Source organism: Herbaspirillum sp. BH-1, assembly GCF_002870055.1.
Taxonomy (GTDB): Bacteria; Pseudomonadota; Gammaproteobacteria; order Burkholderiales; family Burkholderiaceae_D; genus Herbaspirillum; species Herbaspirillum frisingense.
On the sequence record NZ_PKOI01000019.1, the window covers coordinates 1 to 55,846 of the forward strand.

The 55,846-nt window shown below is 64.2% G+C and carries 54 protein-coding genes and 1 rRNA gene (1 of these 55 cut by a window edge); 26 read left to right on the forward strand and 29 right to left on the reverse strand.

Annotated elements, in window-relative coordinates:
• Positions 1–2: 2 nt before the first annotated feature.
• Positions 3–115, forward strand: a 5S ribosomal RNA gene (gene rrf / locus HBH1_RS20255).
• A 916-nt stretch (positions 116–1,031) separates the two neighbouring features.
• Here rrf and HBH1_RS20260 read toward each other — a convergent pair.
• Positions 1,032–2,435: a sensor histidine kinase gene (locus HBH1_RS20260; protein ID WP_102664122.1), complete on the reverse strand. Its 1,404-nt coding sequence runs from the start codon at positions 2,433–2,435 to the stop codon at positions 1,032–1,034.
• A 4-nt stretch (positions 2,436–2,439) separates the two neighbouring features.
• Entirely contained in the window at positions 2,440–3,126 is a 687-nt protein-coding gene (locus tag HBH1_RS20265; RefSeq protein ID WP_006464643.1) for a response regulator transcription factor, read from the reverse strand.
• Between the two features lie 258 nt (positions 3,127–3,384).
• On the opposite strand from HBH1_RS20265, the gene phnD reads away from it, so the two are divergent.
• From phnD to glpD, 5 genes are all read left to right on the forward strand, one after another.
• Positions 3,385–4,374 (forward strand): phosphate/phosphite/phosphonate ABC transporter substrate-binding protein, encoded by a 990-nt coding sequence (gene phnD / locus HBH1_RS20270; protein WP_006464642.1) that lies wholly within the window; start codon positions 3,385–3,387, stop codon positions 4,372–4,374.
• A gap of 156 nt (positions 4,375–4,530) precedes the next feature.
• Entirely contained in the window at positions 4,531–5,301 is a 771-nt protein-coding gene (phnC, locus tag HBH1_RS20275) for a phosphonate ABC transporter ATP-binding protein (RefSeq protein ID WP_006464641.1), read from the forward strand.
• A complete protein-coding gene (gene phnE, locus HBH1_RS20280; RefSeq protein WP_006464640.1) occupies positions 5,298–6,113 on the forward strand; it encodes a phosphonate ABC transporter, permease protein PhnE in 816 nt (271 codons plus the stop codon). The genes phnC and phnE (HBH1_RS20280) overlap by 4 nt, the downstream gene beginning before the upstream one ends.
• Positions 6,106–6,939: a phosphonate ABC transporter, permease protein PhnE gene (phnE, locus tag HBH1_RS20285; protein WP_006464639.1), complete on the forward strand. Its 834-nt coding sequence runs from the start codon at positions 6,106–6,108 to the stop codon at positions 6,937–6,939. The genes phnE (HBH1_RS20280) and phnE (HBH1_RS20285) overlap by 8 nt, the downstream gene beginning before the upstream one ends.
• An 18-nt stretch (positions 6,940–6,957) precedes the next feature.
• Entirely contained in the window at positions 6,958–8,541 is a 1,584-nt protein-coding gene (gene glpD, locus HBH1_RS20290; protein WP_102664123.1) for a glycerol-3-phosphate dehydrogenase, read from the forward strand.
• Here glpD and HBH1_RS20295 read toward each other — a convergent pair.
• The 16 genes from HBH1_RS20295 to HBH1_RS20370 all read right to left on the reverse strand — a co-directional run bounded on the left by HBH1_RS20295 (position 8,523) and on the right by HBH1_RS20370 (position 24,989).
• Positions 8,523–9,134: a HupE/UreJ family protein gene (locus tag HBH1_RS20295; RefSeq protein WP_102664124.1), complete on the reverse strand. Its 612-nt coding sequence runs from the start codon at positions 9,132–9,134 to the stop codon at positions 8,523–8,525. The genes glpD and HBH1_RS20295 overlap by 19 nt on opposite strands.
• Before the next feature lie 202 nt (positions 9,135–9,336).
• Entirely contained in the window at positions 9,337–9,969 is a 633-nt protein-coding gene (gene ureG / locus HBH1_RS20300) for an urease accessory protein UreG (protein ID WP_006464636.1), read from the reverse strand.
• A gap of 43 nt (positions 9,970–10,012) precedes the next feature.
• Positions 10,013–10,693 (reverse strand): urease accessory protein UreF, encoded by a 681-nt coding sequence (locus HBH1_RS20305; RefSeq protein WP_102664125.1) that lies wholly within the window; start codon positions 10,691–10,693, stop codon positions 10,013–10,015.
• Between the two features lie 3 nt (positions 10,694–10,696).
• Entirely contained in the window at positions 10,697–11,230 is a 534-nt protein-coding gene (ureE, locus tag HBH1_RS20310; RefSeq protein ID WP_102664126.1) for an urease accessory protein UreE, read from the reverse strand.
• A gap of 17 nt (positions 11,231–11,247) precedes the next feature.
• Positions 11,248–12,948 (reverse strand): urease subunit alpha, encoded by a 1,701-nt coding sequence (gene ureC, locus HBH1_RS20315; protein WP_102664127.1) that lies wholly within the window; start codon positions 12,946–12,948, stop codon positions 11,248–11,250.
• Positions 12,945–13,289 carry an urease subunit beta gene (locus tag HBH1_RS20320; protein WP_102664128.1) on the reverse strand — a complete coding sequence of 115 codons (345 nt, stop codon included), beginning with the start codon at positions 13,287–13,289 and terminating at the stop codon, positions 12,945–12,947. Before HBH1_RS20320 ends, ureC begins: the two co-directional genes overlap by 4 nt.
• 10 nt (positions 13,290–13,299) lie before the next feature.
• On the reverse strand, positions 13,300–13,602 hold the full coding sequence (locus HBH1_RS20325; protein ID WP_102664129.1) for an urease subunit gamma: 303 nt from the start codon (positions 13,600–13,602) through the stop codon (positions 13,300–13,302).
• Positions 13,603–13,678: 76 nt separating this feature from the next.
• Complete coding sequence (locus tag HBH1_RS20330) at positions 13,679–14,578, reverse strand: urease accessory protein UreD (RefSeq protein WP_369878633.1); 900 nt, start codon at positions 14,576–14,578, stop codon at positions 13,679–13,681.
• A gap of 247 nt (positions 14,579–14,825) precedes the next feature.
• A complete protein-coding gene (urtE, locus tag HBH1_RS20335; RefSeq protein ID WP_102664130.1) occupies positions 14,826–15,524 on the reverse strand; it encodes an urea ABC transporter ATP-binding subunit UrtE in 699 nt (232 codons plus the stop codon).
• An 18-nt stretch (positions 15,525–15,542) separates the two neighbouring features.
• Positions 15,543–16,412, reverse strand: coding sequence for an urea ABC transporter ATP-binding protein UrtD (urtD, locus tag HBH1_RS20340; protein WP_102664131.1), 870 nt, complete (start codon positions 16,410–16,412; stop codon positions 15,543–15,545).
• On the reverse strand, positions 16,409–17,539 hold the full coding sequence (gene urtC, locus HBH1_RS20345; protein WP_102664132.1) for an urea ABC transporter permease subunit UrtC: 1,131 nt from the start codon (positions 17,537–17,539) through the stop codon (positions 16,409–16,411). Before urtC ends, urtD begins: the two co-directional genes overlap by 4 nt.
• Entirely contained in the window at positions 17,536–19,152 is a 1,617-nt protein-coding gene (urtB, locus tag HBH1_RS20350) for an urea ABC transporter permease subunit UrtB (protein WP_102664178.1), read from the reverse strand. The genes urtC and urtB overlap by 4 nt, the downstream gene beginning before the upstream one ends.
• A 161-nt stretch (positions 19,153–19,313) precedes the next feature.
• A complete protein-coding gene (urtA, locus tag HBH1_RS20355; protein ID WP_102664133.1) occupies positions 19,314–20,567 on the reverse strand; it encodes an urea ABC transporter substrate-binding protein in 1,254 nt (417 codons plus the stop codon).
• A 416-nt stretch (positions 20,568–20,983) separates the two neighbouring features.
• Positions 20,984–21,811 carry a ferritin-like domain-containing protein gene (locus HBH1_RS20360; protein ID WP_102664134.1) on the reverse strand — a complete coding sequence of 276 codons (828 nt, stop codon included), beginning with the start codon at positions 21,809–21,811 and terminating at the stop codon, positions 20,984–20,986.
• Between the two features lie 147 nt (positions 21,812–21,958).
• Complete coding sequence (locus HBH1_RS20365; RefSeq protein WP_102664135.1) at positions 21,959–23,680, reverse strand: sensor domain-containing diguanylate cyclase; 1,722 nt, start codon at positions 23,678–23,680, stop codon at positions 21,959–21,961.
• A 22-nt stretch (positions 23,681–23,702) separates the two neighbouring features.
• Positions 23,703–24,989 (reverse strand): ABC transporter substrate-binding protein, encoded by a 1,287-nt coding sequence (locus tag HBH1_RS20370; protein WP_369878634.1) that lies wholly within the window; start codon positions 24,987–24,989, stop codon positions 23,703–23,705.
• A gap of 480 nt (positions 24,990–25,469) precedes the next feature.
• Here HBH1_RS20370 and HBH1_RS20375 point away from each other — a divergent pair, with 480 nt between their 5' ends.
• Positions 25,470–26,693 (forward strand): Bcr/CflA family multidrug efflux MFS transporter, encoded by a 1,224-nt coding sequence (locus HBH1_RS20375; protein WP_102664137.1) that lies wholly within the window; start codon positions 25,470–25,472, stop codon positions 26,691–26,693.
• Between the two features lie 43 nt (positions 26,694–26,736).
• On the opposite strand, the gene HBH1_RS20380 is transcribed toward HBH1_RS20375, so the two are convergent.
• The gene (locus HBH1_RS20380) at positions 26,737–27,747 is read right to left on the reverse strand and encodes an alpha/beta hydrolase family protein (protein WP_102664138.1); all 1,011 of its coding nucleotides are present in this window, start codon (positions 27,745–27,747) and stop codon (positions 26,737–26,739) included.
• Between the two features lie 10 nt (positions 27,748–27,757).
• Entirely contained in the window at positions 27,758–28,567 is an 810-nt protein-coding gene (locus tag HBH1_RS20385; RefSeq protein ID WP_233207663.1) for an AraC family transcriptional regulator, read from the reverse strand.
• Between the two features lie 460 nt (positions 28,568–29,027).
• On the opposite strand from HBH1_RS20385, the gene HBH1_RS20390 reads away from it, so the two are divergent.
• The 13 genes from HBH1_RS20390 (at position 29,028) to HBH1_RS20450 (ending at position 42,435) form a co-directional block, all read left to right on the forward strand.
• A complete protein-coding gene (locus HBH1_RS20390; protein WP_102664140.1) occupies positions 29,028–29,723 on the forward strand; it encodes a FadR/GntR family transcriptional regulator in 696 nt (231 codons plus the stop codon).
• Between the two features lie 97 nt (positions 29,724–29,820).
• The gene (locus HBH1_RS20395; protein ID WP_006464619.1) at positions 29,821–31,482 is read left to right on the forward strand and encodes an ABC transporter substrate-binding protein; all 1,662 of its coding nucleotides are present in this window, start codon (positions 29,821–29,823) and stop codon (positions 31,480–31,482) included.
• A gap of 154 nt (positions 31,483–31,636) precedes the next feature.
• Positions 31,637–32,590 carry an ABC transporter permease gene (locus HBH1_RS20400; protein ID WP_102664141.1) on the forward strand — a complete coding sequence of 318 codons (954 nt, stop codon included), beginning with the start codon at positions 31,637–31,639 and terminating at the stop codon, positions 32,588–32,590.
• Position 32,591: 1 nt separating this feature from the next.
• Positions 32,592–33,497: an ABC transporter permease gene (locus HBH1_RS20405; RefSeq protein ID WP_006464617.1), complete on the forward strand. Its 906-nt coding sequence runs from the start codon at positions 32,592–32,594 to the stop codon at positions 33,495–33,497.
• Positions 33,494–34,585 (forward strand): ABC transporter ATP-binding protein, encoded by a 1,092-nt coding sequence (locus tag HBH1_RS20410; RefSeq protein WP_102664142.1) that lies wholly within the window; start codon positions 33,494–33,496, stop codon positions 34,583–34,585. The genes HBH1_RS20405 and HBH1_RS20410 overlap by 4 nt, the downstream gene beginning before the upstream one ends.
• Positions 34,578–35,576 (forward strand): ABC transporter ATP-binding protein, encoded by a 999-nt coding sequence (locus HBH1_RS20415; protein ID WP_102664143.1) that lies wholly within the window; start codon positions 34,578–34,580, stop codon positions 35,574–35,576. The genes HBH1_RS20410 and HBH1_RS20415 overlap by 8 nt, the downstream gene beginning before the upstream one ends.
• Before the next feature lie 66 nt (positions 35,577–35,642).
• Positions 35,643–36,848, forward strand: coding sequence for an amidase (locus HBH1_RS20420; protein ID WP_102664144.1), 1,206 nt, complete (start codon positions 35,643–35,645; stop codon positions 36,846–36,848).
• Complete coding sequence (locus tag HBH1_RS20425) at positions 36,835–37,350, forward strand: ureidoglycolate lyase (protein ID WP_199181631.1); 516 nt, start codon at positions 36,835–36,837, stop codon at positions 37,348–37,350. The genes HBH1_RS20420 and HBH1_RS20425 overlap by 14 nt, the downstream gene beginning before the upstream one ends.
• A gap of 147 nt (positions 37,351–37,497) precedes the next feature.
• Positions 37,498–38,394: an EamA family transporter RarD gene (rarD, locus tag HBH1_RS20430; protein ID WP_102664146.1), complete on the forward strand. Its 897-nt coding sequence runs from the start codon at positions 37,498–37,500 to the stop codon at positions 38,392–38,394.
• A 40-nt stretch (positions 38,395–38,434) separates the two neighbouring features.
• Positions 38,435–40,102, forward strand: coding sequence for an energy-dependent translational throttle protein EttA (gene ettA / locus HBH1_RS20435; RefSeq protein WP_102664147.1), 1,668 nt, complete (start codon positions 38,435–38,437; stop codon positions 40,100–40,102).
• Positions 40,103–40,276: 174 nt separating this feature from the next.
• On the forward strand, positions 40,277–40,555 hold the full coding sequence (locus HBH1_RS20440) for a hypothetical protein (protein WP_102664148.1): 279 nt from the start codon (positions 40,277–40,279) through the stop codon (positions 40,553–40,555).
• 237 nt (positions 40,556–40,792) lie between these two features.
• Positions 40,793–41,707, forward strand: a complete 915-nt coding sequence (locus HBH1_RS20445; RefSeq protein WP_006464609.1) for a ketopantoate/pantoate/pantothenate transporter PanS — start codon at positions 40,793–40,795, stop codon at positions 41,705–41,707.
• A 137-nt stretch (positions 41,708–41,844) separates the two neighbouring features.
• A complete protein-coding gene (locus HBH1_RS20450) occupies positions 41,845–42,435 on the forward strand; it encodes a putative pterin-binding protein (protein WP_006464608.1) in 591 nt (196 codons plus the stop codon).
• A 30-nt stretch (positions 42,436–42,465) separates the two neighbouring features.
• On the opposite strand, the gene HBH1_RS20455 is transcribed toward HBH1_RS20450, so the two are convergent.
• Complete coding sequence (locus tag HBH1_RS20455) at positions 42,466–44,106, reverse strand: acyl-CoA synthetase (RefSeq protein ID WP_102664149.1); 1,641 nt, start codon at positions 44,104–44,106, stop codon at positions 42,466–42,468.
• Between the two features lie 181 nt (positions 44,107–44,287).
• Between HBH1_RS20455 and HBH1_RS20460 the strand changes: the two genes are divergently transcribed.
• The 3 genes from HBH1_RS20460 (at position 44,288) to hisC (ending at position 46,881) form a co-directional block, all read left to right on the forward strand.
• Complete coding sequence (locus HBH1_RS20460) at positions 44,288–44,962, forward strand: Crp/Fnr family transcriptional regulator (protein WP_077237306.1); 675 nt, start codon at positions 44,288–44,290, stop codon at positions 44,960–44,962.
• An 83-nt stretch (positions 44,963–45,045) separates the two neighbouring features.
• Complete coding sequence (locus HBH1_RS20465; RefSeq protein WP_102664150.1) at positions 45,046–45,708, forward strand: hypothetical protein; 663 nt, start codon at positions 45,046–45,048, stop codon at positions 45,706–45,708.
• A gap of 93 nt (positions 45,709–45,801) precedes the next feature.
• Positions 45,802–46,881, forward strand: a complete 1,080-nt coding sequence (hisC, locus tag HBH1_RS20470) for a histidinol-phosphate transaminase (protein ID WP_102664151.1) — start codon at positions 45,802–45,804, stop codon at positions 46,879–46,881.
• Positions 46,882–46,924: 43 nt separating this feature from the next.
• On the opposite strand, the gene HBH1_RS20475 is transcribed toward hisC, so the two are convergent.
• Both HBH1_RS20475 and HBH1_RS20480 read right to left on the reverse strand, forming a co-directional pair.
• The gene (locus tag HBH1_RS20475) at positions 46,925–48,133 is read right to left on the reverse strand and encodes a YbfB/YjiJ family MFS transporter (protein ID WP_102664152.1); all 1,209 of its coding nucleotides are present in this window, start codon (positions 48,131–48,133) and stop codon (positions 46,925–46,927) included.
• A gap of 89 nt (positions 48,134–48,222) precedes the next feature.
• A complete protein-coding gene (locus HBH1_RS20480; RefSeq protein WP_006464601.1) occupies positions 48,223–48,822 on the reverse strand; it encodes an HD-GYP domain-containing protein in 600 nt (199 codons plus the stop codon).
• A 268-nt stretch (positions 48,823–49,090) separates the two neighbouring features.
• Between HBH1_RS20480 and HBH1_RS20485 the strand changes: the two genes are divergently transcribed.
• The gene (locus tag HBH1_RS20485; RefSeq protein WP_102664153.1) at positions 49,091–50,251 is read left to right on the forward strand and encodes an MFS transporter; all 1,161 of its coding nucleotides are present in this window, start codon (positions 49,091–49,093) and stop codon (positions 50,249–50,251) included.
• A gap of 59 nt (positions 50,252–50,310) precedes the next feature.
• Positions 50,311–51,006, forward strand: a complete 696-nt coding sequence (locus HBH1_RS20490; protein ID WP_102664154.1) for an alpha/beta fold hydrolase — start codon at positions 50,311–50,313, stop codon at positions 51,004–51,006.
• Between the two features lie 92 nt (positions 51,007–51,098).
• Here the strand turns inward: HBH1_RS20490 and HBH1_RS20495 are convergent, their stop codons facing one another.
• Both HBH1_RS20495 and HBH1_RS20500 read right to left on the reverse strand, forming a co-directional pair.
• Positions 51,099–51,368: a hypothetical protein gene (locus HBH1_RS20495; RefSeq protein WP_077237301.1), complete on the reverse strand. Its 270-nt coding sequence runs from the start codon at positions 51,366–51,368 to the stop codon at positions 51,099–51,101.
• Positions 51,369–51,733: 365 nt separating this feature from the next.
• Positions 51,734–52,708, reverse strand: coding sequence for an NAD(P)H-dependent flavin oxidoreductase (locus tag HBH1_RS20500; protein ID WP_102664155.1), 975 nt, complete (start codon positions 52,706–52,708; stop codon positions 51,734–51,736).
• Positions 52,709–52,999: 291 nt separating this feature from the next.
• Here HBH1_RS20500 and HBH1_RS25260 point away from each other — a divergent pair, with 291 nt between their 5' ends.
• Positions 53,000–53,155 (forward strand): hypothetical protein, encoded by a 156-nt coding sequence (locus HBH1_RS25260; protein WP_166757989.1) that lies wholly within the window; start codon positions 53,000–53,002, stop codon positions 53,153–53,155.
• A 162-nt stretch (positions 53,156–53,317) separates the two neighbouring features.
• On the opposite strand, the gene HBH1_RS20505 is transcribed toward HBH1_RS25260, so the two are convergent.
• From HBH1_RS20505 to HBH1_RS20520, 4 genes are all read right to left on the reverse strand, one after another.
• A complete protein-coding gene (locus tag HBH1_RS20505) occupies positions 53,318–54,226 on the reverse strand; it encodes a hydroxymethylglutaryl-CoA lyase (RefSeq protein ID WP_102664156.1) in 909 nt (302 codons plus the stop codon).
• 61 nt (positions 54,227–54,287) lie between these two features.
• Positions 54,288–54,797, reverse strand: coding sequence for a YbaK/EbsC family protein (locus tag HBH1_RS20510; protein ID WP_102664157.1), 510 nt, complete (start codon positions 54,795–54,797; stop codon positions 54,288–54,290).
• A 92-nt stretch (positions 54,798–54,889) separates the two neighbouring features.
• A complete protein-coding gene (locus tag HBH1_RS20515) occupies positions 54,890–55,819 on the reverse strand; it encodes an MBL fold metallo-hydrolase (protein ID WP_102664158.1) in 930 nt (309 codons plus the stop codon).
• 19 nt (positions 55,820–55,838) lie between these two features.
• On the reverse strand, positions 55,839–55,846 hold the end of the coding sequence (locus HBH1_RS20520) for an acetyl/propionyl/methylcrotonyl-CoA carboxylase subunit alpha (protein WP_102664159.1). 2,020 nt of this gene lie beyond the right edge of the window; only the last 8 of its 2,028 coding nucleotides appear in the window; the start codon falls outside the window, past its right edge; the stop codon is at positions 55,839–55,841.

Genomic DNA, 55,846 nt, shown 5'->3' on the forward strand with positions numbered 1-55,846 from the left:
TGCCTGATGACTATAGCAAGTTGGTACCACCCCTTCCCATCCCGAACAGGACCGTGAAACGACTTCGCGCCGATGATAGTGCTGCAACCAGTGTGAAAGTAGGTCATCGTCAGGCTTGTTACTCCCAGGAACCCTCGTTACGTAAGTAGCGAGGGTTTTTGCTTTGGGGCGGCGAAAATACGCACCCATCCCATCTGGCCGCATACAACTCAACAGGCCCGCGCTGATTACCATCGCGCTCCTGCTCTCATCAGGCTGACCTCAACTTGGGTTCAAGTGACCCGGATAGCAGAGCTGGCAAGGCGGTCACTCCACCGGCAGCCTTCTGATCAGCTGGCGTTGCGCCGTAGAGGCCATGCTTCTGCGTTAGTAGTGCCCTACCCACTGCGGCACACTGCGCGTGCGCGGGACAAAATATCATCCACAAGCACTGGGGATAGCACCGCCAACACTCCTTGGCGGTGTCCCAATCCTCACCGTTATCGGCATGCAGCCAAGCTTGCTTCCCGTCGCATCACCCCACCGACGCGACTTCCTGCTGAACTATTCCACAGTTCACAACAACCAGAGCCAAGGTAGTCGATCAGACTTATACACAGTGATTGTTGACGAGCATCTCGTCCGCTGCACCTGCGTCAATGTCTTATCCACAGCCAGAACGATCCGGCACACCCGCGCGATCATCGTATGCACAAGCAAAAATAAAATTACCCTCGCATAGTCTTCCTATACGACCACAGCACCGACATTACTAATACCCGCAGATCAGGCTCGTAATTTCGCGAGACAATAAAAATGCCGGCATGGCCGGCATCTCTAACAATTCACACGCATAAGCAGATCAACAGTATCACGCTGATCTATCCACAAGTCCGCCGCCAGCTTGGCTTCCAGCCAAGATGTCCACAACAGGAACAAGAATCCAGGCAAGAGAAATACTTATACACAGCATCTCCGACAACGACCTGCAACCAGAGCATCCTGCATTCCAGCGCCGGGAAAAATCTAAGTTTTCCACAGCCCTTTCAAACTCAGCCAGTCACCGCCCTGAAATGCACCACCGCATCCAGTCCCTCCACCTGAACACCGCCGCCCATCCGATTGCGCAAGCTGATGGTCGCCTGCATCGAGTCCACGATCTCACCGCAGATCGTCAGTCCCAGTCCACCTGAAGAAGATCCATTCGAGGAAAACGCCTTGAAGACATTTTCCATGGCCGGTGCGTCGATACCCTCCCCGCTATCCCAGATCAGCAACTCCGCCACCTCGTTCCTCGCGCTGATGCGAATCCCCAACCGTCCCCGCACCGGCGTATGCCGTATGGCGTTGTGCAAGAGATTGGAGATCAGCTCGCCGATCATCCACGGATGCCCCATCACCAGTATCTTCTCGGCTTCCAGTTCAAAGTCCAGGTCCTTCTCCGCAATCAACGGCGACAGGTCCACTGCCGTCTCACGCGCCAGCATGCCCAGATCACACACCTCCTGTGCACCCCGTCCCCGTATCTGCTCGACCTTGGCCAACGACAGCAACTGATTGGCCAGGGTGGTCGCCCGCTCCACCGTTCCCGACATCTCCTGCAGGATCTCCTGCGCCGGCGCATCCCCGCGCAAGCCCGACTGCAACTGCGTCTTCAATACCGCCAGCGGAGTACGCAACTGGTGCGATGCATTGGCCACAAAGCGTTGCTGGTGATCCAGGAGGCGCCGCAAGCGCGCCATCAACTGGTTCAGTGCATTGATGAAGGGTTGCAGCTCACGCGGCGCCATCGGCGGCGCCACCGGAGACAGATCGTCTGCCGGCCGTTCATCCAGCTGGCGGCGCAAGGCATCCACAGGTTGCAAGGCACGCCGCACCACATACAAGGTCACCGACACGATCACCACCAGCAAGGCCGCCTGTCGGATCAGCGTTTCCCAGAAGATCTTGCGGGCCAATGCACTGCGGTTCTCCATCGTCTCCGCCACCTGCACCAGCGCCGCACCACGCGGGTCATTGGTCACCACCGGCTGGAACAGTGCGGCCACCCGCACCGGGACGCCGTTGTAATTGTCTTCGTAGATATGCGCCAGCGCGGGATAGATGGCCTCCTTGTCCGCCTTGCCCTTATAGGATGGCAAGTCGGCATCGCCGTCGAAGAACTTTCCTTCCAGGTCATTGATGCGATAGATCATCCGGCTCGAATAATCCGCCTCGTAGATTTCCAGCGCCGCATAGGGTAGCGAGGCCTTCAGCTCGCCATTCTCGATACGCAGCAGATCACCGATGGAATGTACGGAGGCGATCAGCATGCGGTCATAGGCCGTGTTCACCGACTCCAGCGTATTGCGATACAGGGAAAAGGAATCGATGATGATGAACAGCGCAATCGGCGAGATGATCCATGCCAGCAGATAGGCGCGCACCGAGCGGCGCCGCGAAAACAGATGCGCCACGTCCTCAGTCCCCGCCGCCCTGCTGCTGCCTGTCGCGCAACAGATAACCCAGGCCGCGCAAGGTCATGATTTCCGCACCGGTCTCCATGAGCTTCTTGCGCACCCGATGCACCACCACTTCGATGGCCTCCAGTTGCGTATTCTCTTCCATCGGGAATACCAGCCGGAACAGCTTCTCCTTGGTCACCGCATGCCCCGGCTTGGCGATCAGCGCCTTGAGCAGCGTATGCTCGCGCGGCGTCAATTCCAGCGGATCATCACCGCAATAGAAGGCGCCGGAACCTCGATCGAAGCGCAGGCGCCCGCAACGCTGTACACCGTCATCGGCATTGGTACGACGACGCAGCAAGGCGCGGATGCGCGCATCCAGTTCATCGAGGTCGAAGGGCTTGGCCAGGTAGTCGTCAGCGCCCGCGTTCAGACCTACCACGCGATCGCCCACCGCGCCGCGCGCGGTCAGCACGATCACCGGCGTGCCGATATCCTGCGAGCGGATCCGTTGCAGCAGGTGCAGGCCGTCCAGCCCGGGAATGTTGAGGTCCAGTACCACCAGGTCGCCGACCCCATCCTTGATGTGCGACAACGCACTGATGCCGTCGCCGCAATGCGTGACCTGAAAACCCCGTCGCTCCAGCGCCCTGAGCAGCGCACGCGACATGTCGATGTCGTCCTCCACCAGCAGGATATGCATGATGTCCCATATCGTTATCGTTGGTAAGCCGCCTTTATACCGCCAAACCTCCCCCAGCGCGAGCCCTGTGCGGATGCGCTTTGAAAGCAGATTGAAAGCCACCGGAAAGGCAGCTGCAAGGAAACCCTCGTTTTGGCTAGGTGCCACAGTAGTAAAAGCCGCGCCCCTCGCCTACACTCCCGCACATCGCCGGCCAGCACCTGATTTTGTCAGCCGTCGCGACCGGCACCAAGACCAAAACCATCTCTAGGAGACAGCATGACCCAGCGTCTGATCAAGACCCTGTTGGCACTCGCCCTGGCCGCACCGGCCATCGCCTTCGCCCAGGACACCTGCACCAACCGCGGTGACCTCGACCAGCAATACTGCGACGCCAATAACGATCTCACGGCCGACACCCCCACCGATCCCAAGAAGCTGAAGAACCCCAATACCCTGGTCTTCACCTTCACCCCGGTGGAAGACCCGGCCGTCTACGACAAGATCTTCAAGCCCTTCACCGACTACCTGTCGCAGTGCACCGCCAAGAAGGTGGTGTTCTTCCAGGTCCAGTCCAATGCCGCTGAAATCGAAGCCATGCGCTCCGGTCGCCTGCACGTCGGCGGCTTCTCGCCCGGCCCCACCAACTTCGCCGTCAACATCGCCGGCGCCGTGCCGTTCGCTGTCATCGGCGACGCCAAGGGCTACCAGGGCTATACCCTGAACGTGATCGTGCGCAAGGACAGCCCCATCCAGAAGATGACCGATCTGAAGGGCAAGAAGGTCGCGCACACCGCACCCTCCTCCAACTCCGGCCACATGGCGCCGATGGCCCTGTTCCCCAAGCTGGGCGTGACCCCGGACAAGGACTACAAGGTCATCTTCTCCGGCAAACACGACCAGTCCATCCTGGGCGTGAACTCGGGTGACTACGATGCCGCCGCCATCGCCTCCGACGTCTTCGACCGCATGGTCGAGCGCGGCGTGATCAAGGCCGAGAACTTCCGCGTCATCTGGCACAGCGAGAAATTCCCGACCCAGGACTTCGCCTATGCGCATGACCTGGAGCCGAACTTCCGCGACAAGATGCTCAAGTGCTTCTACGACTACCGCTTCACCGATGAGCTGAAGAAGGCCTTCGCCGGTTCCGATCGCTTCTACCCGATCAACTACAAGAAGGACTTCGAAATGGTGCGCTTCGTCGCCCATTCCGCAGGTGAATCCTTCAACCGCGCCGCCTACGACAAGCAGAACGCCGGCAAGAAGTAAGCACGTGGCCTGAGTCTCCCACCCGTGGCCGTCCTGGCCCGGGTGCCGCAGTACCCGTCCTACACCGAACCAAGCAACACGGCCCGTGCCCACCGCACGGGCTGCGGCCCCTCGCATCCCGCGAATGGCCGCGCATCACCAGAGAAAGCGCCTCCCATGTCACACGCCATCGAAATCCAGGGCCTGGTCAAGGAATACAAGCCCGGCCATCCCATCCTCAAGGGCATCGACCTGAAGATCGGCGATGCCGGCCTGGTCGCCATCATCGGCCCTTCCGGCACCGGCAAGTCGACCCTGATCCGCTGCATCAACCGCCTGGTGGACCCCAGCCGCGGCGCGATCTGGTTCGAAGGCGAAGGCAAGCGCGTGAACCTGGCCGAGCTGCGCGGTCGCGCCCTGCGCGAGCAGCGCCGTCACATCGGCATGGTGTTCCAGGAATACAACCTGGTCGAGCGCCTGTCGGTGATGGAAAACCTCCTCTGCGGACGCCTGGGCTACGTCAACGCCTTCACCGCCTGGCGCCGCAACTTCAGCAAGGAAGACATCGCCCACGCCTTCGAGCTGCTGGACACCGTCGGCCTGGGTAATTTCGCCAACCAGCGCGCCGATGCGCTTTCGGGTGGTCAGCGCCAGCGCGTGGGCATCGCCCGCGCCCTGATGCAGCGCCCGCGCCTGCTGCTGGCCGACGAGCCGACCTCCTCGCTGGACCCCAAGACCTCCTTCGAGATCATCTCGCTGTTGAAGGAACAAGGTCGCGCCCAGAAGATCCCCGTCATCGTCAACATCCATGATGTCGAACTGGCCAAGCGCTACGCCGACCGCATCATCGGCATGTCCGGCGGCCACGTGATCTATGACGGCAATGCCGAGAACCTGTCGGATGACTTCCTCAAGCAGATCTACGGTGGCGAGGACTGGCTGGCATGACAACCGCAACTCCCCCCACCCCACAGAACGCCGGTGCCCGCGTGAGCCTGGCCTTCAAGCCGCAGCTGGTCACCCGCGTGGTGATCTGGCTGATCGCCCTCTACGCGATCTACGCCGCCACCCAATTGGGATTCTCCTGGGAGCGCTTCTCCTCGGGTCTCGGCAACGGCGCCAAGTTCCTCGGCCGCATGTTCCCGCCTGACCTGTCCAAGGGCGACATCCTCTGGGGCGGCATCAAGGAAACCCTGCAGATCGCCGTGCTGGCCTCGCTCTTCGGTATCCTGCTGTCGCTGCCCATCGGCCTCATGGGGGCACGCAACCTGATGCCGGCATGGATCTCCTGGCCCGCACGCGCACTGGTGTCGGTCTGCCGTTCGCTGCATCCGGTGATCGTGGCCATCCTGTTCGTCAAGGCGGTCGGTTTTGGTGCCCTGGCCGGCGTGCTGGCGTTGATCGTGGCGTCCATCGGTTTCATCGGCAAGCTCTTCGCCGAAGCCATCGAAGAGATTTCCATCAAGCAGGTCGAAGCCATCCGCGCCACCGGTGCCTCGTTCATGAACGTGATCCTGTTCGGCGTCCTGCCGCAGGTGATGTCGCGCTTCGTCGGTTTCTCCACCTACCAGCTCGATTCCAACCTGCGCAACTCCACCATGGTCGGCATCGTCGGCGCCGGTGGCGTGGGCGGCGTGCTGTTCTCCGCCTTCCAGCGCTTCGACTACGACTTCGTGCTCACCATCCTGGTCACCATCATCACCATCATCGTCGTCGGCGAACTGCTGGCGAACTCGGTCAAGAAGGTCTTCAATGTCTGATACCGTCCTCTCCCGTCCCCCGGCCGCACTCACTCCGGCCGAGCGCGAATGGCAGCGTCACACGCCGCTGCAGCGCGTGCTGCGCTTCACGGTGTGGCTGGTCATCGCGCTGGCCGTGGTGCAGTCGCTGCGCTATATCGAAATCATCCCCGAGTTCCTCTACGATGCACCGGAACAGATGAGCGACATGCTCTCCCGCATGTGGCCCGTCGACTGGGAATACTTCGGCACGGACGTGAAGGCCGGCCTGATCGAGACCCTGCACATCGCCACCCTCGGCACCCTGCTCTCCATTGTCCTGGCCATTCCCTTCGGTCTGCTGGTCGCGCCCAATCTGACCCGCAACCGTGCCTTGAACCTGTTCGCCCGCATCGTGCTGGTGGCCAGCCGCTCGGTCAATTCGCTGGTCTGGGCGCTGCTGTTCCTGGCCATCTTCGGACCCGGCCCGCTGGCGGGCACCCTGGCCATCGCCTTCCGCTCCATCGGCTTCGTCGGCAAGATGGCTGGCGAAACCATCGAGCAGATGCCGCGTGGTCCCATCGAAGCCCTGCAGGCCTCAGGTGCCAGCAAGTTCTCCGAAATCTGGTACGGCTACTGGCCACAGCTGAAGCCCGCCTTCATGTCCATCGTGCTGCTGCGCTGGGATATCAACGTGCGTGAATCGGCCGTGCTGGGCATCGTCGGCGCCGGTGGCGTGGGCATGGTGCTGGACACCGCCCTGAACTTGTTCCAGTGGCCGCGCGTGGCCACCGTGCTGGTCTCCATCTTCGCCATCGTGATCGTCACCGAAGTGGTGGTGACCCAGATCCGCAAGCGCATTCTCTAATCCTGAAGCGAGGCCTGCATGAAAGCACGTGGCACCGAAGGCATCACCTATCCCCCGCAATACGACCTGCTGGTGGTCGGCGGCGGCATCAACGGCGCCGGCATCGCCCGTGACGCCGCCGGACGCGGCCTCTCGGTGGCGCTGTGCGAGCAGCACGACCTGGCGCAGCACACCTCGTCGTCCTCCAGCAAACTGATACACGGCGGTCTGCGCTACCTGGAGCACTACGAGTTCGGCCTGGTGCGCAAGGCCCTGATCGAACGCGAAGTGCTCCTGCGCAGCGCCCCCCACATCATGTGGCCGTTGCGTTTCGTCATGCCGCACGACCAGGGCCAGCGCCCGGCCTGGCTGATCCGCCTGGGCATGTTCCTCTACGACCACCTGGCCCGGCGCGAACTGTTGCCCGGCTCGCGTGCGCTGGACCTGCGCCGTCACCCCTCGGGTGCGCCCCTGAAGTCGCAGTTCACCCGCGGTTTCGTCTATTCCGATGGCTGGGTGGATGACGCGCGCCTGGTGGTATTGAACGCCATGGACGCCGCCGAAAAAGGCGCCCACATCATGACCCGCACCCGGTGTGAATCCCTGAGCCGCCAGGAACAGGGCTGGCAAGCCGTGCTGCGGCGCGCCGATGGTCATGCCATGCAGGTGCGCGCACGCTGCGTGGTCAACGCCGCCGGTCCCTGGGTGGCCCAGTTCCTGGGCGACGCAGCCCACGTGCACTCCAGCAAATCGGTACGTCTGGTCAAAGGCAGTCACATCGTGGTCAAGCGCCTGTTTGACCATGATCACGCCTACATCTTCCAGAACCCGGATGGCCGCATCGTCTTCGCCATCCCCTACGAACGCGACTTCACCCTGATCGGCACCACCGATATCGAATACAAGGGCAACGTGGAAAATGTTGCCATTTCCGAGGACGAGATCGGCTACCTGTGCCAGCTCGCCAATCGCTATTTCGACCAGCCCATTACCCCGGCCGACGTGGTCTGGTCCTACTCGGGCGTGCGTCCATTGCTGGAGGATGCCGCCGCCGACGCCTCGGCCGTCACCCGCGACTACCAGCTCGACCTGAACACCCAGGGCGCCCCGCTGCTCTCCGTCTTCGGCGGCAAGATCACCACCTTCCGCAAGCTGGCCGAGGAGGCGGTGGACATGATCGCCCCCACACTGGGCAACCAGCGCGGCGCCTGGACCGAGGGCGGCTGCCTGCCGGGTGGCGACCTGTTCGGCACGAAGCCGGCCAACCGTTCTGTGCGCGAGTTCGATCAATACGTTTCAAGTCTGCAGCAGCAGTACCACTGGCTGCCGGCATCACTGTTGCAGCGATACGCGCGCGCCTACGGCAGCCGCACGCATGGGCTGCTGGAAGGAAAGAAGACCTTGGAAGAGATGGGAGAAGAGATTCTGGGCGGACTCTACGCCGCCGAGGTGGACTATCTGTTGCGCCACGAATGGGCCACCAGCGCGGCCGACATCCTGTGGCGGCGTTCCAAGCTCGGCCTGCATTTCCCCAAGGGCAGCGAGGCCGTGCTGGACGCCTGGCTGGCCGCGCGCGGCGGCCAGCCGGAGGTAGAACAATCGCTTCAGGCAGCCAGCAGATAGGCACCCACGGCGGCGATACCCACGCCGCCGATGCGCACCACGCGGTCGGCCATCTTCTGGCCGGCCACCAGGCCGATACCCAGACCGGCCGCATGCAGCAACGCGGTCGCGGCAATGAAGCCGGCGCCATACAGGGCGGCCGAGCTACCGTGCGGCAGCTCTGCACCATGCGCATAGCCATGGAACATGGCAAACAGCGATACCACCAGCGTGCTGCCCCACAGCGGCATGCGCACCGCAAACGCGATCAGCAGACCCAGCACCGCCACCGACGCGGCGATCCCCGTTTCCACGGCCGGCACCTGCAGGCCAGTGAAGGCCAGCAACGCGCCCACTACCATCATCAGCGGGAAGGCCAGCGGCAGCACCCACAGGGCGCGCTGCTTGCTTTGTGCCGCCCACAGGCCCACGGCCAGCATGGCCAGCAGGTGATCCACGCCCGAGAACGGGTGGGCGAAGCCGGCGGCCATGCTGGCCGTGGCATCCATGGTCGAACCGGGATGGCCCGGGTGGGCCAGCGCGGAGCCGGCCGCCAGTGCGGTGACGGCCAGCACGCCCAGGCGGGCGCGGGTCTTGGTCGAGACAGTAAACATGATTTCTCCTTGGGCAGATTCTGCAAAAAATGACAGGCGGGTCTAAGTTGTAGGGGCAGCGTCGGACAGTCGATACGATGCGCTTTCCGTTCGGACTGAGTAGCGGCTCTGCCGCGTATCGAAGGCGCTCGGTCGTGACGTCTTCGATACGGCCCTGTCGGGCCTACTCAGTCCGAACGGCAGTCATTGATTCAAGCCGCGTTCATTGAACTGGCTTCTGGTCCAGCAAGCCCTGCTTGCGGATGTACTCGATCACCTTCTCCACCCCATCGCCACTGCGCAGGTTGGTGAACACGAAGGGGCGTTCGCCACGCATGCGCTTGGCATCGGCCGCCATGATATCCAGATTTGCGCCCACATAGGGCGCCAGGTCGGTCTTGTTGATGATCAGCAGGTCGGAGCGGGTGATGCCGGGGCCGCCCTTGCGCGGAATCTTCTCGCCACCGGCCACGTCGATCACGTAGATGGTCAGGTCCGACAATTCCGGGCTGAAGGTGGCCGCCAGGTTGTCGCCACCGGACTCCACCAGGATCAGGTCCAGGTCGGGGAAGTCGGCGCTCATGCGGGCGATCGCCTCCAGGTTGATCGAGGCGTCCTCGCGGATGGCCGTGTGCGGGCAGCCGCCGGTCTCCACCCCCATCAGGCGATCGGCCGGCAGCGCATCGGCGCGCAGCAGGATCTCCATGTCTTCCTTGGTATAGATGTCATTGGTGATGACGGCCATGTCGTAATGGTCGCGCATGCGCTTGCACAGCATTTCGCACAGCGCCGTCTTGCCGGAACCGACCGGGCCGCCGATGCCCACGCGCAGCGGATTGGAAGTGGAATTGCTCATGGTTGTCTCTTGGTTCGTGTAGCTACGTTAATGATATAAATGATCAGGAGCGATAGATGCGGCTGTACTGCACCTCATGCTGCATCGACAGCAGCGACAGTCCCGGCGCCCAGTTGCACAGATCATCATCGTCCAGCGTCAGCGCCGTCGCCGCCGCCCTCTCCAGCTCCGGCTGCAGCGACAGCAAGATGCGCTGCCCTGCCACCTGCCCCAGCGGCACCGTCTTCACGCAGGCCAGCACCTGATTCTCGGCCCAGGCGAAGAGCATGCCCAGCACCGCCGCCTCCCGTGGCACCTGCAGCGCCACCGTGGCATAGGCCAGCGCGGTGGGCAGCGGCACTTCCGGCTGTGCCTGCAACAGCGCCAGCAGCTCGGCGTCGCCCAGCTTCAGGTCGGCGACCAGCTTGCCCAGCGAATAACCCATCTGGATGGTCTCGGCGCGGAACTCCGAGGTATCGCGCGCCGCCACGAAGCGCTCGGTCCAGCGCGTGACCGCCTCGGCATCGCGAGATTCAAAGGCCGCCACCAGTCGCGCAAAGATAGGCGCCTCGAAGCGCGCCACCACCTCATGCAGCGCATGGCCGATCCAGTCGCGTGCCGCCGCTTCGCTGTTGACCCGCCCGTTCTCGATGGCCGCCTCCAGCCCTTGCGAATAGCTGTAGGCGCCGATCGGCAGGGACGGGCTGCTCAGTTGCAGCAGATGCAGCAAGGCGCTGGCTTGCATGGATCAGCCCTCGTCCTTCTTGTCGCTGGGCCGGTGGATCTTCTGGCGCAGCGGGATCGGCGCCAGCGGATTGTGATGATGGTCGTCACCGTGATGGTGATGACCACCGCCATAGGCCCCGGCTTCCGGTTCGAAGGCGGCGGCTTCTTCCGACACGCGCGCGCCCAGACCTTCCAGCATTTCCTTGAGCACCGGGTCCTTGCGGATGCGCAGGAAGCCCACGCCCCCCGCATGGCCGATATGCGCCTGGGTGTGACGATTGCCGAGGTGGAAGGCGCAGCGCAGCAGCAGGTGCGCGTCGGCCGCATCGACCCGGTAGGTGGCCTCGGCCTTGGCGATGATCTTCACTACGCGGCCATCGTCGCCGCGCAGCAGGTCGCCATCGCGCAGCACGGTACCGCGCACGGTGAACACCGCCACATCCTCGCCCGAGCGCAGCGTGGCGCGCAGGCGGCTCTTCTCGCGCTGGTCGTAGGGCAGTTCCAGTTCACCGTCGATCTGCGCGGCCTGGTCTATCTTGGTATTGAGAGTCAGCATGAAAAATTCTAAGGAAATCAGAACAGGAAATAACGCTGCGCCAGCGGCAGCGACACCGCCGGCTCGCACACCAGCAGCTCGCCATCGGCGCGCACTTCATAGGTCTCGGAATCGACTTCCATCTTCGGTGTGGCACCGTTGTGGATCATGTCGCGCTTGCGCAGGTTGCGCATGTTCTTCACCGCCACCACCGGCTTGTTGAGCTTCAGTTGCTCGCCGATACCGGCGTCGAAGGCAGCCTGCGAAACGAAGGTCATGGACGTCTTCAAGCCACCGCCATAGGCGCCGAACATCATGCGGTAATGCACCGGTTGCGGCGTTGGGATGGAGGCATTCGGGTCACCCATCTGGGCTGCCGCGATCATGCCGCTCTTCAGGATCATCGAGGGCTTGGCACCGAAGAAGGCTGGCTTCCACAGCACGATGTCGGCGATCTTGCCCACCTCCAGCGACCCCACCACGTGCGAGATGCCGTGGGTGATGGCCGGGTTGATGGTGTATTTGGCGATGTAGCGCTTGATGCGGAAGTTGTCGTTGCGGGACGTATCTTCTTTCAGCGAACCGCGCTGCACCTTCATCTTGTGCGCGGTCTGCCAGGTGCGCAGGATCACCTCGCCCACGCGGCCCATGGCCTGCGAGTCGGAGGACATCATCGAAATCGCGCCGAGGTCATGCAGGATATCCTCGGCCGCAATCGTCTCGCGGCGGATGCGCGATTCGGCGAAGGCGATATCCTCGGCAATGGCCGGGTCCAGGTGATGGCAGACCATCAGCATGTCCAGGTGCTCGTCCAGCGTATTGACCGTGAACGGGCGCGTCGGGTTGGTGGAGGACGGCAGCACGTTGCCCTCGCCCACGGCCGCAATGATGTCCGGTGCGTGACCACCCCCTGCGCCTTCCGTGTGGAAGGTGTGGATGGTACGGTCCTTGAAGGCCGCCAGGGTGTGCTCCAGGAAGCCGCCTTCGTTCAGGGTATCGGTGTGGATGGCCACCTGGATGTCCATGCGATCGGCCACCGTCAGACAGTTGTCGATGGCGGCCGGCGTGGAGCCCCAGTCCTCGTGCAGCTTCAGGCCGATGGCACCGGCGCGGATCTGTTCTTCCAGCGGCAGCGGCAGGCTGACATTACCCTTGCCGAGGAAGCCCAGGTTCATCGGGAAGGCATCGGCCGCCGCCAGCATCGAATGGATGTGCCAGGGGCCGGGCGTGCAGGTGGTCGCCGCCGTGCCCACGGCCGGACCGGTGCCGCCACCCAGCATGGTGGTCACGCCGCTCATTAGCGCCTCCTCGATCTGCTGCGGACAGATGAAGTGGATGTGGCTGTCGATGCCGCCGGCGGTGACGATCATGCCTTCGCCCGCAATGATCTCGGTCGCGCCGCCGATGGCCATGGTCACACCGGGCTGGATGTCCGGATTGCCGGCCTTGCCGATGCCGGCGATCTTGCCCGACTTGATGCCGATGTCAGCCTTGACGATGCCCCAGTGATCCACGATCAGCGCATTGGTGATGACGGTATCCATCACGTCGGCGTGGGCGCGCTGCGACTGCCCCATGCCATCGCGGATCACCTTCCCGCCGCCGAATTTCACTTCCTCGCCATAGATCGTATAGTCCTTCTCGACTTCGAGGAACAGTGCGGTATCGGCCAGGCGCACGCGGTCGCCGACGGTGGGGCCGAACATCTCGGCATAGGCCGAGCGGGAAATCTTGCTCATTTGGTCTGTCCCTTCTTCTCCGTGCCGACATTGGCTTTCAGCTTGCCCATCACCAGTGCATTGAAACCATAGACGCGGCGGTCCCCCGCCAGCGCCACCAGTTCCACCGTGCGTTCCTGGCCCGGCTCGAAGCGCACTGCCGTGCCGGCGGCGATGTTCAGGCGCATGCCATAGGCCACGGAGCGCTCGAAGCGCAGCGCCGGATTGGTCTCGTAGAAATGGAAGTGGGAACCCACCTGGATCGGCCGGTCGCCGCTGTTGGCCACCGTCACGGTGGCCGTGGCACGGCCGGTATTGAGTTCGATGTCGCCGGGTTCGACCAGCATTTCGCCTGGAATCATGACGCGCTCCTCAAGGAATCGGATGGTGGACGGTGACCAGCTTGCTGCCGTCGGGGAAGGTGGCTTCGACCTGGATGTCGGGGATCATCTCCGGCACGCCTTCCATCACATCGTTGCGGCTCAGGATGGTGGTGCCCTCGGACATCAGCTCGGCCACGGTCTTGCCGTCGCGTGCGCCTTCCATGATGGCGGCGGTGATCAGGGCCACCGCTTCCGGATAGTTGAGCTTCAGGCCACGCGCCTTGCGGCGTTCGGCCAGCAGCGCGGCGGTGAAGATCAACAGCTTGTCTTTTTCTCTTGGTGTCAGTTCCATGTTGGCTCCCGGCCGGCTGGCGGCCTTCAGTTTCTATGACTTTGCTCGTTGCTTGATGCAGTTTCTACGATGCAGCTCAGGTATTCCAGATACGGGGGATCGCCGCTTCCCTGCCGGTGACTGCAGGCCTCAGCACCTGCCAGGCCGTATGCAGCCATTGTCGCGCCACCAGGCTGGATTGGCCCATGTAGCGGGCGATCAGCACCTGCTTCATCAGGGTGGCGCCGCTGCGCCCTTCCAGTTGCAGCGCGCCGATGGTCTCGCGCAGGCGGCCCAGCAGGGCGGCATCCATGCCATCACCCACGGCGATGAGCGTACCGCAGATGGTCTGTCCGTCCAGCGCCAGCGGCCCCTGCATGGCACCCGCCTCAGCCTGCAGGCGGCCTTGCTCGAACCAGACCAGCTTGCCGCCACGGCGGATGCTGGTGCGCTGGCTCACTGCGCCGGTGGTGAAGGTTTCGCCGGAGGCGGTGCGACCAAAGCAGAGAATCTCCGCACCCAGGTAAGCGGCGTCGGCCGCCAGGGTCACCTCGTGTTCCATGCGCACATCGGCGCCATCGAAGAAGATGGTTTCCTGCGGCAACCATTCCAGCTTTGCACCTGCGCCGGCGTCCAGGCGCACCACCTGGCGCGAATGCTGGCCGTTGGCGCGATACCATTTGCCGGCACCCGGCGTGGTCAGCAGGGCATGGGCGCGTTCGCCCACCTCGGCCGTGATGGAGAGCTGGTCGCCGCCCACGATCCCGCCCGGGGGATGGACGATGATGGCATGGCAGATGGAAGGGTCTTCGGGGTAGAGCGGTTTCTGCACGCGCAAGGGGCCGAAGTGCTGGCGTCGCAGCAGGCGCGTGGTGCCGCCATCGTCGGCAAAGCCCAGCGTCAGGCGTGCCTGGTCCGGCGCATGCCGCAGGGGCGCGCCCGGGGTCGCAGGGGCCGGCATGCTGGCGGGTTCCGGATGGCCGGGGAGTCGTTTCATACCTGGTTCTTCATTGCGTGGTGGGCAGCGTGCGCCGGGTCTGCCGGCCGCGAACATGCGACTTTATAGCAGACCCGCCGCAAATGCGCAGCTTCGTCTCGTGCATCGCTCTCCGTTCGGACTGAGTAGACCTGCAGGGTCGTATCGAAGGCGCTTAGCTGCCTGTCGACGCGGGCGCGCCTTCGATACGCCGCTTTGCGGCTACTCAGTCCGAACGGTATCTGTTGGACTGGGCTCCTCAGATACCTCAGACCGCCAGATGCTTCCTCACATCCTCGCCATCCATCTGGTCCTGCGTACCGGCCGCGACCACCTCGCCACGCGACATGACCACGAAGGTATCGGCCAGCTCGCGGGCGAAGTCGAAATACTGCTCGCACAGCAGGATGCCGATATCGCCGCGCTGGCGCAGCAGGCTGATGACGCGCCCGATATCCTTGATGATGGAGGGCTGGATGCCTTCGGTCGGCTCATCCAGGATGATCAGCTTGGGCTCGGCCAGCAGCGCCCGGGCAATTGCCAGCTGTTGCTGCTGACCGCCGGAGAGGTCACCCCCGCGACGGTGCAGCATTTCCTTCAGTACCGGGAAGAGTTCATAGACCTCGCCCTTGATGCTGGAGGCACGACGACCCGACAGCGTGGCCATGCCCATGAGCATGTTCTCTTCCACCGTCAGGCGCGCGAAGATCTCGCGCCCCTGCGGCACGTAGGCGATGCCCAGCCGGGCGCGCTGGTGGGGCTTCAGTTTGGTGATGTCGTGGCCTTCGAACATGACGTTGCCACGGGCCACCGGCAGCACCCCCATCAAGCATTTCAGCAGCGTGGTCTTGCCCACGCCGTTGCGGCCCAGCAGCGAGAGCACGCGGCCCTTCTGCACATCGAGCGAGACACCGCGCAGCGTATGCGCCGCGCCGTAATACTGGTTCAGTTCATTGACTTGCAGCATGGATGATGGTCTCCGCTCTTATCGTCCCAGGTAGACTTCGATGACACGCTCGTTGGATTGCACCTGGCGCATGTCGCCCTCGGCCAGTACCGATCCCTCGTGCAGCACGGTCACCTTGCCACCCTGGGCAATCTCTTCGACGAAGCCCATGTCGTGTTCCACCACCATGATGGAATGCTTGCCGCGCAGCTCGTTCAAGAGCTCTGCCGTGCGCGCTGTCTCGGCGTCGGACATGCCGGCCACCGGCTCATCCAGCAACAGCAGTTGCGGCTCCTGCATCAGCAGCATGCCGATTTCCAGCCATTGCTTCTGGCCATGCGAGAGCAAGCCGGCCAGACGATGCTCCTGGCCGTTCAGGCGGATCAGCTTGAGAATCTCCTCGATCTTGCCGATCTGCTCCGACGACAGGCGCGCAAAGAGCGTGGTCTTGACGCGCTTGTCCATCTTCATCGCCAGTTCCAGGTTCTCGAACACGGTGTGCTGCTCGAACACGGTAGGACGCTGGAACTTGCGGCCGATGCCGGCGTGCGCGATTTCATACTCGGTCATCTTGGTCAGGTCGATGGTCTGGCCGAAGAAAGCGGTGCCGGCGGTGGGCCGGGTCTTGCCGGTGATGACATCCATCATCGTGGTCTTGCCCGCGCCGTTGGGACCGATGATGCAGCGCAGCTCGCCCACCGAGATATCCAGGTTCAGGTTGTTGATGGCTTTGAAGCCATCAAAGGACACTGTGATGTTTTCCAGGTAGAGGATGGCCCCGTGGGTGGTATCGACGCCCTCGGGTTTGATGCGATCGTAGGACGTGCCATGGTCGGCGCGGGGCGTATCGACATTGCCGCCCAGGCCGCCGATGGCGACAGGGCTCTTGCCAGGTTCGATGGCACTCATGCGGCCTCCTTGGATGCGCTCGCTTCAGCCGGCGAGGCGGCGCGTTTCTTGAGTTTCTGTACCAGTCCCAGGATGCCCTGCGGCAGGAACAGCGTCACCAGGATGAAGATCAGGCCCAACGCATACAGCCACAGGTCGGGGAAGGCTGCGGTGAACCAGCTCTTCAGGCCATTGACGGTAAAGGCGCCGATGATGGGGCCGATCAGCGTGCCACGGCCACCGACGGCGGCCCAGATCACCATCTCAATGGAGTTGGCCGGCGACATCTCGGACGGATTGATGATGCCCACCTGCGGCACGTACAGCGCCCCGGCGATACCGCAGATCACGGCCGACAGCGTCCATACGAAGAGCTTGAACCACAGCGGGTTGTAGCCGATGAACATGAGGCGCGATTCGGAATCGCGCACGCCCTGCAGCACCCGGCCCAGCTTGGAGGTGACGATCATGCGGCAGACCAGCAGTGCGCCCACCAGCAGTGCCAGCGTCACCAGGTACAGCACCGCCTTGGTGGACGGCGCGGTAATGGTGAAGCCCAGGATGCGCTTGAAGTCGGTAAAGCCGTTGTTGCCACCAAAGCCCGTGTCGTTGCGGAAGAACAGCAGCATGAAGGCGAAGGTCATGGCCTGCGTGATGATGGAGAAATACACGCCCTTGATGCGCGAACGGAAGGCGAAGTAACCGAACACGAAAGCCAGCAGGCCCGGTACCAGCACCACCAGCAGCATGGAGAACCAGAAGTGGTCCGTCATCCACCAGTACCAGGGATAGGCCTTCCAGTTCAGGAACACCATGAAGTCCGGCAGGTCGCTCTGGTAGACCCCGTCACGGCCGATGGCGCGCATCAGGTACATGCCATGCGCGTAACCACCCAGCGCGAAGAACACGCCATGGCCCAGCGACAGGATGCCGGTGTAACCCCAGACCAGGTCCAGCGCCAGCGCCGCCATGGCGTAGCACATGAACTTGCCGACCAGCGCGATGGTATAGGACGACACGTGCAGGCTGCTGTCCGCCGGGAACAGCAGGTTGCAGATCGGCAGCAGCGCCAATACCACGGTGCAGATGACGATCCCGGCCCAGGCCGGGCGATTGAACAGCGAGGGGCGCATGATCATGGTGCTCATTCGACGCTCCTTCCCTTGAGTGCGAAGAGACCTTGTGGACGCTTCTGGATGAATACGATGATGAAGACCAGGATGGCGATCTTGGCCAGCACGGCGCCGGCCATCGGCTCCAGGAACTTGTTGACCTCGCCCAGGCCGAAGGCGGCAATCACGGTACCGGCCAGCTGGCCCACGCCTCCCAGCACCACCACCATGAAGGAATCCACGATATAGCCCTGGCCCAGGTCGGGGCCGACATTGCCCAGCTGCGACAGGGCCACGCCACCGAGACCGGCGATGCCGCAGCCCAGGCCGAAGGTCATCATGTCGATCTTGCCGGTGGACACGCCCACGCAATCGGCCATGCGGCGGTTCTGCGTGACGGCGCGCACGAACAGGCCCAGGCGGGTCTTGTTCAGGATCAGCCACACCGCAAACACCACGAACAGCGCAAAGAACACGATCACGATGCGGTTATAGGACAGCACCAGCGAACCCAGCACGGTGACCCCGCCCGACATCCAGCTCGGGTTGGCCACTTCCACGTTCTGCGCGCCGAAGATGGAGCGCACGCCTTGCATCAACATCAGGCTGATGCCCCAGGTGCAGAGCAGGGTCTCCAGCGGACGGCCGTAGAGCCAGCGGATCACCAGGCGTTCCAGCGCGATACCCACGGCCGCGGCGACGATGAAGGCCGCCGGCAGGGCCACCACCAGATAGGCATCGATGGCGCCCGGGAAGAACTTGCGGAACACCAGCTGGCACACATAGGTGGTATAGGCGCCGATCATCAGCAATTCACCATGGGCCATGTTGATGATGCCCATCAGGCCGAAGGTAATGGCCAGGCCCAGCGCGGCCAGCAGCAGTACGCTGCCCAGCGAGACGCCATAGAACAGCTTGCCGGCGAAGTCCACGATGGCCAGATGGCGGTCCAGCGCCGACAGGGTGCGCACGGCTTCCACCCGCACGCCTTCATCGGGTTCGACATAGGAGCCATCCGGATTCTTGGCCAGCATGTTTTCCAGCGCCGGCTTCAGCGAGGCATTGGTGGTCTCGGCCAGCGTCTTGACCGCAGCACGGCGCGCGGCCGGGTCGGTGGCATGCAGGTTGGCGGTAGCCTGCACCTGCAGCAGCACGTCCTTGATCTGGGGATCGCTTTCCTTGGCCAGCGCCTTTTCGATCAGCGGGATCTGCGCCGGGTCGGCATTCTTCAGGAGCTCGCTGGCGGCGGCCAGGCGCTGGTCGCGTTGCGGCGAGAGCAGCTTCAAGCCCGACAGGGCGCCATCGACGGCGCCACGCAGGCGGTTGTTGACGGTGATGCCCTCGGCATCATCGGGTGCCGGGCCGGTCTGGTCGGTGGCCGGGTTGAAGGCCTTGCCCGCATCATCGACGATGAGCACGTCACCGGCAGGGGTGACATAGAGCGCGTCGCTGTTCAAGGCATTGAGAATCTTGAGCGCGTCGTCGTTGGCCAGCGCCGCAATCTGGTTGACGGCGGCGATGCGCGCGTCAGGGTCGTCTCCGCCAAGGGGCTTGAGCAGGTCCGGTGCGATGGCCGCGCCCGCCGTCAGGGCATGGACGCAAAGCCAGGTCGCGAGGAGCCCGCGTAGGAACTGGATGGCTGGTGTCATGATGGTGTGCGCCTCGAAGCGCGAGCCGGACACGAAGCCGTGGCCGATGCGCATCGTCGGGCGTTCTTCTTGTGGAGGGAGGAACGTGCGGCGGTTGGAGCTCCTTCGATACGCCGCGTATCGAAGGAGCTCCGAAAGAACGCCTTGCAACTACAACAAGCTTAGTTCTTCTGCTTGCTTTCGTTACCCGGGATGTACGGGCTCCACGGTTGCGCGCGGATGGTGGTCTTGGTCTTGTAGACCACGTTGAACTGACCGTCGGCCTTGATTTCGCCGATCATCACGGGCTTGTGCAGGTGGTGGTTGGTCTTGTCCATTTCCAGCGTGTAGCCCGACGGTGCCTTGTAGGTCTGGCCACCCATGGCGGCGATCACCTTGTCGGTGTCGGTGGACTTGGCCTTTTCCACGGCCTGCGCCCACATGTGCATGCCGACGTAGGTGGCTTCCATCGGGTCGTTGGTCACGACGGTATCGGCGTTGGGCAGGTTCTTGGCCTTGGCGTATTCCTTCCACTTCTTGATGAAGGCGGTGTTGACCGGATTCTTGACGGACTCGAAGTAGTTCCAGGCAGCCAGGTGGCCCACCAGCGGCTTGGTATCCACGCCGCGCAGTTCTTCTTCACCCACCGAGAATGCCACCACCGGCACGTCGGTCGCCTTCAGACCGGCGTTGCCCAGTTCCTTGTAGAAGGGCACGTTGGAGTCGCCGTTGATGGTCGAGATCACGGCAGTCTTGCCACCGGCCGAGAACTTCTTGATGTTGGCCACGATGGTCTGGTAGTCGGAGTGACCGAAGGGGGTGTAGACCTCGTCGATGTCGGAGTCCTTCACGCCCTTGCTGTGCAGGAAGGCGCGCAGGATCTTGTTGGTGGTGCGCGGGTAGACATAGTCGGTCCCCAGCAGCACGAAGCGCTTGGCGCCGCCACCTTCCTTGGACATCAGGTACTCGACCGCAGGGATGGCCTGCTGGTTGGGCGCAGCACCAGTGTAGAAGACGTTCTTCTCCAGCTCTTCACCTTCGTACTGCACCGGGTAGAACAGCAGGCTGTTCAGTTCCTTGAAGACCGGCAGCACCGACTTGCGCGACACCGAGGTCCAGCAACCGAACACCACCGACACCTTGTCCTGCGAAATCAGCTGGCGAGCCTTTTCTGCGAACAGCGGCCAGTTGGAAGCGGGGTCAACGATCACCGGTTCCAGCTTCTTGCCCATCACGCCGCCGGCGGCGTTGATTTCGTCGATGGTCATCAGGGCCACGTCCTTCAGGGACGTTTCGGAGATGGCCATGGTGCCCGACAGCGAGTGCAGGATACCGACCTTGATGGTGTCGGCCGCGAAGGCGGAGGGCAGCCAGGAGGATGCGGCCAGTGCGAATGCGCCCAGTGCGGTGGCTTTCAGTACGGTACGACGTGACATGTGGTGCTCCCTCGAGAAAAGTTTTGGAAGATTTTTTTCACTGCCCAGTCGCTTTAGCAGAATGCGTGCCAATGGCGCGCTACGGGCGCAGGCCTGCATCAAAGCGGGGCGGGAGGAGACGGCGAGAGGGAGAAATGTTGTCAGCCGGAACAGATTTGCGCACCAAAGGCGAGCGCAATTGTCGACAGCGTCATGGTGTAACGGCAATATTCACCAAGCTGGCGCTTCTTGATGCCCGATCTTGGGGCAGGTCGCCAGGCGCCAGCCCAGGCGGGTTTGGCGTGATTTGGAGAGGATCGCACCGGGCTGCAGGCGGGCCGTCAGGATTGTTAACAATGGGATCCGGCCGGATGCGGGGTACTGCACTTCATGGGCTCCTTGCGGCCCCTGCAGCCGGACCATCCATTGCAGGGCGTTCAGCGCAACAGCACGTGCTGCATGAATTGCCGCAGGGGAAACTCGATCATGTTCTGCAGCGCCACCGGCAGCTCCAGCGGCCGCATGATCATCTTGATGGTGGTCTCGGGTTTGAGATTGACGCGCACCGTGCGGCTCATGCGCGAGGCCAGTTCCTTGAGCCGCGCCGGGTCGGCTGCCAGCTCCGGCTTGTGTACCATCACCACATGGCGGATGGCGCAGTCGGCGTCCTCATTCTTGAGTTCCAGCGTACGCCGGCTCAGGGTGCCGAAGACGCGCGAGCGGCCGATGTTTTCCTGGCGGCGGTAACGGCGGAAGTACTGGTAGAAGTGCTTGTAGTGGTTGACTTCGTCAGTGGCGATCAGGCCCGCCAGGTGCTTGAGCACAGGCTCGTCCGTGGCACGCGCCAGGGCGCGGTAGTAGGTGGAGGTCCCGGTCTCGACCACGCAGCGCGCCGCCAGCTCCTGGGCGCGGGTGGGTTCGAGCAGCTCGACCTTGCAGTAACCGGAATACTCGTCGAGGAAGCTTTGATAGGCACGCTGCCAGTCGAACTCCGGCCAGACGTGTTCGACATAGGCGCGCAGCGCCGCGCCGTGTTGCAGTTCTTCCTTTTCCCATTGTTCGCGCAACCAGCTCTCGACCTCGGCATCGCCCTTGTAGTATTCCACCAGGTTGTGCGTGTAGAGGTCCGAACCGCTTTCCACGAAGGAGGCGCAGGCGACCAGATAGAACAGGTCTTCATCGTGGCGTACGCGCGCCAGATCAATGCGGTTCAGGTCGATGTCTTCGATGGTCCAGTGTTTTTTTTCTTGGCGACTCGGGTTCATCTGCTATACCTCTCTCAAGGGTGACGGGTTGGCATAGCGGTATGATGCAGCGCGCGGTCAATGGTTCAGGGCGGAACAGCCGCGCTTTATCAAACTTTACAAAGCGACTTCCATCGTCAGCGCTTTGTCAGCAGGCAGGCGCCGGAATCACAGGTTGCGCGTGGCATCGCTGCCCAGCACCACCCGGTTGCGGCCCTGGTATTTGGCGTGGTACAGCGCCTGGTCGGCAATGCGCACCACCTGCTCGGCGGTGGTGCTGTCGTCAGCCTGCAGGGCGGCCACGCCGATGCTGGCGGTGATGTAGCCGGAGGGCGAATCGGCATGCGGCAGCTTCAGTTCGAAGATGGCCTGGCAGATGTTCTCGGCCTGCTGCAGGGCATGCGCGGTATCGCTCTCGGCGATGATGACGCTGAACTCCTCGCCACCGTAGCGGGCCACCAGATCGGTCGCCCGGCGTGAACTCTTCTGCAGCACCCGCGCCACGATGCGCAGGCATTCGTCACCGGCCACATGGCCATAACGGTCGTTGTATTTCTTGAAGTAATCCACATCCAGCATCAGCAAGGCCAGCGGATGACCGGAGCGCACCGAGCGCCGCAGCTCATTGACCAGCACCTCGTCGAAGCGCCGCCGGTTGGCCACGCCGGTCAGGCCATCGGTGGCCGAGAGCGCTTCCAGCTTGCGGTTGGCGCGCTCCAGTTCGCGCGTGCGCAGCGCCACCTGCTGCTCCAGTTCTTCCTTGTTCTGCTGCAGCTTGCCGGCCATCTCATTGAACTTGCGCGAGAGCACGGCGATCTCGTCGCCCCCTTCCTGCGCCACCCGCACCGTGGTATCGCCGCTGCCGGCTTCCTTCATGGCACCGACCAGCCGCTGCAGCGGCACGCTGATGCTGCGCGCGATCAGTGCCGAGAGCAGCAGCGAGACCGCAAAGCAGCCCAGGCCGATGGCGATGATCTTGTCGCGCACCGAACGGGTATCGGCGTTGAGCTTGTCGCTGGGCGTGGTACTGACCACCCACCACGACGAGTGCGGCAGCTTGGCGATGGCGGCGTAGTAGCGTGTCTTGTCCAGCCCGGTATAGGCGATGAAGTCGCTGGTGCGCCGTTGCGACAGGCTTTCCGAGATGCTGCTCAGCAAGGCCGGATCGGCGGTGCTGGCGCTGCCGTCGCGCCCCTGCACCACCACCGTGCCATCGCTGGCGTCGACGATGAAGATGCTGGAGTCATAGCCCAGTTCCACGCCCTCGAAGATGCTGAAGAAATAGCTCGGCCTCACTCCCACGAACAGATAGCCGGCCGGGCGGTTGTTGCCGGTAAAGCGGATCTCGCGCAGCATGGCCACGCTCTTCTGGCCGTGGCCGGCGTGATAGAGCGTCCACCAGGCGCGCCCACCCAGGTCGGGGGCGTCTTCGGCCACGCGGCTGATGCTGCCGGCCAGCGGCGCGAAGATCTGCGGATCGATGACCTGGCGCCGCCGGTCCAGCAGGTATTTCTGGTTGACGTCAGGCAAGGCCCCATAGGTATCGAGCAGCACCCGGGCCACGCCGCTGCGGGCCGCCGCACTGGCGCCTTCATGGCCGCTGTAGTAGTCGCCCAGCAGGCGCTGCAGCTTGTCCGAGAGCGCCAGTTCCTCGCTGGTGTCCTCGATCTTTTCCATGCGCAGCAGCAGGTTCTGCGAAATCTGCCTGGCTACCTGCACCGAGTAGGTGCGCACCTTGTCCTGGGTCGCGCGGCTGGTCTCACGGTAGGCCAGCAGGCCCGAGATCAACAGCGGCACCAGCGACACCAGGATGAAGGAATTGATCAGCCGATAGCGGATCTCGATCCGGCGCAGGAAACCCAGGGAGAGGAAGTCTAGCCGTCTATGCATGGAACATATCCTGTCTCCCGTCTCACTTGCCCGCCAGGCCGGCCTGTTCGGCGATGGAATCCTGCAGTGCACGCGCGGCCCGGGGCGGGGTCGTACTGCCCGCCAGGACTGCCTGCAACTGCGCGTGCAGGACCTCGATGGTATTGACCGGCAGCAGCGAGTAGTACAGGCCGGGCGCATTGGTGCGCGTCGCGTCGCGTGTCATCTCGTCCACCAGCGCAAACAGCGTCCGGTCGCCCTTGATGTCGCTGGCGATCACGCGGAAGGGCGGGATGTTCTGGCGCTTGCCCTGCCAGATGCTCATGCCCGGGCCATACAGGAAATCCAGGAACTGCGCCGCGACTTCCCGGTGCCTCGCGCTGCTGCCCTGGGCCACGGCAAAACCGGTCTCGCTGCCGATGACCGGCCTGATGGGCTGTCCCTTGTCGTTCCAGGGCGGCACGAAGACGCCCACCCGCATCCCGCGCCCATGCATCAGCATGCCTGCCGCCCAGGTTCCCTGGAAGGTCATCGCCACACGGCCCTCGGCAAACTGGTTCAGGGTGGCATCGTAACCGGCGCGCAGGCAGTCGGCCTGGACCATCTTCTGCTCCACCAGCGTACGCAGGCGACTGAAGATGGAAATGCCCTGCGGGTTGTCCAGCTGCAAGCTGCCATCGGCGATGCGGGCGCGCCAGTCCGGGACATTGGCGGCAATGGCATTGGCAAAGCCATAGCTGAACGGTCCATTGCCCAACATGTTGGGGAAGGCGCCCGACAGGGCCAGGGGCGTGAGGCCGGCCTTTCGCAGCGCTGCGCCAGTCGCCAGGAAGGCCTCGAAGTCGGTTGGCGGCGCCGTGATGCCGGCGCGCTCGAACATGTCGCGGTTGTAGTAGATCAGCGTGGTGGCGATACCCGAGGGGATGCCGTAGCGCCGCCCGCCCGGGGCCGTCCACTCGCGTTGCAGGATGTCCAGCAGATTGTTCCAGGCGCGTGTCTGCCCGAGGTCGGCCAGCATGCCCTGATCGGCCAGCTCGGCGGTGTAGGGGCTGGCGTTGACGGAGATGATGTCGGGCAGGCTATCGGTGGCGGCACGGGGTTTGAGGTTTTCCTCGACGGAATTGCCGATCATGAATTGCAGGTCGATGCGCACGTCGGGATGATCGCGGACAAACGCATCGGCCACCCGATGCATTTCCTCCGACCAGTCCGGCGCCCACACCAGGGCCGTCAGTACCAGCGGTCCGGACGACTCGGCGCGATCGACCGTCTGACTGGCCGCCGGGCCTGCAGCGCCATCATCGCCGCCTCCGCAGGCGGCCAGCAGCAATGCCGCAGCCACCCCAGCAATGACGAGCTTGAGGCCGGCGAGGGTCTGTCCTGTCAAGTCCGCCGGCCAGCCGCCTGATCGATGGCTCCCGACGGGCGCGCGTGTAGTTGATGGCGTAAATCGGCCACGCATTGATTTCCCCTGCGGCAAAGATCTTTTTTGTTCTACAGCAACGTGCCGCACCGTATCGTCGGCGTGTGGCTCGTACTGCGCCTACCTGCCGCTCCTTGCATGGAGTCCCGTGATCTGAAAACGATGGAAACGAGTGTGCCAGCTTTTGCGCGAACCTGCACGAGCGCTGTCTGATTTTATTGTCCGGGCTCAGTTTTTTCTTGGCGGCAAGCTCGCATTACTTGATGCAGTCCGCTGATGGAAGCAGGCCGGCACTTTATAATACGGCCCTCACGCCATCAGGCCGCAGCGGTTCACTTCGTATGATCAACGCCTTCGCGCGCAATGCGGCTGCCTCGACAATTCCACATGCACAACAACGATCAATCGCTCTCGACGGGCAAATTTCCTCCATGGCTGGCAGTCCTGGCCGCGCTCACGGCCATGGGTGCCCTGGCCATCGACATGTACCTGCCCAGCTTCACCGCCATCGCCCAAGACCTGGGTGTGGGGACCAATCTGGTGCAGCTCACCCTGGCCTCCTTCCTGATCGGCCTGGCGGTGGGCCAGATGTTCTATGGCCCGCTGTCGGACCGCTTCGGGCGCAAGCCGCCGCTGTTCTTCGGTATCGCGCTGTACTTCGTCTGTTCGCTGCTGTGCATCTTCGCCCAGAACATCGAGACCCTGATCGTGCTGCGCCTGTTCCAGGGCCTGGGCGGCAGTGCCGGCATGGTGATCCCGCGGGCCATGGTGCGCGACCGCATGGGCGCGGAAGGATCGGCCAAGGCCTTCTCGATGCTGATGCTGGTGTTTGGCCTGGCGCCCATCCTCGCTCCCTTCATCGGTGGGCTGATGCTGGTCTTCGCCAGCTGGCGTGGCATCTTCGTGGTGCTGACCATCTTCGGGCTGCTGTGCATGGTAGGTACGCGTAAATACCTGACCGAAACCGTGGATGTCACCCGGGCCGAACCGCTGCACCTGGGACGCACGCTGCGTCAGTACTGGGGCCTGCTGCGGCATCGCCAGTTCATGTCCTATGTGCTGTGCGGTGGCCTGGTGCAAGCCGGCATGTTTGCCTACATCGCCGGCGGTCCATTCGTGGTGATCGAATTGCACGGCATCAAGCCGCAATACTTCGGCTTCGTGTTTGCCTCCAATGCCATTGGCCTGATTGCTGCCTCGCAGATCAATGCACGGCTGGTGGTCAAGCGCTCGGCCGAGCGCGTGCTGGGCAAGGTGCTGTGGGTGCCGGCCGGCCTCTCCCTGCTGGTAGTACTGATGGTGCTGGCGGGTCTTGAAAGCCTGCCGCTGCTGCTGTTCGGCTTCTTCGGTTTCCTCACCGCCTACGGCTTCACCGGTCCCAACGCCACCGCCATCGCACTGAAGCACCAGGGCCGTCAGGCCGGCACGGCGGCCGCGCTGATGGGGACGCTGCAATTCGGCATGGGGGTGTTGTCCGGCGTGGTGATGAGCCTGTGGCATGACGGCACCGCCTTGCCGCTGGTCTCGGTGATGGCCATCTGCGGTAGCGCCGCCTTCCTGCTGTATCACCTGGTGGCCAAGCATGAGCCGGTGACGCCGGCGGTCCAGTAAGGCCGCGGTCATACTCTCGCTTGTTCATGTGGGATGAGTCGTCTCAGTCGTCTCTCTTGACCAAGGTTTGCCGGAAGAAAGCAACGACCTCTTCGTTGAAGTGGCGATGGAAGTTAGTACGATCAAATCCCGGTGCACTGTTGCAGATCTCGGGCAGGCGCTGGGCCATCATCGGGCTACAAGGCGCAAGAAAATCGAAGTGGCCGGCATGCAATACGACATGGTACTGAGGTGTTGGCGGCAAGGCGCGCAGTACTTCTTCCGCGTACCAGGGATGAGGCAGGATCTGGTCATCTTCGGCCCTCCACAATTGCACGGGAACGCTGACCCCTTGCAACCGGTTGGCGAAGGTAAATCCGAGGGCTGGTGCGGCAATCACCGCTGCCTTGATACGTGCGTCCTGTTCCTGGCGTTCAGGTAGCGGCATGGTCGCCGCCTGCCCGGGCGCGGTTTCCTGTGCAATGAGTTGGCAGGCGAAGTGACGAGGGTGCTGGAGACAGAACGGTGCGATGGATCCCATGTCCGGCTTGCCGCCGATATTGACCAATGCCGTAAATCCTCCTGCGGAAAAGCCAAAGATTCCGATGCGATCGTCATCAATCTGTTCATGATCGCGCCACTGCTGCTGCAGGTAATCCAAGGCTCGGCGCACGTGCGCTGGTCGTTCCAGAATGAAAAGGCGGCGACTCTGATCCAGCGCGTTATCGCCCGGATGCAACACGGCTGCAGCAATGAAGCCGGCTTGCGCAAGCGCGACTGCGGTATCGTAATGTGAAAGATAAGTACCGCCTGTGCCATGCGATATCAGGATCAGTGGATGCTTCCCGCCTGCCATCGTTCCTTCCATGGCCAGGTCTTGCGTGGTCCACCCGAGGCTGACCGTTTGCACGGGCGAACTGGTCGGATACCAGATCGCCAGCTTCAGTACCTGGCCGCGTTCATCGTAGGTAGTTTGTTCCTGGAAACCGACTGTACCAGCCCATGCGTTGGCATAGCCCCACATCCACAACAGCGCCATGAAGGCGCGCAACAAGCGGTTAGTGTTGATGTTCATGGCAAGTTGATCAACGAAGCGCACGAACCGGGATCAGCAAGTCGGTATGTAATGCCTCCTGCGCGACCTCGTGAGGTTGGTTGCGATAGCACTCGATGAGTGGCCTGTCGTCGGGCTCGTAACCGCTGTAGGGAAGCCACAGACTGTAGAGAGCGGCAATGCTGGCATTGATCTGCGTATAGCGGCCTATCACAGTGTGGCAGGCATACGTTCCGGCCGCGATGTCGATGCATTCCATGCCATCGTCAAGCCGATCATCGCTGCTGCGCAATGCCGCTGCGTAGTAGCGGAAGCTCGCGCCTTGGTCGGGGTCGCCATAGCAAACACCATAACGTACCGGCGCAGCGCGCTTGCCCAACAATCGATGCAGCCGTCGATGAGTATGCGCGATGGTACTCGTCGGACCTTCGTGGCGTAGCGCCTGTAGTTGCAAGGTTTCTTGTCGGATCAACGGTACTTCGGGATGGGACGCGTGCTGAGCGAATTTACCTTGCTGTACCGATTGGGTCATGACGGCGATCTTGCGTCTGAATGTACTTGGCGAGTCGCCGGAAAACTGCCGGAAGGCCCGGGTGAAGGCTTGCGGACTCTCATAGCCGCACGCCAACGCAATCTCTGTCACGTTGCCGTCCTGATTGGCTAGCCTCACTGCCGCCATCGCCAGGCGCTGGTGACGTAGCGTATCCATGACGGTTTCTCCCGTGAGGCCGCGGTAAAGGCGATGGAAATGAAAAGGTGAAAAGGCGGCGATGGCGGCCAGCCCTTCCAGGCTGTGCTGTGCCATGGGATCGGCCGCGATCGCGGCGATGACCTTAGCCATGCGTCTGTGATAACGGTGGATTGAGTCGGAGTTCATGGTGCAGTGTAGTCCGACACAGCCAGAGCGACTTAGCGGATCTTGCGCTTTTCGGGAGGCCTGTATGTATACCCAGGCAGATTTCCAGATCTTCGGGCGTCCCGGTCCGGACCGCAGATCAATCCGATACAGTCTCGCGCGTGATGACCATTTCCATGTTGCAGCGCGCATGCGACCCGGCCATGCGCCGGGTCTTTTTGGGCGCGGCCTGCCCGATTTCCGGGATGAGGCCTCACGCATGAGGTGCGTCACTGCATCAATAGCGCTCATGACGCATGGCGCGCCAGCCCTCGTGCGGTTTCCCTGCATGCCTGCTAAGGCCTTGTTGCGCAAGGCTTTGCGGCTTGCGTGGGGGAAGGTGGCACGCTCGTTGCTGTAGAGGTCTTCGCGGTCTGACCAGTCAGGCCAATCCGAGGACGCCACCATGAGCATGCCCAATATCGCAGCACAGACCTTGCAGCGCCAGATTCTCAGCGGCACCTATGCCGCCGGTGAGATGCTGCCCAGCCAGCGCGAGCTGGCCGAGTCGATGGGCATCAGCCGCGCGTCCCTGCGCGAGGCCCTGTCGATGCTGGAAGCGCTGGGCTTCATCCGCTCCGTACCCGGCAAGGGCACCCTGGTCACCGAGCGCCAGGATGGTCGCATCGCACCGCCGCTACCCTCCGTGGGCGAGGAAGACAGCAGCGCCCCCGAACTGGGCCTGGCGGCCGTGTTCCAGCTGCGCCATGTCCTCGAATCGGCGGCCGCCGCGCTGGCCGCGCGCCATATCACCGCCCATGCCACGCCGCGCCTGTGGGGCATCCAGGCCCGCTTCGAGGATGCGCTCAAGAATCTCGACCTGGTCAGCGCTTCGCATGCCGACCTGGAATTCCATCAACTGGTCGCCGAACTCTCCGGCAACCCCGCCTTCGTCCAGGTGGTGCGCCAGTTCGAACGTCCCATCAGCCACAGCCTGCGCGTGCCATTTGCCGATCGCGAACGCATCTGGGCGCCCGCCGTGGAGCACCGCGTCATCGCCGCCGCCATCTCGGCAGGCGACATCGAGGGTGCGCGCCGCGCCATGCAGGAACACATCGCCAATGCCGCCGAGCGGGTCGGTCTCGGTTTTTCCCCGCCCTGATGTCGGCCACCCGCGCCCACCTGGCAAGGTCGCCATCGAGTCCTTTGCGTTTCATCTGTCGTTTCCATCGTCGTCCCTCAACAAGGAAAGCACTGCCATGAAATTTCCCAAGACCGCTACCCTGACGCTGGCCTGTACCCTGGCCTTCGGCACCTTTGCCAGCCTGGCTGCCTTGCCCGCCCACGCCGAAAAGGTGTTGCGCATCGCCATGACCGCCGGCGACATCCCGCGCACGCTGGGCCAGCCCGACCAGGGCTTCGAGGGCAACCGTTTCACCGGCATCCCCATGTATGACGGCCTGACGCAATGGGACCTGTCCAAGGCCGACAAGGCCAGCGAACTGATTCCCGACCTGGCCCTGTCGTGGCAGGTCGATGCCAAGGACAAGACCAAGTGGATCTTCAAGCTGCGTCCCGGCGTGAAATTCCATGACGGTTCGGCCTTCAATGCCGATGCCGTGGTCTGGAACGTCAACAAGGTGCTGGACAAGAACGCCGCCCAGTTCGATCCCAGCCAGGTCGGCGTGACTGCCTCGCGCATGCCCACCCTGCGCGGCGCCAAGAAGATCGACGACCTGACCGTGGAACTGACCACTTCCGAGCCCGATTCCTTCCTGCCGATCAACCTGACCAACCTGTTCATGGCCTCGCCCGCGCAGTGGGACAAGAAGCTGGCCGCCGTGCCGGCCTCGGTGACCGACAAGGCCGAGCGCTCCAAGCAGGCCTGGGCCGCTTTCGCCGCTGACGCGTCCGGCACCGGCCCGTTCCGCATGGCCAAGTTCGTCCCGCGCGAGCGCCTGGAAGTGGTCAAGAATGACGGCTACTGGGACCCGGCGCGCCGCCCCAAGATCGATCGCGTGGTGATGCTGCCCCTGCCCGAGGCCAACTCGCGCACCGCCGCCCTGATGTCGGGCCAGGTGGACTGGATCGAGGCCCCCGCGCCTGACGCGCTGGACGCCATCAAGGCACGCGGCTTCAAGATCTATTCCAATCCGCAGCCGCACGTGTGGCCGTGGCAACTCTCCTTCGTCCCCGGTTCGCCCTGGCTGGACAAGCGCGTGCGCCACGCTGCCAACCTGTGTGTGAACCGTCCGGCCATGAAGCAGCTGCTGGGCGGTCTCATGGGTGAAGCCACCGGTACCGTGGAACCCGGCCACCCGTGGCGTGGCAACCCCAGCTTCCAGATCAAGTACGACCCTGCCGCCGGCAAGAAACTCATGAGCGAAGCCGGCTATTCGGCGGCCAAGCCGCTCACCGTGAAGGTGCAGATCTCGGCCTCCGGCTCGGGCCAGATGCAACCGCTGCCGATGAACGAGTTCATGCAGCAGAACCTGAAGGATTGCTTCTTCGATGTGCAGTTCGACGTCATCGAGTGGAACACGCTCTATACCAACTGGCGCATCGGCGCCAAGGACCCGAGCGCGCACGGTGCCAATGCGATCAACGTCAGCTTCGCCTCGATGGACCCGTTCTTTGCCATGGTGCGTTTCGTCGATACCAAGGCTGCGCCGCCGACCTCCAACAACTGGGGCTTCTACAGCAACCCGGAGGTGGATGCCCTGATCGCCAAGGCCCGCACCACCTTCGATCCCAAGCAACGTGATGCGCTGCTGGCCCAGTTGCACGCCAAGATCGTGGATGAGGCGCCCTTCGTCTGGGTGGCCCACGACACCGGTCCGCGTGCCATCGCCGCCAAGGTCAAGGGCGTGGTCCAGCCGCAAAGCTGGTTCATCGATATCGCCACCATGAGCATGGACTGAGACTGAACCGCGTCAGCGGCGCCACCCTGCACGACCCGGCGCCGCTGACGCTTCCCGTACTTTGACGTTTTTTGCACCTTGACGTTTTCTGCACCATCCCTTGTCTTGTTTGCGGCGCTGGTGCCGCTGATCCCGACCCGTCGCCGGAACCGCCATGATCGCCTACCTCATACGACGCACCCTCTACGCCCTCCCCATCATGCTGGGTGTGGCCTTTCTCTGTTTCATGCTGGTCCATATCGCCCCGGGTGATCCGCTGGTCTCGATCCTGCCGCCGGATGCCTCGGCCGACCTGCAAAAGCAGTTGATGGAACTCTACGGCTTCAACCGCAGCTATCCCGAGCAGTTCCTGAGCTGGGTCTGGCGTGCCCTGCATGGCGACCTGGGCAGTTCGATCGCCACCGGTCGGCCGGTGGCCGCCGAAGTGTTCAAGGCGGTCGGCAATACCTTCATGCTGGCCGCCGGGGCCACCCTGATCGGTTTCGTCTTCGGCTCGCTGTTCGGTTTCGTGGCGGGCTACTTCCGCAATTCCTGGATCGACCGGCTGGCTTCCTTCATCTCGGTGGTGGGCGTCTCGGTCCCGCACTACTGGCTGGGCATGGTGCTGGTGATCGTGTTCTCGTCCAAGCTGATGTGGCTGCCCGCCACCGGCGCCGGGCCCGATGGTTCGGGCGCGTGGGTGTGGGACCTGGAACACATGAAGTACCTGATCATGCCGGCCGTCACCATGTCCTTCATCCCCATGGGCATCATCGCCCGTACCGTGCGGGCGCTGGTGGCCGACATCCTGTCGCAGGAGTTCGTGGTCGGCCTGAAGGCGCGCGGCCTGTCCGACGCCGGCGTGCTGCGCCACGTGGTCAAGAACGCCGCCCCCACCGCGCTGGCCGTGATGGGCCTGCAGCTGGGTTACCTGCTGGGTGGCTCGATCCTGATCGAGACCGTGTTTTCCTGGCCCGGCACCGGCTTCCTGCTGAACCAGGCGATCTTCCAGCGCGACCTGCCGCTGCTGCAGGGAAGCATCCTGGTGCTGGCCCTGTTCTTCGTCGCGTTGAACCTGCTGGTGGATATCCTGCAAACCATCTTCGACCCCCGTATCGAGCGAGCCTGACATGAATCTCACCACCCCCGTCTCCGCCCTCGACACCGCCGATGCGCAGGACGCTACCCTGCGGCGCTCGCGCGGCCACTGGGCCAACGTCGCCGCACGCCTGGTGCGCAACCCCGGTGCCATGATCGCCGCCGGCATCCTGCTGCTGCTGATCTTCGCCGCCGTCGCCGCACCCTGGGTGATGCCCAGTGATCCCTTCGCCACCTCGATGTTTGCGCGCCTGAAACCCATCGGCACCGCCGGTCACCTGCTGGGGACCGACGAACTGGGACGTGACCTGTTCTCGCGCCTGTTGCTGGGCGGGCGACTGTCGCTGTTCATGGGGATCACGCCGGTGCTGCTGGCCTTCGTGATCGGCAGCGCCCTGGGCATCCTGGCCGGTTATGCGGGCGGCTTCACCAATACCGCCATCATGCGCAGCATCGACATCCTCTACGCCTTTCCCTCGGTGCTGCTGGCCATCGCGCTGTCCGGCGCCCTGGGCGCGGGCATCTTCAACGCGCTCACCTCACTGACCATCGTCTTCGTGCCGCAGATCGCCCGCATCGCCGAGAGCGTCACCACCCAGGTGCGGCGCAGCGACTATGTCGATGCCGCACGCGCCTCCGGGGCCGGTGCCTTCACCATCGTGCGGGCGCATGTGCTGGGCAATGTGCTGGGACCGATCTTCGTGTATTCCACCAGCCTGATCTCGGTGTCGATGATCCTGGCCTCGGGCCTGTCCTTCCTCGGCCTGGGCGTGAAGCCGCCCGAGCCGGAATGGGGCCTGATGTTGAACACCCTGCGCACCGCCATCTATACCCAGCCCTGGGTGGCGGCCTTGCCGGGTGCCTTCATCTTCGTGACTTCGATTTCCTTCAACCTGTTGTCCGACGGCCTGCGTTCGGCCATGGAGGTCAAACAATGAGCCTGACTGCCCATCTCCTGAGCGAGGACAAGCAAGACATCGGCGGCCCGCGCCAGCCGCTGCTGGGCGTGCGCGCGCTGCTCAAGCACTTCCCGCTCAAGCAGCAGGGCCTGCCCTTCCAGCGGGGGCCGGCCAATGCGGTGCGCGCCGTCGATGGCGTGAGCTTCGACATCTTGAAGGGCGAAACCCTGGGTGTGGTCGGCGAGTCCGGCTGCGGCAAGTCCACCACCGCCCGCGTGCTGATGCAGCTGATCCAGCAGGACAGCGGCGAGCTGGTGTTTGACGGCCAGACCGTCGGTTCGCGCGCCTTGCCCCTGCGCCAGTTCCGGCGCCAGGCGCAGATGGTGTTCCAGGACAGCTATTCCTCGCTCAACCCGCGCATGACCATCGAGGATTCGATTGCCTTCGCGCCCACCGTGCACGGCCTGCCGGCACGCCAGGCTATCGCCCGCGCCCGCAGCCTGCTGGCACGTGTGGGCCTGCAGCCGGAGCGGTTTGCCGGACGTTATCCGCACGAACTCTCCGGTGGCCAGCGCCAGCGCGTCAATATCGCCCGCGCCCTGGCCCTGGAGCCGCGCCTGGTGATCCTGGACGAAGCCGTGTCGGCCCTGGACAAGTCGGTCGAGGCCCAGGTGCTGAACCTGCTGCTGGACCTGAAGCAGGAGTTCGGCCTGACCTATCTCTTCATCAGCCACGACCTGAACGTGGTGCGCTTCATCTCCGACCGCGTGCTGGTCATGTACCTGGGCCAGGTGGTGGAGGTCGGTCCGGCCGAGCAGGTGTTCGACGCGCCACGCCATCCCTACACACGGGCGCTGCTGCGGTCCATGCCCAGCATGGACCCTACCCGCCGTACTGAGGAAGCCCCGCTGGCGGGCGATCCGCCCAATCCCATCAACCCGCCCTCCGGCTGCCGCTTCCATACGCGCTGCCAGTTCGCGCAGGAAGTCTGCAAGCAGCGCGCTCCCAGTTTCGTCGAGGCGACGCCCGGGCATGGCGTGGCCTGCCTGCGCTATGAAGCGGGCAGCGGCTACGATGCCACCGCCTTCGAGGCCGGCATGATCATCGAGGAGCCGCAACATGGCTGAACAAGGCAAGCAATCCATGGTGCGCCTGCAGGATCTGCGCGTGAGCTTCAAGGCGCCTGGCAAGACCATCCGCGCCGTCAGCGGCGTGGACTTGGAACTGGCCGAGGGCGAGGTGGTGGCCCTGATCGGCGAGTCCGGTTCGGGCAAGAGTGTCACGCTACGCTCCATCATGCGCCTGCACCCCGAAGCACGCACCCGCATCGAGGGCCGGCTGGAAGTCGATGGCCGCGACGTGCTGGCCATGAACGGGCGCGAGCTCTCGGCCCTGCGCGGCGATGCGGTCGCCATGATCTTCCAGGAGCCCCTGCTGGCGCTGGACCCGGTCTATACCGTGGGCGCCCAGATCGTCGAGACCATCCGCCGCCATCGCAAGGTCTCGGCGACCGAGGCCCGCGCCCAGGCGCTGGCGCTGTTCGAAAAGGTGCGCATCCCCAGCCCGGAGCGCCGCCTGGATGCCTATCCGCACGAGATGTCGGGCGGCATGCGCCAGCGCGCCATGATCGCGCTGGCCCTGTCGTGCTCGCCCAAGGTCTTGCTGGCCGATGAACCCACCACCGCACTGGACGCCACGGTGCAGATCCAGATCCTGCTGTTGCTGCGTGAACTGCAACGCGAGCTGGGTTTGTCGATCATCTTCGTCACGCACGATATCGGCGCCGCCGTCGAGGTGGCCGACCGCATCGCCGTGATGTACGCCGGTCGCATCGTCGAACAGGGCCCCGCCGCCCGGCTGCTGACCCAGCCGCGCCATCCCTACACCATGTCGCTGCTGCAAAGCCGCAGTCATGGCGCCATGCAGAAGGGGCAGCGCCTGCAGACCATTCCCGGTGCGCCGCCGGATCTCGCCAATCTCCCGCCCGGCTGTGCCTTCGCCGAACGCTGCGCCCACGCCCGGCCGGATTGCCTGAGCCAGCAACCCCCCGAGCTGAAACTGGATGCGCAGCATGCGGTACGCTGTCTGCGTGCGCAGGAACTGCAGTTCGCCGCCTGAGTGCCGGCTGTTGCCTGCCCTGCATCCCGACTACCCCGAACACTCTGACCTGACAAGGACCTTTGCATGACCGCCGATGCCCACGCTGCTGCTGCTGCCTCCGCCCGCTGTTTCGTCCCCTATCCTCCCGTGCCGCTGGAGAACGCCGCTGCCGGCCCGCTGGCCGGGGTGCGCCTGGCCGTGAAGGATATCTTCGATGTGGCCGGCTACCCCACCGGTTGCGGCAATCCGCATAGGCTGGCCATGTCCGGCATCAAGTCTTCTTCGGCGCCGGCAGTGCAGGCACTGCTGCAGGCCGGCGCCCACTTCGTGGGCAAGGTCTATACCGATGAACTGGCCTTCTCCATGAATGGCAAGAACGCCCACTTCGGCACGCCGCGCAACGGCGGTGCACCCGATCGCATTCCCGGTGGCTCCAGTTCCGGTTCGGCCTCGGCGGTCTCCAACGACCTGGCCGATCTGGCGCTGGGGACCGATACCGGCGGTTCGGTGCGCGTGCCGGCCAGCCATTGCGGCCTGATCGGCTTGCGTCCCACGCATGGGCGCGTATCGCTGGCCGGGGTCATGGACCTGGCCAGCAGCTTCGACACCTGCGGCTGGTTCGCCCGCGACATGGGGGTGTTCAGCCGTGCCGGCGAGGTCTTGCTGGGCCCTGATAGCGCGCCCCTGCCCGAGCAGCCACGCACCATGGTGGCGGCCGACGTGCTGGCCCTGCTGGAGCCCCGTGTGCAGGAGGTGTTTTCGCAGACGCTGGATCGTCTGGCCGGCGTGATCGGCACCCCGCAACCGGTGAAGACCGCCGCGCCTTCCTTCGATACCCTGTACTGGGCCTTCCGCCACATCCAGGGCTATGAAGCCTGGCAGGCCCATGGCGAGCAGATCCGTCGTCATGATTTCCAGCTCGGCCCGGGCGTGGCCGAGCGTTTCTCCTGGTCGGCCACCATCACGCCGCAGCAGATGCAGCAGCATAGTGCGGTGCGCGCCGGCTTCCGCGAAGTCTTCCAGCGCCTGCTGGGCCAGGATGGCGTGCTGCTGTTGCCCAGCGCGCCGGATGTGGCGCCACTGCTGACCGACTCCGAACAGTCCCTGGAAAACTATCGCAACCAGGCCGTGCGCATGCTTTGCCTGGCCGGGCTGTCGGGCTGCCCGCAGATCTCCTTGCCGCTGATGCGCCTGGATGGCGCACCCTTCGGCTTTTCGCTGATCGCGCCGGTCGGCAGCGACCGTTCCCTGATCCGCTACGCCGCGAGACTGATGCATGAGTGCGCCTGAGCCCACGTCGCGGGTGGTGCTGGCGCAACCGCTGACGGCACGGGCCTTTGCGCCCTACGGCGACCTGCTCGCGCCGGGCGAGGCCGGGCGTGAGATCAACTTCGGCACCACCCAACGTTTCGATGACGTGGCCCGGCTGGATGTAGAGGAGCAGGGCGGGCGCGCCTGCGTGGCCCTGTTCCGCACCGACGCGCAGACCCACCGGGCGCCCTATCCCCTGCGCGCCTTCGAGCGCCATCGCCTGGGTAGCCAGAGCTTCATCCCGCTGGGCGCAAGTCGCTGCCTGGCGGTGTTGGCCGGCAGTGGCGACACCCCCGACGAGGCCGCCATCGTCGCCTTCATGATCGAGCCCGGCCAGGGCGTGACGCTGCGGCGCGGCGTCTGGCATCACCCCCTGATCACGGTGGGCGCAGCCGACGTGCTGGTGATCGAGCGCGCAGCGGCCAGCGAGGATTGCCAGGTCATGGCCATGACCACGCGCGTGGAAGTGCGGTTGGGCTGATGCGGCTGACGCGGCTGATGTTGGGCCTGGGCAAGCCGCCCCAGGCGAATCCTGCAATAATGACGGATTGTCACCGCCCCGATCAGTCTTGCGCCTGGTAGCCATGTGCGCTGGTCACGGCCGCCTTCCTTTTTTCCTGTCACCGTCATGCTGCACGCAGTCGCCGCCTCCGTCCTGTGGGGCCTGTTCCCGCTTTACTTCAAGTTGTTGAAGGAGGTTGCTTCCTTCGATATCGTGGTGCACCGGCTGTTCTGGTCCTGCGTGTTCCTGGCGGGTGTGCTGGCCTGGCGGCGACAGTGGCGCTGGCTGGGGGAGGTGGCGCGTCAGCCCAGGGTGGTGGGCGGTTGCCTGCTGTCGGCACTGCTGCTGAGCGGCAACTGGACCCTGTATGTCTGGGCGGTGAATGCCGGGCGCATCGTCGATACCAGCCTGGGTTACTTCATGAGCCCCCTGATGAGCGTCTTCATGGGCTACCTGATCCTCAAGGAGCGCATGCGCCCGCTGCAATGGCTCTCGGTCCTGCTGGCGCTGGGTGCGGTGCTGTGGCTGACCTTCGCCAACGGCAAGCTGCCCTGGATTTCGCTGCTGATCGCGCTGTCCTTCGCCTTCTATGGCCTGCTGCGCAAGACCGCCCACCTGGGCCCGCTGGAAGGCCTGTCGCTGGAAACCCTGCTGATGCTGCCGCTGGTGCTGCTGTTGCTGGGCATCGATAGCCTGCGCGGCAGCAATGCCTTTACCCATGCCTCTACCAGCGCCCAGGTGCTGCTGATGCTGTCCGGCCCCATCACGGTGGTACCGCTGCTGCTGTTTGCCCATGGCGCGCGCCGCATCCCGCTGTCCATGCTGGGCCTGATGCAGTACATTTCGCCCACCATCCAGTTGCTGGGCGGCGTGCTGATCTACGGCGAACCCTTCACCGGCGCCCGTGCCATCGGCTTTTGCGTGATCTGGGCGGCGCTCGCGGTATACTCCGCCGAAGGCTTGTGGCGCTACCTGCGCTCGCGCGCACAAAGCTCGACCGAGCCCGGCGCCGGCAGCGCCTGAACACCGGCTCATCGTTTCCCTCTTACTGGCAACTCATACCATGGCCCAATACGTCTTTACCATGAACCGCGTCGGCAAGATCGTGCCGCCGAAGCGGCAGATCCTCAAGGACATCTCGCTGTCCTTCTTCCCCGGCGCCAAGATCGGCGTGCTCGGCCTGAACGGCTCGGGCAAGTCCACCCTGCTCAAGATCATGGCCGGCATCGACAAGGAAATCGAGGGTGAAGCCATCCCGATGCCCAACCTGAACATCGGCTACCTGCCGCAGGAACCGCAACTCGACGCCGAGAAGACCGTGCGCCAGGAAGTCGAGAGCGCCCTGGGCGAAGTCTTCGAAGCCCAGTCCAAGCTGGACGCCGTCTATGCCGCCTATGCCGAGGAAGACGCCGACTTCGACGCCCTGGCCACCGAGCAGGCGCGCCTGGAAGCCATCATCGCCGCCGCTGACGGCAACAGCCTCAACCAGCAACTGGAAATGGCCGCCGACGCACTGCGCCTGCCGCCCTGGGACGCCAGGATCGGCGTGCTCTCCGGTGGTGAAAAGCGCCGCGTGGCACTGTGCAAGCTGCTGCTCTCCAAGCCCGACATGCTGCTGCTGGACGAGCCGACCAACCACCTGGACGCCGAATCGGTGGACTGGCTGGAGCAGTTCCTGCAGCGCTTCCCCGGCACCGTGGTGGCCATCACCCACGATCGCTACTTCCTCGACAACGCCGCCGAATGGATCCTGGAACTGGACCGTGGCCACGGCATCCCCTGGAAGGGCAACTACAGCTCCTGGCTGGAACAGAAGGAAGCCCGCCTGAAGCAGGAAGAAGCCAGCGAATCGGCGCGTCAGAAGACCATCGCCAAGGAACTGGAATGGGTACGGCAGAACCCCAAGGGTCGCCAGGCCAAGAGCAAGGCGCGTCTGGCCCGCTTCAACGAGCTGTCCGAATACGAATACCAGAAGCGCAACGAGACCCAGGAAATCTTCATTCCCGTGGCCGAGCGCCTGGGCAATGAAGTCATCGAGTTCAAGAACGTCAGCAAGGGCTATGGCGACCGCCTGCTGATCGATGACCTGAACTTCAAGATTCCGGCCGGTGCCATCGTCGGTATCATCGGCCCCAACGGCGCCGGTAAGTCCACCCTGTTCCGCATGCTCGCCGGTCGCGAAACGCCGGATAGCGGCGAACTGGTGCTGGGCCCCACCGTCAAGGTGTCGCTGGTGGACCAGTCGCGCGAAGACCTGGGCAACAAGAAGACGGTCTTCGAGGACGTTTCCGGCGGAGCCGACATCCTCACCGTGGGCCGCTTCGAAATGCCGTCGCGCGCCTACCTGGGCCGCTTCAACTTCAAGGGCGGCGACCAGCAGAAGGTCGTCGGCAACCTCTCCGGTGGCGAGCGTGGTCGCCTGCACCTGGCCAAGACCCTGCTGCAGGGCGGCAACGTCCTGCTGCTGGACGAACCGTCCAACGACCTCGACGTGGAAACCCTGCGTGCCCTGGAAGATGCGCTGCTGGAATTCGCCGGCACCGTGCTGGTGATCTCCCACGATCGCTGGTTCCTGGACCGTATCGCCACCCACATCATCGCCTTCGAGGGTGATTCGCAGGTCACCTTCTTCGACGGTAACTATCAGGAATACGAAGCCGACAAGAAGAAGCGTCTGGGCGAAGAAGCCGCCAAGCCCAAGCGCATCCGCTACAAGCCGGTCACGCGCTGATGGCTCGTTGATCGCCTGATCGATCCGTACCCGGGAAACGCCGCTGGACGTCGCTGACGTCAGCGGCGTTTTTTTTCGGCTGGGATAGCGTGTAAAGAGTTGTAGAGATGCATGACGTGGCCCCTGCCGATGGCTACCATCCCTGCATCACAGGAATCCTCGGGGGAAACGTCGATGAAGACGCGCCAGGTGCTGGCCATCTGTCTGCTGCTGGGTGCTTGCGCCAGTTCGCAACCGGTCACGCAGATCGACAAGGACACCTATCTGCTGGTGGCCAGTTCACGCTGGCACGGCAACGAGGGCGTGGCGCTCCAGGGCCTGCAGCAGGCCGACGACTGGTGTCGCCAGCGCGGGCGCCGCACACGCGTGACCGGCAGTGAGCGCTCCGATGGCGTGATCGGGGTGATGCCGCCCAAGGTGATGTTGACCTTCAAGTGTGATCCATCCCCATAGGAACGGTTCCCATGGCCCGGGAGCGGGCAGAAAACGCCCTGCGCGGGTAGAATCACGCCCTCGCGCCCACCAGGCGCCCGGTCGAGAAGAGGCCGCCGTCCTATCCCGGGCGCGATGATCTCTCCTTCCTCGTTCGCGTCATCCGCGCACCCGATAAAAAAATTCGCGCCACCTGGCTCCCCGGGCTACGTTTGCCATCGGGTCCCAGGACTGTATCCATCATTCATCCGCCCTGACATGCTCGCCACGATTACCCGCCTCTTCCCCGTGTGGGCGCTGCTGCTTTCCGCCGCCGCCTATTTTTCGCCACCGACCTTCACGCCCCTGGGCAAGTACATCACCCAGCTCCTCACCCTGATCATGCTGACCATGGGAGTGACGCTGACGGTGGACGACTTCAAGCGCATCATCAAGCGCCCCGCGCCGGTGGCTGCCGGCATCATCCTGCACTACCTGGTCATGCCGCTGGCCGCCTGGGTCATCGCCAAGGTGCTGCGCATGCCGCCTGACCTGACCGCCGGCATGGTGCTGGTGGGCAGCGTTGCCTCCGGTACCGCCTCCAACGTGATGATCTATCTCTCGCGCGGCGACGTGGCGCTGTCGGTCACCATTTCCACGCTGTCGGCGCTGGTGTCGGTATTTGCCACGCCGCTGCTGACGGAGCTGTATGTGGACGCTTCCATCCACTTCGACGCGCATGCCATGCTCATGTCCATCGTGCAGATCGTGGTGGTGCCCATCGCCGTGGGCCTGGTGCTGAACCTGTTTGCCGGCAACCTGATCCGCCGCATCGAACCCTATCTCTCGCTGGTGTCGATGGTGGCGATCCTGCTGATCATCTCGGCGGTGGTCGCCGGTAGTCAGGCCAGCATCGCCTCGGTGGGCCTGGTGGTACTGGTGGGCGTGATCCTGCACAACGGCCTGGGTTTGCTGGGTGGCTACTGGGGTGGTCGCCTGCTCGGCTTCGACGAAGCGGTATGCCGCACCCTGGCCATCGAGGTGGGGATGCAGAATTCCGGTCTGGCGGCAGCCCTGGGCAAGCTCTACTTCACCCCGGTGGCGGCCTTGCCGGGCGCGCTGTTCTCGGTGTGGCACAACCTGTCGGGTTCGCTGCTGGCCGGTTACTGGCGCGGTCGCCCGCCGCGTGACTGAGTCCTGATGCTCGCCTGATATTCGTCTGATATTCGCCTGATACCACGCGGCCCGCTCCCGGATGGAAGCGGGCCGTTGTTCATGGGCCGTTATGTGCCTACAATCGGCCACATTCATCATCCAAGGAAGGGACCATCATGCAAAAACGCCAGTTCATGCGCCTGGGCGCCACCCTGCTGGCCGCACCGGCCGCCCTGCCGGCGCTGGCTGCGGACAAGAAGGCCGGTGGGTCCGGGCCGGTGTTGCTGACCGTCACCGGCGACATCGGCAACAGCAATCGCGGCGCCCTCGATCCGGCGCTGGACCAGATGATGGCCAAGCAGAAACTGAGTTTCGACAAGGCCTATACCTTCGACTTTGCCGCCCTGTCGGCCCTGCCTTCGGTGGAAATCCACCCCACGCTGGAATACGACCGCCGTCGCCATAGCCTGCGCGGTCCCTTGTTGTCGGAGGTGCTGCGCGTCTGTGGCGCCCCCGCCGCGCTGCAGAACTGCGCCCTGCGTGCCGTGGATGGCTATGCGGTGCTGGTGTCCGCAGCCGACATTGCCAAGTACCGCTTCATCGTCGCCACTCATCTGGATGGCAAGCCGATTCCGCTGGGCGGGCTCGGTCCGCTGTGGGCCGTCTATGACGCCGACAGCTTCCCGGAGATGACCGCGCGCCCCTTGCCGGAACGCTTCGGCCAATGCCCGTGGGGCCTGTACCACATCGCCGTGCGCAAGGCCTGATGCAAGCCTCAGTGAAAGTGTCGACGCGCCTCAGACGTTGATGGCGCTGTCCGACTTCATCCGCTTGCGCAGTTCGAACTTCTGGATCTTGCCGGTGGAGGTCTTGGGCAACGGGCCGAAGTAGATCGCCTTGGGCACCTTGAAGCCGGCCAAGTGGCCACGGCAGAACTCGGCCAGTTCGGCCGCGCCGATGTCGGCACCTTCCTTCAGTTCGACAAAGGCGCAGGGGGTCTCGCCCCATTTCTCGTCCGGCTGTGCCACCACGGCAGCCGCCAGCACGGCCGGGTGACGGTAGAGCACATCTTCCACTTCCACGCTGGAGATGTTCTCGCCCCCGGAGATGATGATGTCCTTGCTGCGGTCCTTGATCTTGATGTAGCCGTCGGCATTCATCACGCCCAGGTCGCCGGTGTGGAACCAGCCACCGGCGAAGGCTTCCTGCGTGGCCTTGTCGTTCTTCAGATAGCCCTTCATGCAGATGTTGCCGCGGAACATGATCTCGCCGATCTCTTCGCCATCGGCGGCCACCGCTTCCATGGTGTCCGGCGAGAGCACTGTCACGCCGCTTTGCAGGTGGTAGCGCACGCCCTGGCGCGACTTCAATACCGCCCGCTGGTCCACCGACAGGCCGCTCCAGTCATCCTGCTCGGCGCAGACCGCCGCCGGCCCGTAGACCTCGGTCAGGCCATAGACGTGGGTCAGTTCGAACTGCATCGCCTCCATCTTGGCCAGCACGGCCGCTGGCGGCGGTGCCCCGGCCACCATCGCCTTGACCGGACCGCGGATGCCGGCGCGCCAGCCCTCGGGCGCATTGGCCAGCGCCGCATGGACGATGGGCGCGGCGCAGTAGTGGGTGATGCCATGCTCGGCGATCAGGTCGAACACCAGCTTGGGCTCGAACTTGCGCAGGCAGACGTTTACGCCGGCGCGTGCGGCGACCGTCCACGGGAAGCACCAGCCATTGCAATGGAACATGGGCAGCGTCCACAGGTAGACCGGATGCTTGGGCAGATCCCATTCGAGGATGTTGGACACCGCATTCAAGGCCGCGCCACGATGGTGGTAGACCACGCCCTTGGGGTCGCCAGTGGTGCCGGAGGTGTAGTTCAGGGCAATCGCATCCCATTCATCGGCCGGCATCTGCCAGTCGAACTGTTCGTCACCGCTGGCCAACAGGGCTTCGTATTCCAGGTGGCCGAAGCGTTCACCCGCCACCGGTGGCGGGCCCAGTTCATCAAAGACTTCGACGATCTTCAGCGCCGGCAATTGCGTGCGCAACTGCTGCGCCAGCGCGGCGAATTCGCTGTCGATCAGCAGCACCCGGGCTTCGCCATGGCGCAACATGAAGACGATGGATTCGGCGTCGAGCCGGATGTTGAGCGCGTTGAGCACGGCGCCGGCCATCGGTACGCCGAAGTGCGCCTCCACCATCGCCGGGGTATTGGGCAGCATGGCTGCCACGGTGTCGTTCTTGCCCACGCCCAGGCCTTGCAAGGCGCTGGCCAGGCGGCGCGTGCGGCGGTAGGTCTGGTCCCAGTCCTGACGCAGTGCGCCGTGGATGATGGCGGTGCGCCTGCCATAGACGGCGGCGGCACGCGCGATGAAATCGATGGGGGTGAGGGCCGCGTAATTGGCGGTGTTGCGGCCGAGGCCGGTGTCGAAATCTGCCATGTCTGTCTCCTAGCGGCGGGGATGGTGGGGCGGCGGCCTTGTGCATTTTTTATCAGCCGCAGATCAGTTCTCTAGGGTAGCACTGAAGCCGGCTTGCGCTTTGTCATCACGACGACAAGGCTGACATGCGACAATGTCCGGCGTTTTCCTCCTTCCTCCAAGCCCCCTCATGAGCAGCAAGATGGCGCAGCTTCTGCAGCAATACGACTGGTTCGCCGCCCTGTCGGCCGAACATCGTGCGCTGGCGGCCGCGACCACGCAATTGTCGCGCTTTGCCGCCGACGCCTTCGTGGCCCGGCGGGGCGAGCGCTCCGATTACTGGATCGGCGTGCACGAGGGCCTCATCAAGCTGGCCGTCTATAACATCGACGGCCGCAGCAGCACGCTGTCGGGCGTACCCGAGGGCGGGTGGTGCGGCGAGGGTAGCGTGATCAAGCGCGAGCCGCGCCGCTACGATGTCATCGCCATCCGCGCCTCGCAGATCCTGCTGGTACCGGCTGATACCTTCCATCGCCTGATGGCCGAGAGCCTGCCCTTCAATGCCTTCGTGATCGGCCAGCTCAACGAGCGCATGGGCCAGTTCATCGCCACCGTGCAGAACGAGCGTCTGCTGGATGTGGATGCCCGCGTGGCACAGGCGATTGCGCAACTGTTCCATCCCATGCTGTATCCACGTACCTCCAAGGTACTGGAACTGTCGCAGGAAGAGATCGGCCTCCTGACCGGCCTGTCGCGCCAGCGCGTGAACCAGGCCATGCGCCACTTGGCCGAACTGGGGCTGGTGGAGATTTCCTACCAGAGCATCCGCGTGGTCGACCTCGATGGCCTGCGCGCCTTCGGCATGGCCTCGCTATGAGGCGGCGCAGCCTGTCACCGCAACGACAGTCTGGCGGGCAGGCCTGGCATACCATCGGCCGACATTCCCGCAACTGAATTCCCATGGCCATCGTCACCCATCATCACCTGCAATTGCGCGAACTGCGTTTCGCCGCGCCGGCGCGGGTGCGGGTGTGGAAGGGCGCAGCCACGCTCAGGAGCGGCAATGTCACCATCGAACTGAGGGAGGGCGAGAGCTTCACCGTCCCGTCCTTCGTGCGCTTCTCCTGCCTGGCCCACCCGCGCATGGCGGCGCAGGGCATGCGTCCGGCCGTCTGGTCGTTGGCGCTGGAGACGCAATCCCCGGCCGACATGGAAAGTGCGGCCGATGCCAGCAAGCCCCATGCACGTCGCCTGGCCGCCGCGATCTTCGCGCGACCTGCAGCCGACTGGCGCGCCGAGGGCATTGCCCGTGACTGGCAGATGAGCCCGGCGCGCCTGCGCGCGCTGCTGTTCGCCGAAGGCGAATCGCTGCGCAGCCTGGTGCGTGAGCAGCGCGTGGCCTGGGTCCTGGCCGGGCTGGCGCGCATGGAAGATGCCGGCGCACCGCCTGCGGCGGCCGGATTTGCCTCGCTGGCAGCGCTGCAGCGGGCTTGCCAGGAAGCCATCGGGCTGCCGCCGGAGATTGCCCGCCGCGCCATCTCGCTGCTCAGCAGCACGCCCGTGCAGGTCGCACCGTCGCGCCGGGACGATGTGCGCAAGCCGCGCTACCGGCCCTATTTCTGAGATTTCCAGCGCGCATTCCGCCGCCCGGCGGCAAGTTTGCTACCATCTGCGCTTTCCCTCAATTCTGTGTGGCCCGCTGCGGGCCGATTTCTCATGAGCAAGTTCTGGAGCCCCATCGTCAGCCGCCTGACGCCCTACACCCCCGGCGAACAACCCAAGATCGCGCGCCTGGTCAAGCTCAATACCAACGAGAGCCCGTATGGCCCGTCGCCGCTGGCGCTGCAGGCCATCGCCCGTGAAGTCAGCGACAGCCTGCGCCTGTATCCCAATCCGGATGCCGAGCCGCTCAAGCTGGCCATCGCCCGCCGCCATGCCGCAGACGGCATCAGCGCGCGCGAGGTGTTCGTGGGCAATGGCTCCGACGAAGTGCTGGCGCATGCCTTCCAGGCCCTGCTGCAGCATGGCAAGCCGATCCTGTTCCCGGACATCACCTACAGCTTCTATCCGACCTATGCCGGCCTGTACCAGGTCGAGTATCGCGCCGTGCCGCTGGCCGAGGATTTCACGCTGCGCGCCGACGACTACATCGGCCAGGGTGAGGCCATCGGCGGCATCATCTTCCCCAACCCGAACGCGCCCACCGGCTGCCTGCTGGGACTGGACCAGATCGAGCGCATCCTGCAGGGCAATCCGGAGCGGGTGGTGGTGGTCGATGAGGCCTATATCGATTTCGGCGGCCAGAGTGCCATCCCGCTGGTGCAGCGCTATCCCAACCTGCTGGTGGTGCAGACCTTCTCCAAGTCGCGCGCGCTGGCCGGCATGCGGGTCGGTTTTGCCATCGGCCACGCCGACCTGATCGATGCGCTGGAGCGGGTCAAGAACAGCTTCAATTCCTATCCGCTGGACCGTCCGGCGATTGCCGGCGCCACTGCCGCCATCGAGGACGAGGACTACTTCCAGAAGACCTGCGGCATGGTCATCGCCAGTCGCACCGCCCTGGTGGCGCAGCTGGAAGGCCTGGGCTTCCAGGTCCTGCCGTCGGCGGCCAACTTCGTCTTCGCGCGTCATCCGCAACACGATGCGGCTACTGTGGCGGCGGCGTTGCGCAGCGACGGCATCATCGTGCGTCACTTCAAGACCGAGCGCATCAACCAGTTCCTGCGCATCACCATCGGTACCGATGCGGATTGCGCCACGCTGGTGGAGGCACTGGGGCGCCATCTGGGTCAGTAGTAAGTCCGACGGGGACCGGCGGCCCGTCCGCCGTCCCCAAGCCTTAGCTGAGCGGCCGCTGGCGCCACGCCACCAGGGACCCGGCCAGCAGCATCAGGGCGGAAAACACCAGTCCGCGTTGCAGCCCACCGGCACCATCGGCGATCCAGCCGACGATGGACGGACCGATGATCTGCCCGACCGCGAAGACGATGGTGAAGGCGCTGATGCCGGCCGGCCAGTCCGAGGGCGGCAGGTTGTGGCGCACCATGGCCGTGGTCGAGGCCACCGCAGAGAGAAAACATCCCCCGAAGAGCAGGCCGGAGGCGAACACTGCCACCGGCGCGTCCGTCGTGGCCGGCAGCAGCGTGGCTACGCACAGCAGGCCGTTGAGGATGGCCAGCGACTGCCCGCCGCGGAAGCGGTCCAGCATGCGCGCCCAGATGCGCGAGGAGGCAAAGGTGGCCGCGCCCAGCAGCGCAAAGAAGAGCGTGATGCGCGCCGGTGCCATGCCTTCTTCCTTGAGCAGGGCGATCACGAAGGTCATGTAGCCGATATAGCCCAGCCCGAAAAAGAGATAGCCCACGAGTCCATACAGCAGGCTGCGCGCCCGCCAACGGCTGGTGCCGGCCGCCTGCGCCGGGCTGGTCGGCATCAGTGCTGCCGGCAATGCCATGACGATGCTGGCCACCAGTGCCAGCAGGCCCAGCAGTATCCACGCCCATTGCCAGGGATGGGCTGCGCCCCGTGCCAGGGCGGCGTCCATGACGGGCGGCACCAGCAGTGAGGCGGCGACGATACCGATGCCGGTGCCACCGTAGTAGAGCCCCAGCAGCAGGCCCGCGCGTTGCGCATGCAGCGCTGCCAGGCGGCTGACCAGCAGTCCCCCCGAGACGAAGATGAGCGCACTGGTCACGCCGGTGACCATCCGCAGCAGCAGTTGCAGCAGCGTGTCCGTGGTCAGGGCCGGCAGGAAGGACAGCAGCGCCGTTCCGAAGGCACCCGCGATGAGGACCCGATGCGCCTGGTAGCGGCGCATCAGCATGGGTGTCAGCAACGCCCCCAGCAGGTAGCCCAGGGCATTGCCGGTATTCATGCCACCAGCCACCAGATAAGGCCAGCCGAGGTCGGCGCGCATCGGCGCCAGCAGCAGGGCGTAGGAAAAGCGCGCCAGGCCCAGTGCCACGGCGGTGCCAAGCGACAGGGCCAGGGCGGTCAGGATGGGGTGGCGCAGGATGAAGGGTGAGGGCGCATGCGCAGCTTGGCTGGTCATGGGATGGCGTCTCCGGGCGGTCTTGTTATGGTGCCCAGTGTAGCCGATGCGGGAGGGAGATATGCGCTGAGGTGGGCGGAGGCGTTGGCTCAGTTGGCGATGGGGCGCCAGTTGTGCTCCTGTACCACGTGCAGACAGGCATCCACCACCACCGGGTCCAGGCGGCTGCCGCGTTGGCGCTGGATTTCTTCCAGTGCCACGGCCATGCCCAGCGACTTGCGGTAGGGGCGGTCGGCCGACATCGATTCGACGATGTCGGCAACGGTCAGGATGCGCGATTCGAAGGGCAGGGCGTCGCCGCTGATGCCACGCGGATAGCCGCTGCCGTCGAGGTATTCATGGTGGCACCAGACGATTTCGGCCAGGTTGAAGGGGAAGCTGATCTTGTTGAGCATCTCGTAGCCGAATTGCACGTGGGTCTTGAGCACGCCATATTCGTCGGCCGTGATGCGGCCCGGCTTGGTGAGCAGTTCCAGCGGTATCCTGGCCTTGCCGATGTCATGCACCTGGGCCGCCATGTGCAGCACGTCGATGCGCTCGGCGGGCAGGCGCAGATGCCGCCCGATCATGACCGCCAGCTCGGCGGTCTGATCCTCGTGATTGGGCGTATAGCCGTCAGTGAGCCGATGCATGGCGATCAATGCATCGATGACTTCCTGATAGATCTTGTTCGGTTCTGAAACTGGCATTCCTGTCCCTGCGAGATTGCAGCCGCCGGCAGCGTCGGTCGCTCAGAGTGCGGTTCGATCCGTGATCTGCAAGGCGGCATGCGCCCTTCTTGCAAGCTGGCAGGTTCGTTGGCTTCTGAATGGCCACCCTGGGGGTGGCCCTGCACCGCGGTGTCCGACAGCGCATGACGATGCGCTTTCCCGGTTGTCGGATAATAGCGGTTTGCAATACTGAAACTCATTTCAGGAAAGAAATGATTTTTGCGCAGTTTACATTCCTGACTTATCGATGACAACCAAGCCGTCCCCTTCTCGTCCTGCTTCTCCCTCGCGCCTGATCTGGCGCAAGTTTGCCATTCCCCTGTTTTTCCTGCTGCTGGGAATCGTCTTTGCCACCTGGGCCGCACGCATTCCCGCCATCCGGGATCATCTGCAGCTGGACGCGGCCACGCTGGCGCTGGTGCTGTTGTGCGGCGGGATCGGCGCGGTCGGTTCGTTCCCGCTGGCGGCCTGGATCACCGGGCACTATGGCGCGCGCCACAGCACCCTCTACGCCGGCCTGGCGTTGCTGGTGTCGCTGCCGCTGCTGGGCCTGGCGCCGGGGCTGGCGAGCCTGATGCTTGTCTGCACCCTGTACGGCGCAGCCTCCAGTTGCTTCGACGTCGCCATCAACGCGCTGGGTGCGCAGGCCGAGCGCGATGCCGGGCGCCCCATCATGTCGATGCTGCACGGCTGGTTCTGTGTTGGGACCTTCTCGGGCGCGCTGATTGCCAGTGCGGTGGCGGGGCTGGGCATCGCACCGGTCTGGCACTTCCTGCTGGTGGCGGCGCTGTTCCTCTATCCCCTGTACGCGGCCTATGTGGCCCTGCCCGACGACCGCCCGGAACATGATCCACAGCGCAAGCTCTTCGCGGTACCGCATGGCCATCTGGTGGTGCTGGGGGTGATCGCCTTTTGCGGGGCCATCGTCGAGGGTTCGGTGGCCGACTGGAGTGGCATCTACATGAAGGACCACATCGGCGCCAGCGATGGCAGCACACCGCTGGCCTATGCCGCCTTCGCCGGCATGATGCTGATCATGCGCATGGTCGGTGACAGTCTCAAGGCCCGTTACGACGCGCGCCGGGTGGTCTGGGTCGGTACCCTGGTCGCCAGCGCCGGCATCGCGCTGGCGGTGGTCGCGCCCGGCATGGCCGTGGCCATCCTGGGGTTTGCCATTGCCGGCACCGGCGTGGCGGCGGTGTTTCCCTTCGTCTTCAGTGCTGCTGGCCGACATGGCTCGACGGCACTGGCGGCGGTGGCCACGCTGGGCTACAGCGGCAGCTTGATCGGACCGCCGGTGTTCGGCTTCCTGGCGCATGGCTGGGGTCTGCAGGCGGCGCTGGCGCTGCTGGGCGTGCTGTGCCTGGCCATGGCCGGCTCCAGCCGACGCGCGCTGTGGCTGCAGTAGATGGCGCGGGCGCCTACAATAGCGCCTCTCTTGAAACAACGGATGCAAGGAATATCACGATGCGCAACCTGGTCCTGCTGCCGGGCTTCATGCTCAATGAACACCTGTGGGACGACATGCGGGACGATCTCGCCACGCTGGGGGCCCTGACCTTTGGCGACCTCGGCCAGGATATCGGCATCCAGGCCATGGCCGATGCGGTCCTGCGTCAGGCGCCGGAGCGCTTCGTGCTGCTGGGGTTTTCCATGGGCGGCTTCGTGGCCCAGGCAATCGCCCTGAAGGCGCCTGAGCGTGTGCTGGGGCTGGGGCTGCTCAATACCTCTTCACGCCCGCAGACCGAGCGTGAATCGCAGGGCACGCTGGCCCAGCTCGACATGGCCCAGCGCACGCCCTTCAAGGGGCTGACCTCGCGGGCGCTGGTGTCGTCCCTGCATCCGGCACGGAGCACCGATCGCACGTTGCTGGACCGGCTGCAGGCGATGGCACTGGCCAACGGCAAGGAAGTCTTCCTGCGCCAGCTGCAGACCCTGCGCGACAGCAATGCGGAAGAACTGCAACAGTTGCAGTGCCCGGTCCTCATCGTCAGCAGTGACGAAGACAAGTTGCGCAGCGTGGAGGAATCGGAAGAGATGGCGCGACGGATACCGCAATCGCGCCTGGAGATCATCGGCGATAGCGGTCACATGACGCCGATGGAAAAGCCGCAGGAATTGTTTGCCATCCTCTCGGACTGGATTACGCGTTCGGGTCTGTAGGTCCTTAAGTTCCTAGTCCCTGAGTCCCGAAATCCCGCTCCCGCCCGGACTCGCGGGATGCGGGCATTGCGCCCGCACTTCGTCCCGCCTGCTCATCCTTCGTCGGGCTCCTTGCGCGGGGCGCCGGCTGCCCGGCCGCCCGCACCCTTGTTGACTTCGTCCAGACCGCCGGTGCCGCGCAGGTCGGTATCGACCTGGCCCTTGCGGATATCGTCGTAGGCCTGGCGGATTTCCGGGCGGTCTACCGCATGGCCGCTGCGCGCCGGGTCCTGACGGTCTGCATTCTGGTCCTGCTCATGGGGCAGTCGGGGTTTGTCGTGTTTGGGATGACGATCTTTTCTGGTTCTCAGGAAGCTGGTCATGTTGGGGTCCTCGCATCAAATGGTTGACTCTTCTTTTGCCGCAGGGCCGGCGCCGAGGAGCTTGAGTACAGTGGCTCACAAGCTCATCGGCTACCTTGCGCATGCACGAAGCGAACAAATACGACCGGGCCTCGCACAAGAAGTGCCGCCAGTTACAAGGCAGGATGCAAAATAGGAATTTGTCCGACAGAGGATTCGTACAGACCGCGCCGGAAGGGCGCGGCGGGGCGATGAACTCGTCCGTTGGATGCGCCAGGACTGGGCGCGTTCCGCCGCGCTGGTGCAGGCTTGCACAAAAAGGGAAAGGCGGATGGGGTCACCCATCCGCCTTGTCCTGAACCACCGCGACGTCGCGTTGCAGGTTCTTACAGCGCCAGTCGCGTACGTGCGGCGTGATACTCAGCCTCCAGCCGATCCACCATCTCGGCCACACCAGGCACGTCGTCCATCAGCCCCACGCCCTGGCCGGCGCCCCAGATATCGCGCCAGGCCTTGGCCTTGCTGCCGCCGCCGGAGCCGAAGTTCATCTTGGTCTTGTCGGCCTCGGGCAGGTTGTCCGGATCCAGCCCGGCGTTGACGATGGACTTCTTGAGATAGTTGCCGTGCACCCCCGTGAAGAGGTTGGTGTACACCACATCGGCCGCGGAGGAGTCGACGATGGCCTGGCGATAGGCCTCATCGACATTCGATTCGCGCGTGGCCAGCCAGCGCGATCCCATGTAGGCGAAGTCGGCGCCCATGGCCTGCGCGGCCAGCACGGCGTCGCCCGTGGCAATGGCACCCGACAGCACCAGCGGCCCCTGGAACATCTTGCGCACCTCGCCCACCAGCGCAAAGGGCGACAGCGTCCCGGCATGGCCGCCAGCGCCGGCCGCCACCAGGATCAGGCCATCGACCCCGGCTTCCAGCGCCTTTTCGGCATGACGCAGGGAGATCACGTCATGCAGCACGATGCCGCCATAGCTGTGCACGGCATCGAGCATCTCCTGCGGAGGCGCGCGCAGGCTGGAGATGATGATGGGGACCTGATGCTTGACGCAGGTGGCCACGTCCTGGGCCAGACGGTCATTGGACTGGTGCACGATCTGGTTCACCGCAATCGGACCGACCTTGCGTTCCGGGTGCTGCGCCTGCCACTGCGCCAGTTCTTCCTGCAACTGGGTCAGCCAGACATCGAGTTGCTCGGCCGGACGGGCGTTGAGCGCGGGAAATGAGCCGACCAGCCCGGCCTTGCACTGGGCCGCTACCAGCGCGGGACCACTGGCGATGAACATGGGCGAGCAGATGATGGGCAGGCGCAGATCTTGCAATGCTTTGGGGTAAGCAGGGGCTGGTGGCATGGTCGTCTCTCGTTGGTTGTCGTTATATCAAGGCACAAGGCCGCTTTTGTCGGACGATTATAGGATAAAAGTCGAAAAAATATAACGATCGTGCTTTTTGTTGCGCGAATGGGAAATTTCAGGAAATTATTTATATGATTTACTGTCTTATCCCGACCATGTGCTATGTTTTCCACAAGCCTGGCGTAAAACAGGCCACGCAGGCGCCACCGGGGGCGTGTTGCGGGTCCGGCTCAGCCGGAAGGGCCATGCCCGAGTTTCATCAGCCGTCAATTGTCGCAGGGGGGAATCATGCAAAACTTCGATCTGGTCAACGTCCTCATCATCGTCCTGGCTGCCGTCGCATTGATCGCCGGCGCCGTGCTGCACAAACGCGCCTTGAAGAAGGCGCTGATCGAGGCCGACAAGTTGCCGGTACGCGGATTGCGTCGTTATCGTCAGCAGTGAGCTGTGAGCAATCGCAATAAGGAATAAACAATGGCGCGGTGGCTGCTAAGGCAGCCCCGCGCCATTCTGCTTGCCGGGTGTCAGTCGCTCAGTATGACCACTGCAGCTGAGGCGACCGTCCAACAGCGCTGACTCAAACCGGCCCGCCTCACCCCACTCACCTCACCCCGCCCGCTTCGCCGCAATCGCATTGCCTGCGCGGCTGACCGACTTGCGTCCCAGGTGCTGCGAGATGAACTGTCCCGCATCGACCACCGCATCCAGGTCCACGCCCGTCTCTATCCCCAGCCCGTTCATCATGTACAGCACATCCTCGGTGGCGACATTGCCGGTTGCGCCCTTGGCGTAGGGGCAGCCGCCCAGGCCGGCCACGGAGGCGTGGTAGATGCTGATGCCGGCCTGCAGGCTGGCGTAGATGTTGGCCAGCGCCTGTCCGTAGGTATCGTGGAAGTGGCCGGAGAGTCCTTCGATGTGGAACTCGCGGATCGCCGTTTCCATCACCGGGCGCACCTTGTCCGGCGTGGCCACGCCGATGGTGTCGGCAATGTCGATCTCGTCACAGCCCAGTTCGCGGAAGCGCCGGACGACATCGGCCACCGCCTCCAGCGGGACCTCGCCCTGGTACGGGCAGCCGAAGGCGCAACTGACCGCCGCACGCAGGCGCTTGCGATGGGCCTTGGCGGCCTTGGCGACTTCGGCGAAACGGTCGATGGATTCGGCGATGGAACAGTTGATGTTCTTCTGCGAAAACGCTTCCGAGGCCGCGCCAAAGATCACCACCTCGTCCACGCCCGCTTCCAGCGCCGCCTCGAAGCCCTTCATGTTGGGCACCAGCGCCGAATAGACCACGCCCGGCTTGCGCGTGATGCCGTGCATGACCTCGGTCGAGGTAGCCATCTGCGGCACCCATTTGGGCGAGACGAAGGAGGCCGCTTCCACATTCGGGAAACCCGCCGCCGTGAGACGGTCGACCAGTTCGATCTTGATCGCGGCGGAAATGGTTTCCTTCTCGTTCTGCAGACCGTCGCGGGGTCCGACTTCGACGATCTTCACTTTCTTGGGCAGGTTCATCTGGCTTGTCTCCGTTGGTTGTGTTCGTGGGGATTCTTGTTCTGGTCTGGTTCAGTTGGGATCAGGCTGCGGTCGGCGCGGCATCCAGTCGCACGTCGCTGACGGCGCCGCCGGTCATTTCCTGCAGTTGGGCTGCGGTCAGGTTGAAGACGGCATGCGGGTGGCCGGCGGCGGCCCAGACGCTGTCGTAGTTGAACAGGTCGCGGTCGATCAGCATCACCGGCTTGACGACGTGGCCGACCGGGCAGACGCCACCGATGGCGTAGCCGGTGTTGTCGCGCACGAAGCGGGCATCGGCCTTGCCCAGCGGGCCGACCAGGGCGGTCACCTTGGCTTCGTCGACGCGGTTGGCGCCGCTGGCGATGACCAGCACCGGTGCATCGTCGGCCATACGGCGGAAGATGATGGACTTGGCGATCTCGGCCACGCTGCAACCAACGGCGGCGGCGGCTTCAGCCGAGGTGCGGCCGGTCGAGGGCAGCATCACGACCGGTTTGTCATGCCCCATGCCGGCCAGCAGGTCGGCGACGCGTTGGGCGGAGGAGGGCAGGGGTGCGGCGGTGTCGTTCATGAGTCGGATCGGATCAAACGCGGTAGGTAGATGGAGCGGGAAATGATAACAGCATGGCCGCCACGCTTCAGGCTGCGCGGCGGTCAGTGTGCTTACCGGTCCAGCAGGAACACGCCGTCGCTGTGCGCCGCGCCGGCCCGTTCCAGTTGCGCCACGCACCAGCGGGACAGGGCGACGTCGTCCATCTGCAGGAAGCGTTCATTGGTGATGCGCAGCAAGGGGATGTCGCGCATCATCGCCGGCAACTGCCCCAGCGCGATGCGGCCACGTTCCAGCAGCAGGAACTTGACCAATACCTTGATGCCGTTATGGGCGTTGCGCAAGGGATCGGCCTGCAGGTAGTCCAGCCGCGAGAAGGCCTTGTCCAGGGCGTCGTCGATGTCCTGGAAGGGAGCGCCATGACCGGGGATGACGGTACGCACGTCGAGCGTGCGGATCAGCTCCAGCGTGGCGCGCGCTTCGTCGAATCCGGATTCACCATCCAGCTCGGGAAAGATGATGCCGAAGCCATTGCGCCACAAGGCATCGGCCGAGATCAGCACGCCTTCCTGCGCACAGTAGAACAGCAGCGCATGCGGATCATGTCCGGGGGCGGCCAGCGCCTGCCAGTCCAGGTCGCCCATGCGCAACACGTCGCCACTGGCGATGGTCTGCGACGCCGTGAAACGCGGGCAGCGCTGGCCGGTGGCGCGGTAGCTGAGGGCGTCCTCGTCCCAGTGGCGCACCTTGTCCGCTTCGGCGGCGGGGATGGCGATGCGGCAGCCATAGGCTTCCTGCAGGGCGGCATTGCCGCCGCAGTGGTCGGAATGCAGATGGGTGTTGACCAGCAGGTCCAGCCCGTCCCGACCGCGCTGGGCCAGCACATGCCGTACCAGTGTCAGGGTCTGTTCGGCGTGGCTGACGTAGCCGCTGTCGATCATCGCCACTTCGTCGCGGCCGAACAGCAACACGTTGTTGGAGGATAGCCAGCCCCGCTCCAGCACATGGATGGAAGGGGCCACACGTAGCGCGGGGGCGTTCATGGCAAGCTACCCGGCGCCCTCAGGCGG

Excerpts from the sequence above, each read along its gene's own strand:
- HBH1_RS20505 (WP_102664156.1), bottom strand. The coding sequence starts at position 54,226 with ATGAACCTGCCCAAGAAAGTGAAGATCGTCGAAGTCGGACCCCGCGAC.
- HBH1_RS20480 (WP_006464601.1), bottom strand. The coding sequence starts at position 48,822 with ATGCCAGTTTCAGAACCGAACAAGATCTATCAGGAAGTCATCGATGCA.
- HBH1_RS20375 (WP_102664137.1), top strand. The coding sequence starts at position 25,470 with ATGCACAACAACGATCAATCGCTCTCGACGGGCAAATTTCCTCCATGG.
- HBH1_RS20510 (WP_102664157.1), bottom strand. The coding sequence starts at position 54,797 with ATGAACGACACCGCCGCACCCCTGCCCTCCTCCGCCCAACGCGTCGCC.
- HBH1_RS20425 (WP_199181631.1), top strand. The coding sequence starts at position 36,835 with ATGAGTGCGCCTGAGCCCACGTCGCGGGTGGTGCTGGCGCAACCGCTG.
- HBH1_RS20360 (WP_102664134.1), bottom strand. The coding sequence starts at position 21,811 with ATGAACCCGAGTCGCCAAGAAAAAAAACACTGGACCATCGAAGACATC.
- HBH1_RS20440 (WP_102664148.1), top strand. The coding sequence starts at position 40,277 with ATGAAGACGCGCCAGGTGCTGGCCATCTGTCTGCTGCTGGGTGCTTGC.
- ettA (WP_102664147.1), top strand. The coding sequence starts at position 38,435 with ATGGCCCAATACGTCTTTACCATGAACCGCGTCGGCAAGATCGTGCCG.
- HBH1_RS20420 (WP_102664144.1), top strand. The coding sequence starts at position 35,643 with ATGACCGCCGATGCCCACGCTGCTGCTGCTGCCTCCGCCCGCTGTTTC.
- HBH1_RS20460 (WP_077237306.1), top strand. The coding sequence starts at position 44,288 with ATGGCGCAGCTTCTGCAGCAATACGACTGGTTCGCCGCCCTGTCGGCC.
- HBH1_RS20415 (WP_102664143.1), top strand. The coding sequence starts at position 34,578 with ATGGCTGAACAAGGCAAGCAATCCATGGTGCGCCTGCAGGATCTGCGC.
- HBH1_RS20320 (WP_102664128.1), bottom strand. The coding sequence starts at position 13,289 with ATGATTCCAGGCGAAATGCTGGTCGAACCCGGCGACATCGAACTCAAT.
- urtA (WP_102664133.1), bottom strand. The coding sequence starts at position 20,567 with ATGTCACGTCGTACCGTACTGAAAGCCACCGCACTGGGCGCATTCGCA.
- HBH1_RS20495 (WP_077237301.1), bottom strand. The coding sequence starts at position 51,368 with ATGACCAGCTTCCTGAGAACCAGAAAAGATCGTCATCCCAAACACGAC.
- HBH1_RS20500 (WP_102664155.1), bottom strand. The coding sequence starts at position 52,708 with ATGCCACCAGCCCCTGCTTACCCCAAAGCATTGCAAGATCTGCGCCTG.
- urtC (WP_102664132.1), bottom strand. The coding sequence starts at position 17,539 with ATGAGCACCATGATCATGCGCCCCTCGCTGTTCAATCGCCCGGCCTGG.
- HBH1_RS20380 (WP_102664138.1), bottom strand. The coding sequence starts at position 27,747 with ATGAACATCAACACTAACCGCTTGTTGCGCGCCTTCATGGCGCTGTTG.
- phnE (WP_006464640.1), top strand. The coding sequence starts at position 5,298 with ATGACAACCGCAACTCCCCCCACCCCACAGAACGCCGGTGCCCGCGTG.
- HBH1_RS20485 (WP_102664153.1), top strand. The coding sequence starts at position 49,091 with ATGACAACCAAGCCGTCCCCTTCTCGTCCTGCTTCTCCCTCGCGCCTG.
- phnE (WP_006464639.1), top strand. The coding sequence starts at position 6,106 with ATGTCTGATACCGTCCTCTCCCGTCCCCCGGCCGCACTCACTCCGGCC.
- HBH1_RS20305 (WP_102664125.1), bottom strand. The coding sequence starts at position 10,693 with ATGCAAGCCAGCGCCTTGCTGCATCTGCTGCAACTGAGCAGCCCGTCC.
- HBH1_RS20295 (WP_102664124.1), bottom strand. The coding sequence starts at position 9,134 with ATGTTTACTGTCTCGACCAAGACCCGCGCCCGCCTGGGCGTGCTGGCC.
- HBH1_RS20265 (WP_006464643.1), bottom strand. The coding sequence starts at position 3,126 with ATGCATATCCTGCTGGTGGAGGACGACATCGACATGTCGCGTGCGCTG.
- ureG (WP_006464636.1), bottom strand. The coding sequence starts at position 9,969 with ATGAGCAATTCCACTTCCAATCCGCTGCGCGTGGGCATCGGCGGCCCG.
- HBH1_RS25260 (WP_166757989.1), top strand. The coding sequence starts at position 53,000 with ATGCAAAACTTCGATCTGGTCAACGTCCTCATCATCGTCCTGGCTGCC.
- glpD (WP_102664123.1), top strand. The coding sequence starts at position 6,958 with ATGAAAGCACGTGGCACCGAAGGCATCACCTATCCCCCGCAATACGAC.
- HBH1_RS20385 (WP_233207663.1), bottom strand. The coding sequence starts at position 28,567 with ATGGCTAAGGTCATCGCCGCGATCGCGGCCGATCCCATGGCACAGCAC.
- HBH1_RS20395 (WP_006464619.1), top strand. The coding sequence starts at position 29,821 with ATGAAATTTCCCAAGACCGCTACCCTGACGCTGGCCTGTACCCTGGCC.
- hisC (WP_102664151.1), top strand. The coding sequence starts at position 45,802 with ATGAGCAAGTTCTGGAGCCCCATCGTCAGCCGCCTGACGCCCTACACC.
- HBH1_RS20465 (WP_102664150.1), top strand. The coding sequence starts at position 45,046 with ATGGCCATCGTCACCCATCATCACCTGCAATTGCGCGAACTGCGTTTC.
- urtE (WP_102664130.1), bottom strand. The coding sequence starts at position 15,524 with ATGCTGCAAGTCAATGAACTGAACCAGTATTACGGCGCGGCGCATACG.
- HBH1_RS20390 (WP_102664140.1), top strand. The coding sequence starts at position 29,028 with ATGAGCATGCCCAATATCGCAGCACAGACCTTGCAGCGCCAGATTCTC.
- urtD (WP_102664131.1), bottom strand. The coding sequence starts at position 16,412 with ATGAGTGCCATCGAACCTGGCAAGAGCCCTGTCGCCATCGGCGGCCTG.
- ureE (WP_102664126.1), bottom strand. The coding sequence starts at position 11,230 with ATGCTGACTCTCAATACCAAGATAGACCAGGCCGCGCAGATCGACGGT.
- rarD (WP_102664146.1), top strand. The coding sequence starts at position 37,498 with ATGCTGCACGCAGTCGCCGCCTCCGTCCTGTGGGGCCTGTTCCCGCTT.
- HBH1_RS20405 (WP_006464617.1), top strand. The coding sequence starts at position 32,592 with ATGAATCTCACCACCCCCGTCTCCGCCCTCGACACCGCCGATGCGCAG.
- HBH1_RS20445 (WP_006464609.1), top strand. The coding sequence starts at position 40,793 with ATGCTCGCCACGATTACCCGCCTCTTCCCCGTGTGGGCGCTGCTGCTT.
- phnC (WP_006464641.1), top strand. The coding sequence starts at position 4,531 with ATGTCACACGCCATCGAAATCCAGGGCCTGGTCAAGGAATACAAGCCC.
- urtB (WP_102664178.1), bottom strand. The coding sequence starts at position 19,152 with ATGACACCAGCCATCCAGTTCCTACGCGGGCTCCTCGCGACCTGGCTT.
- phnD (WP_006464642.1), top strand. The coding sequence starts at position 3,385 with ATGACCCAGCGTCTGATCAAGACCCTGTTGGCACTCGCCCTGGCCGCA.
- ureC (WP_102664127.1), bottom strand. The coding sequence starts at position 12,948 with ATGAGCAAGATTTCCCGCTCGGCCTATGCCGAGATGTTCGGCCCCACC.
- HBH1_RS20365 (WP_102664135.1), bottom strand. The coding sequence starts at position 23,680 with ATGCATAGACGGCTAGACTTCCTCTCCCTGGGTTTCCTGCGCCGGATC.
- HBH1_RS20475 (WP_102664152.1), bottom strand. The coding sequence starts at position 48,133 with ATGACCAGCCAAGCTGCGCATGCGCCCTCACCCTTCATCCTGCGCCAC.
- HBH1_RS20410 (WP_102664142.1), top strand. The coding sequence starts at position 33,494 with ATGAGCCTGACTGCCCATCTCCTGAGCGAGGACAAGCAAGACATCGGC.
- HBH1_RS20450 (WP_006464608.1), top strand. The coding sequence starts at position 41,845 with ATGCAAAAACGCCAGTTCATGCGCCTGGGCGCCACCCTGCTGGCCGCA.
- HBH1_RS20400 (WP_102664141.1), top strand. The coding sequence starts at position 31,637 with ATGATCGCCTACCTCATACGACGCACCCTCTACGCCCTCCCCATCATG.
- HBH1_RS20515 (WP_102664158.1), bottom strand. The coding sequence starts at position 55,819 with ATGAACGCCCCCGCGCTACGTGTGGCCCCTTCCATCCATGTGCTGGAG.
- HBH1_RS20455 (WP_102664149.1), bottom strand. The coding sequence starts at position 44,106 with ATGGCAGATTTCGACACCGGCCTCGGCCGCAACACCGCCAATTACGCG.
- HBH1_RS20330 (WP_369878633.1), bottom strand. The coding sequence starts at position 14,578 with ATGAAACGACTCCCCGGCCATCCGGAACCCGCCAGCATGCCGGCCCCT.
- HBH1_RS20490 (WP_102664154.1), top strand. The coding sequence starts at position 50,311 with ATGCGCAACCTGGTCCTGCTGCCGGGCTTCATGCTCAATGAACACCTG.
- HBH1_RS20325 (WP_102664129.1), bottom strand. The coding sequence starts at position 13,602 with ATGGAACTGACACCAAGAGAAAAAGACAAGCTGTTGATCTTCACCGCC.